The 46,798-nt window shown below is 68.6% G+C and carries 28 protein-coding genes and 5 pseudogenes; 17 read left to right on the top strand and 16 right to left on the bottom strand.

Annotated elements, in window-relative coordinates; all coding sequences use genetic code 11:
• From ACFVYE_RS41035 to ACFVYE_RS41015, 5 genes and pseudogenes are all read left to right on the top strand, one after another.
• Nucleotides 1–10,019, top strand: a pseudogene (locus ACFVYE_RS41035) (amino acid adenylation domain-containing protein); the annotation flags it as partial.
• A 5-nt stretch (nucleotides 10,020–10,024) separates the two neighbouring features.
• Entirely contained in the window at nucleotides 10,025–10,240 is a 216-nt protein-coding gene (locus ACFVYE_RS41030) for an MbtH family protein (protein ID WP_093896554.1), read from the top strand.
• 10 nt (nucleotides 10,241–10,250) lie between these two features.
• Nucleotides 10,251–11,498 carry a cytochrome P450 gene (locus ACFVYE_RS41025; RefSeq protein ID WP_389608651.1) on the top strand — a complete coding sequence of 416 codons (1,248 nt, stop codon included), beginning with the start codon at nucleotides 10,251–10,253 and terminating at the stop codon, nucleotides 11,496–11,498.
• 30 nt (nucleotides 11,499–11,528) lie between these two features.
• Nucleotides 11,529–12,266, top strand: coding sequence for an SRPBCC domain-containing protein (locus ACFVYE_RS41020; RefSeq protein ID WP_383979721.1), 738 nt, complete (start codon nucleotides 11,529–11,531; stop codon nucleotides 12,264–12,266).
• 31 nt (nucleotides 12,267–12,297) lie between these two features.
• Complete coding sequence (locus ACFVYE_RS41015; protein ID WP_383979719.1) at nucleotides 12,298–12,486, top strand: hypothetical protein; 189 nt, start codon at nucleotides 12,298–12,300, stop codon at nucleotides 12,484–12,486.
• A gap of 507 nt (nucleotides 12,487–12,993) precedes the next feature.
• Here ACFVYE_RS41015 and ACFVYE_RS41010 read toward each other — a convergent pair.
• From ACFVYE_RS41010 to ACFVYE_RS40990, 5 genes are all read right to left on the bottom strand, one after another.
• Entirely contained in the window at nucleotides 12,994–14,352 is a 1,359-nt protein-coding gene (locus tag ACFVYE_RS41010) for an NAD(P)/FAD-dependent oxidoreductase (protein ID WP_383969437.1), read from the bottom strand.
• The gene (locus ACFVYE_RS41005) at nucleotides 14,349–15,335 is read right to left on the bottom strand and encodes an oligopeptide/dipeptide ABC transporter ATP-binding protein (RefSeq protein WP_389608650.1); all 987 of its coding nucleotides are present in this window, start codon (nucleotides 15,333–15,335) and stop codon (nucleotides 14,349–14,351) included. Before ACFVYE_RS41005 ends, ACFVYE_RS41010 begins: the two co-directional genes overlap by 4 nt.
• Nucleotides 15,336–15,406: 71 nt before the next feature.
• Nucleotides 15,407–17,293 carry a dipeptide/oligopeptide/nickel ABC transporter permease/ATP-binding protein gene (locus ACFVYE_RS41000; protein WP_383969442.1) on the bottom strand — a complete coding sequence of 629 codons (1,887 nt, stop codon included), beginning with the start codon at nucleotides 17,291–17,293 and terminating at the stop codon, nucleotides 15,407–15,409.
• A 61-nt stretch (nucleotides 17,294–17,354) separates the two neighbouring features.
• Nucleotides 17,355–18,341 (bottom strand): ABC transporter permease, encoded by a 987-nt coding sequence (locus ACFVYE_RS40995; protein WP_382903348.1) that lies wholly within the window; start codon nucleotides 18,339–18,341, stop codon nucleotides 17,355–17,357.
• Between the two features lie 51 nt (nucleotides 18,342–18,392).
• Nucleotides 18,393–19,865, bottom strand: coding sequence for an ABC transporter substrate-binding protein (locus ACFVYE_RS40990; protein WP_383969447.1), 1,473 nt, complete (start codon nucleotides 19,863–19,865; stop codon nucleotides 18,393–18,395).
• Nucleotides 19,866–20,146: 281 nt separating this feature from the next.
• On the opposite strand from ACFVYE_RS40990, the gene ACFVYE_RS40985 reads away from it, so the two are divergent.
• From ACFVYE_RS40985 to ACFVYE_RS40950, 8 genes are all read left to right on the top strand, one after another.
• Nucleotides 20,147–21,907, top strand: a complete 1,761-nt coding sequence (locus tag ACFVYE_RS40985; protein ID WP_389608649.1) for a DUF885 domain-containing protein — start codon at nucleotides 20,147–20,149, stop codon at nucleotides 21,905–21,907.
• A gap of 254 nt (nucleotides 21,908–22,161) precedes the next feature.
• Nucleotides 22,162–22,545, top strand: coding sequence for a DUF5132 domain-containing protein (locus ACFVYE_RS40980; RefSeq protein ID WP_383969452.1), 384 nt, complete (start codon nucleotides 22,162–22,164; stop codon nucleotides 22,543–22,545).
• A gap of 411 nt (nucleotides 22,546–22,956) precedes the next feature.
• Nucleotides 22,957–23,340, top strand: a complete 384-nt coding sequence (locus tag ACFVYE_RS40975; protein ID WP_383969455.1) for a hypothetical protein — start codon at nucleotides 22,957–22,959, stop codon at nucleotides 23,338–23,340.
• Nucleotides 23,341–23,354: 14 nt separating this feature from the next.
• Nucleotides 23,355–23,543 (top strand): hypothetical protein, encoded by a 189-nt coding sequence (locus ACFVYE_RS40970; protein ID WP_383969458.1) that lies wholly within the window; start codon nucleotides 23,355–23,357, stop codon nucleotides 23,541–23,543.
• Nucleotides 23,543–24,310, top strand: a complete 768-nt coding sequence (locus tag ACFVYE_RS40965; RefSeq protein WP_383969461.1) for a thioesterase II family protein — start codon at nucleotides 23,543–23,545, stop codon at nucleotides 24,308–24,310. Before ACFVYE_RS40970 ends, ACFVYE_RS40965 begins: the two co-directional genes overlap by 1 nt.
• Nucleotides 24,311–24,560: 250 nt before the next feature.
• Nucleotides 24,561–25,703, top strand: coding sequence for an alpha/beta fold hydrolase (locus ACFVYE_RS40960; protein WP_383969464.1), 1,143 nt, complete (start codon nucleotides 24,561–24,563; stop codon nucleotides 25,701–25,703).
• A 260-nt stretch (nucleotides 25,704–25,963) separates the two neighbouring features.
• Entirely contained in the window at nucleotides 25,964–26,164 is a 201-nt protein-coding gene (locus ACFVYE_RS40955; protein WP_256102684.1) for a DUF5132 domain-containing protein, read from the top strand.
• Nucleotides 26,165–26,324: 160 nt separating this feature from the next.
• Entirely contained in the window at nucleotides 26,325–26,591 is a 267-nt protein-coding gene (locus tag ACFVYE_RS40950) for an aldehyde dehydrogenase family protein (RefSeq protein WP_383969467.1), read from the top strand.
• A gap of 45 nt (nucleotides 26,592–26,636) precedes the next feature.
• Here the strand turns inward: ACFVYE_RS40950 and ACFVYE_RS40945 are convergent, their stop codons facing one another.
• The 6 genes and pseudogenes from ACFVYE_RS40945 to ACFVYE_RS40920 form a co-directional block, all read right to left on the bottom strand.
• Nucleotides 26,637–27,128, bottom strand: coding sequence for a DUF6328 family protein (locus ACFVYE_RS40945; protein WP_383969493.1), 492 nt, complete (start codon nucleotides 27,126–27,128; stop codon nucleotides 26,637–26,639).
• Nucleotides 27,129–27,196: 68 nt separating this feature from the next.
• Nucleotides 27,197–28,415: pseudogene (locus tag ACFVYE_RS40940) on the bottom strand (IS1380 family transposase).
• A gap of 222 nt (nucleotides 28,416–28,637) precedes the next feature.
• Nucleotides 28,638–29,589: pseudogene (locus ACFVYE_RS40935) on the bottom strand (IS701 family transposase); the annotation flags it as partial.
• 191 nt (nucleotides 29,590–29,780) lie between these two features.
• Nucleotides 29,781–30,131: a DUF6300 family protein gene (locus ACFVYE_RS40930; RefSeq protein ID WP_383969471.1), complete on the bottom strand. Its 351-nt coding sequence runs from the start codon at nucleotides 30,129–30,131 to the stop codon at nucleotides 29,781–29,783.
• Nucleotides 30,128–33,718, bottom strand: a complete 3,591-nt coding sequence (dnaE, locus tag ACFVYE_RS40925; protein WP_383969473.1) for a DNA polymerase III subunit alpha — start codon at nucleotides 33,716–33,718, stop codon at nucleotides 30,128–30,130. Before dnaE ends, ACFVYE_RS40930 begins: the two co-directional genes overlap by 4 nt.
• Nucleotides 33,719–33,972: 254 nt before the next feature.
• Nucleotides 33,973–34,161 carry a hypothetical protein gene (locus ACFVYE_RS40920; RefSeq protein WP_383969476.1) on the bottom strand — a complete coding sequence of 63 codons (189 nt, stop codon included), beginning with the start codon at nucleotides 34,159–34,161 and terminating at the stop codon, nucleotides 33,973–33,975.
• 152 nt (nucleotides 34,162–34,313) lie between these two features.
• Between ACFVYE_RS40920 and ACFVYE_RS40915 the strand changes: the two are divergent.
• A pseudogene (locus ACFVYE_RS40915) lies at nucleotides 34,314–35,247 on the top strand (LysR family transcriptional regulator).
• Between the two features lie 362 nt (nucleotides 35,248–35,609).
• Here ACFVYE_RS40915 and ACFVYE_RS40910 read toward each other — a convergent pair.
• A complete protein-coding gene (locus tag ACFVYE_RS40910) occupies nucleotides 35,610–35,939 on the bottom strand; it encodes a hypothetical protein (RefSeq protein WP_383969479.1) in 330 nt (109 codons plus the stop codon).
• A 107-nt stretch (nucleotides 35,940–36,046) separates the two neighbouring features.
• On the opposite strand from ACFVYE_RS40910, the gene ACFVYE_RS40905 reads away from it, so the two are divergent.
• The gene (locus tag ACFVYE_RS40905; protein WP_383969496.1) at nucleotides 36,047–36,628 is read left to right on the top strand and encodes a hydrolase; all 582 of its coding nucleotides are present in this window, start codon (nucleotides 36,047–36,049) and stop codon (nucleotides 36,626–36,628) included.
• A 256-nt stretch (nucleotides 36,629–36,884) separates the two neighbouring features.
• Here ACFVYE_RS40905 and ACFVYE_RS40900 read toward each other — a convergent pair.
• A pseudogene (locus tag ACFVYE_RS40900) lies at nucleotides 36,885–37,975 on the bottom strand (transposase).
• 457 nt (nucleotides 37,976–38,432) lie between these two features.
• Complete coding sequence (locus tag ACFVYE_RS40895) at nucleotides 38,433–39,365, bottom strand: LysR family transcriptional regulator (protein WP_383969482.1); 933 nt, start codon at nucleotides 39,363–39,365, stop codon at nucleotides 38,433–38,435.
• 638 nt (nucleotides 39,366–40,003) lie between these two features.
• Between ACFVYE_RS40895 and ACFVYE_RS40890 the strand changes: the two genes are divergently transcribed.
• Complete coding sequence (locus ACFVYE_RS40890; RefSeq protein ID WP_383969484.1) at nucleotides 40,004–40,801, top strand: phytanoyl-CoA dioxygenase family protein; 798 nt, start codon at nucleotides 40,004–40,006, stop codon at nucleotides 40,799–40,801.
• 13 nt (nucleotides 40,802–40,814) lie between these two features.
• Entirely contained in the window at nucleotides 40,815–41,450 is a 636-nt protein-coding gene (locus ACFVYE_RS40885; protein ID WP_383969487.1) for a dihydrofolate reductase family protein, read from the top strand.
• A gap of 66 nt (nucleotides 41,451–41,516) precedes the next feature.
• On the opposite strand, the gene ACFVYE_RS40880 is transcribed toward ACFVYE_RS40885, so the two are convergent.
• Together ACFVYE_RS40880 and ACFVYE_RS40875 are read right to left on the bottom strand one after the other, a co-directional pair.
• Complete coding sequence (locus ACFVYE_RS40880; RefSeq protein ID WP_383969499.1) at nucleotides 41,517–42,758, bottom strand: MFS transporter; 1,242 nt, start codon at nucleotides 42,756–42,758, stop codon at nucleotides 41,517–41,519.
• 122 nt (nucleotides 42,759–42,880) lie between these two features.
• Nucleotides 42,881–46,798 (bottom strand): SDR family NAD(P)-dependent oxidoreductase (locus ACFVYE_RS40875; RefSeq protein ID WP_389608648.1); only part of this gene is annotated, 3,918 nt, incomplete at its 5' end.

Here is a 46,798-nt window from a genome sequence, read left to right as displayed (position 1 = left end):
ATCGACGTCCTTGCCGCCGAGGAACGGCACGAGCTGCTGGTCGTGCGTAACGACACCGCGTGCCCGGCTCCCGTCGCCGGCCTGCCGTCCCTGTTCGAGGCCTGGGTCCGGGCGACCCCGCAGGCCCCGGCGGTGGTGTTCGAGGACACCGCGCTGACCTACCACGAACTGAACCGCAGAGCCAACCGTCTGGCGCACTCGCTGATCGCGCGCGGGGCGGGACCGGAGCAGGTCGTCGCCCTGCGACTGCCGCGCTCCCCCGAGCTGGTGGTCGCCGTCCTCGCGGTCCTCAAGACGGGCGCGGCGTACCTGCCGATCGACCCGGACTACCCGGCCGCCCGCATCGCGTACATGCTGGAGGACGCGCGACCGGCTGTGGTGCTCGACGACCTCGCGGCCGTCACCCCGGCCGAGGAGCAGCCGGAGCACGATCCGACCGTCGCCGTGGACACGCGGCACCCGGCCTACGTCATCTACACCTCGGGCTCCACCGGCCGGCCCAAGGCCGTGGTGATGCCCGCCGCCGGGCTGCTGAACCTGCTTGCGTGGCACCACGGGGCCATCGGTGGTGAACCTGGCACGCGTACCGCGCAGTTCACCGCGATCAGCTTCGACGTCTCGGTGCAGGAGACGCTCTCCGCGCTGCTGTACGGCAAGACCCTCGTGGTGCCGACCGAGGAGCAGCGCCGCAGCGCCGAGTTGTTCGCCCGCTGGCTTGACCGGCACGGGGTAGAGGAGCTGTTCGCGCCCAATCTGGTGGTCGAGGCGCTGGCCGAAGCGGCCGAGGAGGCCGGGCTGGTACTGCCGAACCTGCGGCTGATCGCGCAGGCCGGCGAGGCGATGCGGCTGGGCGGTGCCGTACGCCGCTTCCAGACCCGGCGGCCTGGCCGGGCGCTGCACAACCACTACGGCCCCGCCGAAACCCACGTGATCACCGCCTACTTGCTGCCGGCCGACCCCGCCGACTGCCCGCTGCCGGTGCCGATCGGCCGACCGATCGCCAACTGCCGGGTTTACGTGCTGGATTCGGCCTTGCGTCCGGTCGCACCCGGCGTGACGGGCGAGCTGTATCTCGCCGGGGCAGGACTCGCCCGCGGTTACCTGAACCGGCCCGGACTCACCGCCACGCGATTCGTCGCCAACCCGTACGGTCCGGCCGGCGCGCGGATGTACCGCACCGGTGACCTGGTCCGCTGGCGCGCCGACGGCAAGCTGGAGTTCGCGGGCCGGGTGGACCACCAGGTGAAGGTCCGCGGGTTCCGGGTCGAGCCGGGTGAGATCGAGGCCGAGCTGGCCGGGCACCCGGGTGTCTCCCAGGTTGCGGTGCTCACCCGGGCGGACCGGCCGGGCGAGACCCGGATCGTCGCGTACGTGGTGCCCACGGCCGGGACCGGGGCGACGGCTGCGGCGCTGGCGGCGTATCTGCGCGACCGCGTGCCGGACTACCTGGTGCCGTCGGCGTTCGTGTTGCTGGATGTGCTGCCGTTGACGGCGAACGGGAAGCTGGACCGTGGAGCGCTGCCCGAGCCCGAACCGGGGACGGTCGGGAGCAGCCGCGCGCCGCGCACGCCGCAGGAGCAGATCCTGTGCGAGTTGTTCGCCGAGGTGCTGGGCGCGTCGCGGGTCGGGGTCGACGACGACTTCTTCGACCTGGGCGGGCACTCCCTGCTCGCCACCCGGCTGGTTCGCGAGTCCGGGCGACCCTCGGCGTCGAGCTGGAACTGCGCAGCCTGTTCCGGACGCCGACGCCCGCCGGGCTCGCGGCCGGGCTGCCCGACGCCGGCACCGCGCGGCAGGCCCTGGTTCCCCAGCCCCGCCGCGAGCCCATGCCGCTGTCGTTCGCGCAGCGCCGGCTCTGGTTCCTCCAGCAGTTCGGGACGCCGAGCGCCACCTACCACATGCCGCTCGCCCTGCGGCTGTCCGGCGGCCTCGACCAGGCCGCGCTGAGTGCCGCGCTCGCCGATGTGGTGGCCCGGCACGAGACCCTGCGCACGGTCTTCCCGCTCACCGCCGACGTTCCGCACCAGCGGGTGCTCGACGCCGCCGACGTCGCCGTCCCGCTGGCGGTGCGCGCGGTCGGCGAGGCGGAGGTTCCTGCCCTGCTGCGCGAGGCGGCGGTGCGGGCATTCGACCTGACGTCGGAACTGCCGTTGCGGGCGGAGCTGTTCGCGCTCGCACCGCAGGAGCATGTGCTGCTGGTGGTGATGCACCACATCGCCGGTGACGGCTGGTCCATGGGTCCGCTGGCCCGCGATCTCGCTGCGGCCTACGCGGCCCGGCGGGGCGGTGGGACGCCCGAATGGTCTCCGCTGCCGGTGACGTACGGCGACTACACCCTGTGGCAGCACGAGGTGCTCGGCGACGAGCACGACACGGACAGTGTGTTCGCGCGGCAGGTCGCCTACTGGACCGAGGCACTGGCCGGGCTGCCCGACCAGGTGCATTTGCCGGTCGACCGGCCGCGTCCGGCCGCCATGTCGTACCGCGGCGACCTGCTGGACGTCCGGATCGACGCCGAACTGCATGCGGCTCTGGTGGAGTTGGCTCGGCGTACCGGCACCAGTCTGTTCATGGTGCTTCAGGCGGGCCTTGCCGCGTTGTACACGCGGTTGGGTGCGGGGACGGACATCCCGATCGGCAGTCCGATCGCGGGGCGCACGGACGAGGCGTTGGACGATCTGGTCGGGTTCTTCGTGAACACGCTGGTGCTGCGCACGGACACGAGCGGTGATCCGAGTTTCGCCGAGTTGCTGGGGCGGGTGCGGGAGACGGCGCTGTCGGCGTTCGCGCATCAGGATGTGCCGTTCGAGCACCTGGTGGAGGTGCTGAACCCGTCCAGGTCGCTGTCCCACCACCCGCTGTTCCAGACCGGACTGGTCGTACAGAACGCGCCGGGAGGCGACTTCGACCTGCCCGGCTTGAGGGCCACCGGGATGGCCGTGCCCACCGGGACCTCCCGGCTCGACCTGACCTTCGGCCTGGCGGAGCAGCACGGGTCCGACGGCGCGCCGGCCGGCCTGAGCGGTGCGGTCGAGTACAGCGCCGACCTGTTCGACCGCTCTACGGTGGAGACCCTATTCGTCCGGTGGACCAGGCTGCTGGCCGCGGTCGCGGCCGCTCCGGACCGGCCGATCGGCGGGGTCGACCTGCTGTCCGACGAGGAGCACCGCGAGCTGCTGCCCGCCGCCGAGAGCGGGACTGCCGCCACGAGCCTGCCGGAGATGCTCGCGGCGCAGGTGGCGGCGACGCCTGATGCGGTCGCGCTCGTCTGTGGCGATGTAGAGCTGACGTACGGGCAGTTGAATGTTCGGGCGAATCGGTTGGCGCATGCGCTGATCGCTCGGGGTGTGGGTCCGGAGCAGGTCGTGGCGGTGGCGTTGCCGCGGTCGCCGGAGTCGGTGGTGGCGGTCCTGGGCGTGCTGAAGGCCGGGGCCGCTTACCTTCCGGTGGACCTGTCGTACCCGCGGTCGCGGATCGCGTTCATGCTGGACGACGCTCGCCCGACGGTGGTGATCGACGATCCGGCGATGGTGGCCGAGGGGGACTGGCCGGACACCGATCCGCAGATCGCGCTCGACGTCCGGCATCCGGCCTATGTGATCTACACGTCGGGCTCGACCGGCCGGCCCAAGGGCGTCATGGTGAGCCACACCGGCGTGGCGAGTCTGGTCACCGCCCAGACCGAGCGGTTCGCGATCGAACCCGACAGCCGGGTGCTCCAGTTCGCCTCGCCCAGCTTCGACGCTTCGGTGTCGGAAGTCTTCACCGCCCTGCTGTGCGGCGCGGCCCTGGTGCTTCCTCCTGCGGCCGATCCGGTCGCCGCGCTGATGGACCCGGGCATCGCGGTCACCCATGTGACCGTGCCCCCGTCCGTCCTGGCCGCCCTGTCGGAGAACACGGTGACCGTGTCGACGCTGGTGGTGGCGGGTGAGGCCTGCCCGCCGGAGCTGGTGGCCCGGTGGGCGCCGGGGCGCCGGATGATCAACGCGTACGGTCCGACGGAGACGACGGTGTGCGCGACGATGAGCGACCCGCTGTGCCCGGGGTCGGGCGTGCCGCCGATCGGCCGTCCGATCGCCAACGCTCGGGTGTACGTCCTGGACGAGCGGATGCGGCCGGTGCCGCCGGGTGTGGTGGGGGAGTTGTATGTGGCGGGCGCCGGGCTGGCGCGCGGGTACCTGAACCGGGCGGGGCTGACGGCCGGACGGTTCGTCGCCTGCCCGTTCGGCACGGACGGCGAGCGCATGTACCGCACGGGCGACCTGGTGCGCCGGCGCGCTGACGGTGAGCTGGAGTACGTCGGCCGCGCCGACGACCAGGTGAAGGTGCGCGGCTTCCGCATCGAGCTCGGCGAGATCGAGGCAGCCCTGGCCGAGCACCCCGCAGTCGCCCAGGCCGCCGTCCTCGCACAGGAAGACCGGCTCGTCGGCTACGTCGTCCCGCGCCAGGCGGCGGTGCGGGACGGCGGCCTCGAAGCGGAACACGTGGGCGAGTGGCGGGACATCTACGATGCCCTGCCCATCGTTCCCGAGGAAGCCGCCTTCGGTCAGAACTTCGTCGGCTGGAACAGCAGTTACGACGCGAGCCCGATTCCGATCGAGCAGATGCGGGAGTGGCGGGACGCCACCGTGGCGCGCGTCCTGGCCCTGCGCCCCCGCCGCGTGCTGGAGGTCGGCGTCGGCACCGGCCTTCTCCTTTCGCAGATCGCACCGCACTGCGAGGCCTACTGGGCGACCGACTTCTCCGCCACCGCGATCGACGCGCTGGCCGCCCAAGTGGCGCGGGAGGAGCGGCTGGCCGAGCGTGTGGTCCTGCAGACCCGCCCGGCGCACGACATCGACGGGCTGCCGGTCGGGCGGTTCGACACCATCGTGCTGAACTCGGTGGTGCAGTACTTCCCGTCCGCCGACTACCTCGCCGACGTGATCGACCGCCTGATGCGGCTGCTCACCCCCGGCGGCGTGCTCTTCGTCGGCGACATCCGCAACCTGCGGCTGCTGCGCCCGCTGGCCACGGCCGTCCAGCTCCACCGGGCCGCCGACGGCGCCGACCTGCCTTCAGTGCGCCGTGCCGTGGAGCAGGCCCTGCTGGTGGAGAAGGAACTCCTGGTCGACCCGGACTTCTTCACCGTCCTGCGCGACCGGGGCACCGTCGGTGCCGTGGCCGTGGAGGTCAAGCGCGGCCGGCACCACAACGAGCTCACTCGCTACCGCTACGACGTCACGCTGCACAAGCAGCCGGCCGTCCCGACGGCACCGGCCGCGCCGCAGGAGCTGGCGTGGGGCCGAGAGATCGCCGACCTCAAGGAGGTGCGCGAGCTGCTCGCCCTGCGCGGCGCGGACCCGGTGCGCATCACCGGGGTGCCGAACCGGCGCGTCGCCCGCGAGGCAGCGCTGGCCCGGGCGGTGCAGAACGGGGACGGCACGTTCGCCGAACTGCTGGACCGGCTGCACGGCCCGGACAGCGGCGACTTGGCCGACCCGGAGGATTTCCGTGAGCTCGGCGACGAACTCGGCCGCCGGGTGGACGTCACCTGGTCGGTCGGCGCGCCCGACGCCCTGGACGTCGTCATCTCCGACGTACCGGGAGACGCCCCCGTCGAGGCCTACCGGCCGCTGCGGCCGTCCGGCACCGCGTTGTCCTCGCTCACCAACCGCCCGACCGGAAGCCGCGCCACGGGCGCCCTCGTCGGCGAACTCCGCGACCGGCTGCGCGACCGCCTGCCCGACTACCTCGTGCCGTCGGCCTTCGTCGTCCTGGACGCACTGCCGCTGACCGCCAGCGGCAAGGTCGACCGCCGCGCACTGCCCGCCCCCGACCTGGGGACGGCCGCGACCGGGCGGGCGCCGCGCACCCCGCAGGAGCAACTGCTCGCCGATCTCTTCGCCGACGTGCTGGGGCTGCCCAGGGTCGGCGTCGAGGACAGCTTCTTCGACCTCGGCGGGCATTCCCTGCTGGCGACCCGCCTGGCCGCCCGGGTCCGGGCGACCTTCGGCGCGGAGCTGGAGGTTCGCACGCTCTTCGAGCACCCGACCGTGGCCGCCCTGGCGACCTGCCTCGACGGCTCGGTCACGGAGCGGCCCGCGCTGACCGCCCGTCCGCGCCCCGAGCGGATCCCACTGTCCTTCGCCCAGCAACGCCTGTGGTTCCTGCACCGCATGGACGGGCCGAGTGCCACCTACAACATGCCGCTCGCGCTGCGCCTGGACGGCGAACTGGACCGGGCGGCGCTGCATGCCGCGCTCGCCGACGTGATCGCCCGGCACGAGAGCCTGCGGACGGTCCTGCGCGAGGCGGACGGCGTGCCGTACCAGCTCGTGCTGAGCGCGGACGAGGCCCGCCCCGAGCTGCCGGTCATCGAGCTCGATGAGGTACGGCTGGCCGGCCGGCTGGCGGAGGGGGCCGGGCGTGGCTTCGACCTGGCCGCCGAACCGCCGATCCGCGCGGAGCTCTACGCGCTTGCCTCCGACCGGCATGTGCTGCTGCTCGTGGTGCACCACATCGCGGCCGACGGCTGGTCGATGGGCCCGCTCTCCCGCGACCTGGCGACGGCATACGCGTCCCGCTGCCGGGGCGAGGCACCGCAGTGGTCCCCGCTGCCGGTGCAGTACGCCGACTACACCCGGTGGCAACGCGATCTGCTTGGCGACGCCGCCGATCCGGGCAGCCTGTTCGCCCGACAACTCGCCTATTGGAGCGAGGAGCTGACCGGGCTGCCGCAGCAGCTGCAACTGCCCGCAGACCGGCTCCGGCCGGCTGTGGCCTCCCAGCTGGGCGGCCGACTCGCCGTCCGGCTGGACGCCGAACTGCACCAGGCACTGCGGGACCTGGCCACCTCGCGCGGCGCCAGCATGTTCATGGTGCTTCAGGCCGGCCTGGCCGCGCTGCTCACCCGGCTCGGCGCCGGCACCGACATCCCGATCGGCAGTCCCATCGCCGGGCGCACCGACCAAGCCCTGGACGACCTCGTCGGGTTCATGGTCAACACCCTGGTGCTGCGCACCGACACGAGCGGCGACCCCGGCTTCGCCGAACTGCTCGGCCAGGTACGGCAGAAGGCGCTGTCCGCGTACGCCCACCAGGACGTGCCGTTCGAGTACCTGGTCGAGGTGGTCAACCCGGCCCGATCCCTGTCGCACCACCCGCTGTTCCAGATCATGCTGGCTCTGCAGAACGCGCCATGGAGCGAGTTCACGCTGCCGGGGCTTTCGACCGGCTACCTGGAGGCACCGACCGGCACCGCGCGGGTCGACCTGACGTTCAGTCTGGCCGAGCAGTACCGACCGGACGGCAGCCTCGACGGCATGTTCGGTGCGGTGGAGTACGCCACCGATCTGTTCGATCCGGCCACCGTGGAGCTGCTGTTCGCCCGCTGGGCGCGGTTGCTGCGCGCGGTGGTTGCCGACCCCGACCGGCCGATCAGCCGGATCGACATCATGTCCGGCGAGGAACGCCACCGGCTGCTGTCCGAGTTCAACGACACTGCCGCCGAGCTGCCCGAGGCCGCGCTGCCGGAGCTGTTTGCCCGTCAGGTACGAGCCACCCCGGATGCGGTGGCCGTCGTGGCGAGCGGCACCGAGCTGACCTATCGGGAGCTCGACCTGCGGGCCAATCGCCTCGCGCGGGCACTGATCCGCCAGGGCGTGGCGCCGGAGACGCCGGTGGCGGTGATGCTGGAGCGCTCGGCGGACCTGGTAGTGGCGATCCTGGCGATCATCAAGGCGGGCGGCGCCTACGTGCCCCTCGACTCGCGCTTCCCGCAGTCCCGCATCGACCTGATCCTCCGGGAGGCCGGGGCCGCGCTCGTGCTCACCGAGGACGTGGTGGCCACACTGATCCAGTCCGAGTCCGATTCGTCCGACCCTGACGTCCCATGTGACCCTCGGCAGTTGGCGTACGTGATGTACACCTCCGGCTCGACCGGGCGACCGAAGGGCGTCGCCGTCACCCACCGCGACGTGGTGGCCCTCGCGCTGGCCCCCGACTGGCGCGGCGGCGGACACGAGCGGGTGCTGCTGCACTCCCCGACCGCGTTCGACCTCTCGACGTACGAGCAGTGGGTGCCACTGCTCGGCGGCGGCCGGGTCGTCGTCGCACCGCCCGGCCGGCTCGACATCGACCTGCTGCAACAGGCGGTCAGCGAGCACCAGGTAACCGGACTGTGGCTGACGGCCGGCCTGTTCCGCCTGGTCGCCGAGGAGCGGCCGGGCCTGCTCGCGGGGGTCCGCGAGGTGTGGACCGGCGGTGACGTGGTCTCCCCGGCCGCCGTCGCCCGGGTGCTGGCAGCCTGCCCCGGTCTCGAGGTGGTCAACGGCTACGGGCCGACCGAGGCAACGACCTTGGCCACCTGCCATGCGGTCCGTACTCTCCCCGAGCACGCCGCGACCGTGCCGATCGGCCGGCCGATGGCGAACATGCGTGCCTACGTGCTCGACGCGGGGCTGCGGCCGGTGCCGCCGGGCGTGGTCGGTGAGCTGTACCTCGCGGGGGTGGGCGTGGCCCGGGGCTACGTCGGCCGGCCCGGCCTGACGGCAGAGCGGTTCACCGCCGACCCGTACGGGCCGGCCGGGGGCCGGATGTACCGCACGGGCGACCTGGCGGCGTGGCTGGCCGACGGCACACTGGAGTTCGCCGGACGGGCCGACCACCAGGTCAAGCTGCGCGGCTTCAGGATCGAGCCCGGCGAGGTCGAGGCGGTGCTCGCGAGTTGCCCGGACGTCGCCCAGGCGGCCGTCGTCGCCCGGGAGGACCAGCCGGGCGACAAGCGGCTCGTCGCCTACGTGGTGCCCGCTTCCGAGGGTGCGCCCGAGGCGGGTGAGCTGTCCGACCGGCTGCGCCGCGAACTGCCCGAGTACATGGTGCCGTCGGCGTTCGTCACCCTGGACATGCTGCCGTTGACCGCCAACGGCAAACTGGACCGGGCCGCCCTGCCGGCCCCGGACTACGGGGCGCCGGGCACCGGGCGCGGCCCGCGGACGCCGCAGGAGGAGCTGCTGTGCGACCTGTTCGCCGAGGCCCTCGGCCGGGAGCAGGTGCGCATCGACGACAGCTTCTTCGACCTGGGCGGGCACTCGCTGCTGGCCGCCCGCCTGGTCTCCCGCGTCCGCGAGACCCTCGGCGTCGAGGTGGGCCTGCGCACCCTCTTCGAAGCGCCGACCGTGGCCGGGCTCACGGAACGCCTGGTCATGAACGATCCCGGCGAAGCGTTGGACGTGCTGCTGCCGCTGCGCACGACCGGGAGCCGGACACCGCTGTTCTGCATCCACCCCGGCGGCGGCATCAGCTGGTCGTACAGCGGGCTGCTGAACCACATCGGTCCCGAGTACCCGGTCTACGCGATCCAGGCGCGCGGACTCGGCCGCCCCGAACCCCGGCCGACGTCCTTCGAGGAGATGGCGGCCGACTACGCCGACCAGATCCAGAAGATCCAGCCCGAGGGCCCGTACCTGCTGCTCGGCTGGTCTGCCGGTGGGCTGATCGCCCAGGCGATCGCCTGCGAGCTTCAGGCCCGTGGCGAGCGGACCGCGCTGCTGGCGATCCTCGACGCCTACCCGGTGAAGGACGTGCAGTTCGAGGAGCTGCCCGTGCCCACCGAGCGGGACGTGCTCGTCGGGGTGCTCGACTGCGACCTGGACGAGCTGGGCGACCGGCCGCTGACCTACGGCGAGGTCGCCGAGATCCTGAGCCGGCGGGGCAGCGCACTGGCCGGCCTGACGGAGCAGCAGATCGAGGTCATCGTCCACATCATGATCAACAACGCCAAGCTGGCGGTCGACTTCGTCCCCGGCAGGTTCGACGGAGACCTGCTGCTCTTCAACTCCACGATCGACCGGGGCGCCGACAACGCCGGGCCCGGGACCTGGCGCCCGTACATCGCCGGCCGGATCGAATCGCACGAGATCACCACCCGGCACGACCGGATGACCCAAGCCGGCTCGCTGGCCCAGATCGGCCCGATCCTGGCCGCCAAGCTCGCCGAGGCCACCGGTGACACACCAACCCGCAACCAGGAGGACTGATTCCCATGACCAACCCCTTCGAGAACCAGGACGGCACCTTCCTTGTGCTCGTCAACCAGGAGAACCAGCACTCGCTGTGGCCTCAGTTCGCGGACGTCCCAGCCGGCTGGACCGTCGCCCACGGCCCCGACACCCACGCCGCCTGCCTGGAGTACGTCGAGCAGACCTGGACCGACATGCGGCCCAAGAGCCTCGTCGACGCCATGGATGCCCAGCGGTAGCGCGGCCGACATGACCTCCACCGATACCCTGGACGAGGCCCGCGGCACCGCGGGCCTCGTCCGGCCCCACGACCTCGCCGCAGCGTTGCAAACGCCCGAGGCCCGCCGGGACCCATACCCGTTCTACGCCCGCATGCGGCGCGAGAGCCCGGTCCACCACAGCACCCAAGGCATCTGGTACCTCACCCGGTACGTCGACGTCGAGGCGGCCCTGGGAAACCTACTGCTGTCCAACGACCGGGACCGGATGACACGCGCCTACGGCGCGCTCGGCGGTGACCTGAAGGCCTTCAGCAGGCTCACCGACCGGCTCGGCCGGGTGATGAGCAACACCGACCCGCCGGACCACGCCCGGCTGCGCAAGCTGGCCAACCGTGCCTTCACCGCCCGGCGCGTCGAAGCCCTGCGCGACGGCGTCCAGCGGATCGTCGACCGGCTCATCGACGAGGCGGTCGCGGCGGGGTCGACCATGGACCTGATCGAGGCGGTCGCATCCCCGCTGCCGCTGTCCGTCATCTGCGAGCTGTTCGGCATCCCACCCGAGGACCGTCCGCAGGTCAACACATGGTTCCGCCGCCTCGGCCGGCTGAGCGAGGACATCGACAAGTCTGAGGCGGCGATCGAACAGTACGAGGAGTACCTCGCCCGACTCGTCCGCCGACGCCGGGCAGACCCGGGCGACGACCTGATCAGCGCCTTGGTCGCGACGCAGGCGCAGGACGACCGGCTCACCGACTCCGAACTGCTGTCCACCTGCTTCGTCCTGATCACCGCGGGCGACGAGACCACCACTCACCTGGTCGGCAACGGTATGCTCGCCCTGCTGCGCCACCCCGACCAGTTGGCCCGGCTGCGCGAGAACCCTGCGCTGATCCGCACCGCCGTCGACGAACTGGCCCGCTACGACACGCCGACCCAGGCAATCGTCCGGGTCGTCGCCGAGGACGTCGGGATCGGCGGGCGGACGCTGCGCGAGGGCGAGCTGGTGTACCTGTTCCTCGCCGCCACCAACCGTGATCCCGAGCGCTTCGAGGACCCCGACCGGCTCGACCTGTCCCGCCCCGGCAACCGGCACCTGAGCTTCGGCAACGGCCCGCACTTCTGCCTCGGCGGTCCGCTGGCCAAGCTCCAGGCAGAGGTGGCCATCGGCACGCTGGTCCGTCGGCTCCCGCACCTGCGGCTGGCCGACGGGGCGGCCCTCGAATGGCGGCCCAACCCACTGCAACGGCGGCTGAGCGCCCTCCCACTCAGCTACTGACACATGAACGATGACGAAGGAGAAGTGACCATGGCCCGAGAGTTCGAGGTCCGCCGGGAGCAGGACCTGCCCGCCACGCCCGAGCAGGTCTGGCACGCGGTCGCCACCGGCACCGGCAACCTCGGCTGGCTGTACCCCATGGAGGTCGAGCCGCACGTCGGCGGAAAGGTCACCCGGGCCGACGGCACCGTCGTGGCGTGGGAGCCGCCGCACCACTTCGCCGTGCGCGTGGCCCTGGACGACGGGTTCTCCAACACGCTCACCTACCGGATCGAGCCGCTCGACGGCGGAACGAGCCGCCTGCACATGGGAATCCACTGGGTGCACACGGGCGTCGTCGACGACACCTGGGACACCAAGGCGGACGCGGCCGAGAAGCACGTCGACTTCTACCAGCACGCCCTCGCCGAGTACCTGAGGCACTTCGCCGGCCGCCCCGTCGTCTACGTCAAGGCCGGCCGCGGCGAGCGCACCGACGACCCCGCCGACTTCGCCGCCCTGCGCCGACGCCTCGGCCTTGCCGACGACACGACCGTCGGCGACCGGCTGTCGCTCGACCTCCCGGGCGTGGACGGCGGCTCGGAGGAGGTCGTTGTGGACTGGCTGAGCCCCGACTTCGTCGGCCTGCGCGGCCCGGACGCGCTGTACCGGTTCTTCAACGGCAGCACCTGGAACTGGCCGATCTGGCTGGGCCACCACCTGTTCGCCGAGGACACGGACGAACAGCAGGCCACCAAGGCGTGGAGCGCCTGGCTCACCTGCGCCTGACTCGTCGCACGACACAACCGAAGGATCTCTGGTGGAAACACTGCTCTACGCCGCCGAACTCGTCCAGGAAGGCGGTACCTACAAGCTCGTCGTGCAGGACGTGGTGCGGGACACGGTCCAGGTCACTCCTGTCCCCAAATCCGCGGTGGACAAGCTCCCGACCTTCCTGTCGGTGCTGAGTTCCAAGCTCGGCTCCGCACCGGCACGCGGCCGCTGGTAGACCTCTTCCGACGTCACGAGGCCGGTGCCGTCCGGCGCAGCAGATCCCGGACGGCACCGGCCTCGTGACGTCGCGGCCCAAGGCCTGGCGGTCCCCGCCTCCCCGAACCGCGGCAGGACGGTCACCCCCGCTTACTCGGCGATTGCGGTATTGGCGCCCGTGTCCAGGAACGCCCGGGTCTCCTTCGAGGAGTACGCCCAGCAGCAGACCACCACGACCTTGTCGTCGGCGATCGTCTTGCGGAAGTCCTCCGGGCCGGTCGGGTCACATCAGTGTCCCTTGGCGACTTGATCCTGCCGCCGCGCCAAGGGGGCGGTGGCTGAACGGTGGCCCGCGGTGAGGACGAGTCGCACGCGACGGACTCGCCCTGTCCGTAATAGAGGTGCAAGCACCGTCCATCAGCACGCGCCCGAGATGGCGGCCCCGACCAGCAGCGGTGCCATGGGGTTCAACGAGGCATATGCGGTCACCCGACGCCGTTCTGCGGACCCCTGCCTGTGCAAAACGTCAGCCCATGACGGTTCGAGAGGCGGCACCCTCAGCCATGGGGCGTTTGCGGGAGAATGTTCCTAGGTTGATGACGATGCCGGTGTGTTCACCTGTGTACCGCAGCGGATCGTGGTCGTGGTCGTGGCCGGCCTCGACGCGGTCGACCAGGGCGGCGAGGAACCGGCCCGCCAGGGGAGCGTTCTTGAACTGGTTGCCGCTCGTTCCCATGGCGACATAGAAGCCGGCCAGATCGGTGCGGTCGTAGATGGGGGACCAGTCGTCGGCGGCGTCGTAGACACCGGCGATGCCGGTCGGCCGGTTCGGGACGCGGAGGAGCGGGAATCGGTGTGCGGCCCTGGTCACTTGGGCGTCGAACCGGGCGGCCGTCGGGTGCGGGTTGCACATGTCGGGATCGTCGAGCCACTCCATAGGGTCGCAGGCGGGCAGCGTGCTGCCGATGAGGAGGTGTCCGCCGAGGGGGCGCAGGTAGGTCCCGAGGTCGACATCGGCCACGATCAGGCCGAGCGTAGTCTTGGCGCCGCCCGGGCTCGACGAGGTTGTGTCGCCCTGGCAGACCGGTGCGGCCACCTGGTGGACTTCTTGGCGCAGCGGGCGCACTCCGACGGTGAACTCGGCTCCGACCTCGGCCATCCGGTTGAACGCGCCCGACCAGGGCCCGGCGGCGTTGATCACCACCGGTGCCGTGATCGCGGTGCCGTCGGCGAGCCGGATGCCCGCCACCCGGTCCTCGCGGCGCAGGACACCGACGACTGTGCGATGGAAGAGGAAGCGCGCCCCGATGCGGGCCGCCGCGTCCGCGAGATTCTGCGCCGCGAGCTGGGGATCGTCGACGAAGCCCGCATCGGGTGTGAACAGCGCGCCGAGTTCCCCTTCCGGGCCGGAGAAGAACGCCTCGTCGAGCAGGGGCTTGGGGGGTCCGTAGCGTCCCGCGTCGATGCCGGGGATCCGGCTGCGCAGCGTTGCGGCATCCCAGCGCTCGTACGGCACGCCGGCACGCTCGAACAGTGCGATGACCTCCGACGTCCCGGAGCCCGGCGCGTCGAAGAGTACCGCTCCGGTCCGCCGGAACGCCGCCAGGCCAGGGCCGTGCATGGTGTCCAGGTGCTCCGCCCATCGTGCCCAGCAGTGCTGGGATTCCCAGGCGGTGGCGACCCCGTCCCAGGTCGAGTAGTTGAAACGGATGATCGCGCTCGAGGCGCTGGTGGATCCGTGGCCGACGCCGCCGGACTTGTCGACGACCACTACGCGCCGACCGGTGCGCGCCAGTTCCAGTGCCACCGCGGCACCGATCACACCGGCGCCCACGACGACCGCGTCCGCGCCGGACGGAAGCGTGTCCGGTTCCCTGTCCGTCATGACGGCAGGTCCCCCGGGGATCGCGGAGTCCGGTCGCCGTTCGCGTCCGGGTGGACGCTGCCGGCGTGGGGCGGGCAGTCGCCGACGCGATACGGGAAGTGGCACGCGGCGCGGTGCGGCTGTCCGGCCGCATCCTGCTGGGGGTCCCGTGCGGCGCAGACGTCCCGTCCGGGACGCCGGCTCGGCCCGACGGGGCAGCGCGGATGAAAGCGGCATCCGGTCGGTGGCGATGCGGGGTCGGGCACCTCTCCGGGAAGAAGCGGTTCCCCGACCGGTCGTCGTCCGGCGTGCAAGCTCGGCACGGCGGACAGCAGCGTTCGGGTGTAGGGGTGCCGTGGGCTGTGCAGCAGGTTCTCGGTGGAGGCGGTCTCGATGATCCGACCGAGATACATCACGGCGACGGCGTCCGACACATGGCGGACGGCGGCGAGGTCATGGCTGATGAACAGCATGGCGAAGCCCATGCGTCGTTGCAGATCCCGAAGCATGGTGAGGAGCGCCGCCCGGACCGACACATCGAGAGCCGAGGTGACCTCGTCGGCGATGAGAACCGCCGGATCGACGGCGAGCGCGCGGGCGACGGCCACGCGTTGGCGCTGGCCGCCCGAGAGCTGCCGCGGCACACGGTCGGCGCAGCCGGCGTCGAGACCGACCAGTTCCAGCAGCCCGCTGATGCGCTGTTCGCGGCTGCGGCGGTCCAGCCGGACGAAGGCCCCGGCTGATTCGGCGATCGACTGACGGACCGTCATGCGCGGGTCCAATGCCGTGTCCGGGTCCTGGAACACCAGTTGGACCTGTTGCCCCAACCGACGCCGATCGGCCGCCCGGCGCCCACGGTACTCCCGCCCACCGACCGTGATCCGCCCGGCGCACGGGCTGTCCAGCCCGACGACCGCACGTGCCAGAGTGGACTTTCCCGAACCGGACTCGCCGACCAGGCCGACCGTCGTGCCTTGGGGAACCTCCAGTGACACTCCGTCCACTGCCGTGATCGGCCCGGAAGGCCCGTGGTGACGAACAGTGACGTCGTACAGCGCCAACCCTGCCCCTTCCATCACTTCTCCACCTCTTCGGTCTCACGTTGTCCGCCGAGCAGCGCCGGGGGCAGCGGTCGCCAGCAGGCGACCTCGTGCCCCGGGTCGAGCAGGGACAACACGGGGCTCTCCACGGCGCACCGGTCCAGTCGATGCGGACAGCGGTCATGGAACGGGCAGCCCGGGACCGCACCGCACGGATCGGGCGGCCCTCCCTCGATGGTGTGCAGGGGGCGGTCGCGGTCCGCGGCCATGTCCGGGACCGAGGCGACGAGCATCCGCGTGTACGGATGCCGGGCGCCGGTCGCCAGCTCATGGGCAGGAAGGTTCTCCACGATCGTTCCCCCGTACATGACCAGAACCCGGTCGCAGGCGTCGGCCACCAGAGCGATGTCGTGGCTGATGAAGAGGATCGCGGTGGCGTCGTCGTGCCGGATACGGCGGAGCAGGTCCATGATCTGCCGCTGCACGGTGACGTCCAGGGCTGTCGTCGGCTCGTCCGCGATGATGAGGTCGGGCCGCATCATCGAAGCGGCAGCGATCGCCACTCGCTGGCGCTGACCGCCGGAGAGCTGAAAGGGGCGGGACCGGAGCAACCGACGCCCGCCGGGCAGCGCGACCCGCTGAAGCTGTGCCAGGGCCTGCTCGACGGCCTGGGCACGAGGGGTGCCATGGTGCGCGCGTACGGCCTCCGTCATCTGCGTTCCGATGCGGAGCGACGGGTTGAAGGCCGAGGCCGGGTTCTGGAAGATCATTGCCATTCCCGTCGCCAGCTGCCTGCGTCGCTCTTTGCGTGTCGAAGACTCGGCGTCCGCGCCGAGGAACCGGTGGGTACCCCAGGTCGCGCAGGCGCCGTCCGGCAGCAGGTCGGCGATGGCAAGCGCCGTCAGGGACTTGCCGGAGCCGGACTCGCCGACCAGGCCGACCATCTCACCGCGCCGCAGAGCGAGGGTGACACCGCGGACGGGCCGGACCACCCGGTCCGCCGAGGGAAGGGCGACCCGCAGATCCTCCACCTCCAGCACGTGGTCCACGGATGCCGGTCGGCCGGCGCGTGCCGGGTGTACCGCGGGTTCTTCCGGCTGCCGTGTGCGGGCGCGCCGCGCGGCGGCTCCGGCCAGCACCTCGCCGAGCAGTTGGAAGGCCACACTGGCGTAGACGATGGCGACGCCGGGTGCCACGGCGGGCAGAGGTTCGGTGTAGATGCGGTCCAGCCCCTGGCTCAGCAGGAGCCCCCAGTCGTACGAAGGGGACTGCACCCCCAGTCCGAGGAAGCTCAGCCCCGACAGGGCCACGAGTGCCGAGCCCGCGGCGACCGTGGTGTTGAGCATCAGCGGTTCGGCGATGTGGGGCAGGACATGGCGCAGGAGGAGCCGGTGGCGACGCAGGCCCAGCACACGTGCCGCCGCCATGAAGTCGGTTCCGGCCACTCCGGCAGCAAGGGTCTGCGTGATCCGCGCGAAGCCCGGTGCACTGGCGACGGCGAGTGCGAACACCGCCCCACCCGCCCCCGCGCCGCAGAGGGCCGCGAAGAACATCGCGACGAGAAGCGCGGGAAATGCCAGTAGGAGGTTGATCAGGGCTCCCAGCAGGCGGCGGGCGCGCCCGCCCACGACGGCGGTGAGCGCGCCCAGCGTGATCCCGGCCACCGCCCCGAGGAGCGTGGCCGCGACTGCCAGCAGCAGGGAGAGCCAAGTCGCCGAGAGCACCCGGGCGAGCAGGTCGCGCCCGAGATGGTCCGTGCCGAGCAGATGACTTGCAGTGGGCCCCCGCAGCACCGCCGACGGGTCCGGACGGTCGGCGGCCTGCCCCCACAGCACCGCCCCCGCGACGGCCAGTACGGCGAGCGATCCGAGCATCGCCAGGGTGATCACGCCCATGGGCGAGGCCCAGACCGACCGGGACACGCGAGACCTGCCGGCGGCGGCACCCGGCGTGGAAGGGGAAGGGGAAAACAGCACCATCGGATCACGTCTTCCGGATGACCGATCGGGGGTCGAGCAGCGCGAGGGCCAGATCGACCAGGAAGTTCACCACGAGGACGGCCGAGCCCAGCACCAGAACCGACGCCTCGACGACCGCGTAGTCCTGCGCGGCCACGGACTGTGCCATCGCCGAACCGATGCCCGGCCAGGCGAACACCTTCTCGACCAGTACGGTCCCCGCGATCAGGGCCGGCAGGAGATTCCCGGCGAGCGTCAGCGACGCGGTCAGCGTGTTCGGTGCCACGTGGCGCAGATAGAGCGGGACGGCGGGCAGCCGTTTCGCGCGGGCGGCACGCAGATAGTCCGTCGCGAGAACCTTGAGCGTCTCCACCCGTACGATCCGCAGCAGAACCGCGGTCGGAGCGAGCGCCAGCGCGAGCACGGGCAGCACGTAGGACTGAGGACCGAGGTCGCCGGCTACCGGAAAGATGCGCAGGGCGACCGCCAGTCCCGCGGTGAGACCCGCCGCGAGCACGAAGTCCGGCATGCCCGCCATGGCGGAGGTGGTGGCGGTGAACGCCAGCTCCGCCCGGGGCCGCCGCCCTCCGCGTGTCCACACCGCGGCGAGCAGCCCCCCAGGGAGGGCGACGACGAGTACGCAGGCGAACGCCAGGACAGCCAGCAGCAAGGTGGCCGGCAGACGTGCCCTGACCAGGTCGGCCACCGGCTCGCCGGTCACCAGAGAGACCCCGAGGTCCCCGTGGGCCAGATGACGCAGATACTGCCGGTACTGTGCCAACAGGCCATGATCCAGACCGAGTTCGTGTCGTTTGGCCGCTACGAGGTCCGGCGGGGCATCCACCCCCAGCGCGGCCCGGACGGGGTCACCGGGTACCAGCCGGATCATCGCGAAGGAAGCGGTGACGACCACGAAGAGGGAGACCGTCAGCCGCACCGCACGCCGGCAGCAGAACACCACCCACGGGTGGCACCGGGCCAGGGCGCCGAGCCGCGCGGACACGGTCGTCATGGGAGACCTCCTCGACTGGTGGTGCGCGGTCGTGTGCGGCGTCCGCCGCCGCTATCTGTGCAGGCGGATGCTGGTCGGAACAATCTGGCCGCCGGGCGCGACGGCGAAGGTCGTCCGGTAGCCGTATACCGTGCTCGTGCCGTCGGCGATGGGCAGCGCATCGGCCGAGCGGAACAGCGCCGCGGCGGCCCTGTTCCAGTCCGCGCAGCTGGCCGTGCCCGGTGCGCGCAGGGCGAGGGCGACGAAGCGGTCGTAGGCGCGGTTGGCGACGTACGCGAAGTTGAGTCCCCCGGAAGGCGGCGAGCCGGAGAAGTACGGGACGAGCTGCGCGGGCAGCGGCGGACCCGGCGAGCTGCCGACCACGACGTCGAAGTCGCCGCTTTGGTACATGGCCTGTACCACCGCGTTGCTGCTCTCGCTGACGAGGTCGACGTCCGCGCCCAGCGCCTGCCAGGTGGCGGCCATCAGTTCGGCGACCGACGGAAGGGTGGAGCCGAAGTCGGCGCTGCTGAGCAGCCGCAGCCGCAGCGGCCTGCTGTGCTTCACCAGCCTGCCCCGTGCGTTCTTCGTCCAGCCCGCGGCGCCCAAAGCCCCCACGGCACTGTGCGAGGGCAGGTTCCCGGCGGCCACGTCGGCGTGGCAGACGGAGTCCGCGGCGGTCAGATGGCTGGCGGGCGTTCCGTCGCCGCCGATCGCCACATTGGCGAGGCCCTTGCGGTCCAGGGCACCCACCAGTGCCTGCCGCAGCACAGGATCGCTCAAGGGGCGGCCGGTCCGTTCGTTGAAGAAGGTCAGCCCCACCACGGTCGGCACCTGGGTGGTGGCCAGGCCGTGGCCGGTCAGCCGCGCGCGGTCCGGACCGGTCACCATCGCGATGTTCACGCCGCCCGTGAGCAGCAGATTCGCCACCGTGGACTCCTGCGGCACCACCGACACCACGATCCGCTCAGGCTGGCCCGCAGCTGCGTTGGTCGCTCCCCGCGGCCCCCACGCGTACCCCTTGCGCCGTGTGAAGAGGTACGGACCGCCCGAGGTGTAACCGCTCAGCACGTACGGCCCGGTGCCCTCCGTGCTCCTGTCCAGCGCGCCGGGATCCGCCAGCCCGGCGGGGCAGACGACGGGCACCAGACCGATCGTCCGCACGATGAAGCTGTACGGTGACGCCATCCGCACCGACACCGTCCGTGCCGCGTCGTCGGCCGACACCGTGAACGGCACACCGGGCAGTGCCGCCCGGGCGCCGACGAGCCGGTTGCGGGGATCGCTCGCATATCGCAGTGACCGGGCCACCCCGGTGGCAGTGAGGATCGCGCCGTCGGAGCAGGTCACCCCCCTGCGCAGGGTGAAACTCGCCGAAGTGGCTCCGGCCCGCCACTTCTCGGCCAGGCCCGACGCCACACGCCCGTCCGGCGCCATATTGACCAACGAGTCGTAGGCATAGGGAGCCAGGGCAGAGCCGAACTGCGAGTACGGATGGAAACTCGGGGTCTCGGAGGCGGTGGCGATCGTGACGGTGCCCCCCACGACGACAGGGGTGTGTGTCGATGACACATCGCCGCCGCCACAACCGGCCATCACGGCTGACGCGACAGCGGCGGACGCCACCGCGGCCGACCGAGCCCTGGGAAACGACACGGTTCGGCGGTACATGGTGTTCATCGTGCCACCGAGATCGACGGCGTCGGGCCGCCTCCCTCGGGCCGGACACGAACGGGCCGGATGATTTCCCCCGTTCGAGTGAGGCCGCCCGACTCGCGTTCATCTCCATTCCTGGCGTGGCGTCATTCGGCGCGCACACTGGCAGCATGGCGAACCATCCATCCCACTGCCCGGACGGCTCGGCGGCGCAGGAGGTCGACCGACTTGCGACCTCGTACTGGGACTTCCTGCTCGTACGTGAGCCGTCGTTGCGGACACGCCGCGGGCTGCCGGTCGAGTCGCTGCCGGGAGTGTCTGCCGCGGAGGCCGACGAGCGCGCCGGGTTCGCGGCAGGGGTGCTGAACCGGCTGGGCACACCGCAGCCCGCGGAGCTGTCCGGTCTCGCCGCCGACACCGCGGGCTTTCTTCGGGCGCTGGCCGAACAGGAAGCGGAGGCGGGACGTTTCCACTGGCTCACCCCCACTGCCACGCCGTACCAGCTCTTCCGCCTCCAGCAGTACGGTGACACGGTCTTCCGCCCGTTCCGCTTCGAGAACCGGGCCGACGCGGACCGGTACGTGTCCCTCGTACGGGATCTGGCCCACTGCGTCGCGACGATCGGTGACAAGGTCGCCGGGCAGGCGGCACGGGGCTTCCGCATCCCCGTCCCGGCGCTGGCCGGGGTCCACACCACCCTCACCCGTCTGCGGGCATCGGCGGCACGGTACGTCCGAGCGGGCGCCGAGCGGCTCACTCGACTCGACGTGGCGAGCCGGGGCCACCTGCGCGACGCGGTGGCGGGGCTCGTGGCTGCCGAGCTGGAGCCGGCGTTCGACCGCCTTCTCGCCCTCGTGGGCGACCCGGACCACCTCAGGCGGGCACCGCAGGCCGTCGGATGGGCCCACTACCCGGAAGGCGAAGCGGCGTACCGGGCCTTCGTCAGGACATACACATCCAGCGACACACCACCCGAACGCCTCCACGAGCTCGGCCGGGAGCACTGCCGCGAACTCAGCGAGCGGATGCGGGAGATGCGAGACACGCTCGGCTTCGCGGGGACGGAAGCGGAGTTCCATGAACGGCTCGCGACCGAGCCCCGCCTGTACGCCGTCACCCCGGAGGAGGTCGAGGCTCGCTACCGCGGACACCTCGACCGCCTCACGCCGCTGCTGCCGCGCTGGTTCGCGGTCCTGCCTCGCGCCCCCTATGGCGTGGCCCGCCTCGACCCGGCGCTGGAGGCGTCGATGACGTTCGGCTACTACGAACCGCCCACCGCCACACAACCGGTGGGACGCTACCGCTACAACGCCTCGGACCTGGCGCATCGGTCACTTCTCGGCGCAGCCGCGCTGATCTACCATGAGCTGGCGCCCGGACATCATTTCCACCTCGCCCGTCAGGCCGAGAACACCACGCTGCCCGACCTGCGACGCGAACTGGTGCCCTTCAGCGGGTTTGAGGAGGGCTGGGCGGAGTACGCGGCAGGGCTCGCCTGGGAGATGGGGCTGTACGGCGACCCGTGGGACGCGTACGGACGCCTGGCCCATGAACGGTTCACCGCGCAGCGCCTCGTCGTCGACACCGGCCTCAACCTCGGGATGATGACGCTGGAGCAGGCGCGCACCTTCATGCGCGCCCACGCGGCAGCCGAGTCCGAGGGACAGATCACGACAGAGTTGCTGCGCTACGCGACCGATCTGCCGGGACAGGCGCTGACATACCGGGCGGGGCATGCGGAATTCACGGCATTGCGAGCAGCGTGCGAACGCGGCGCCGGTGCCGCGTTCGACGTGCGTGCCTTTCACGAGGCTGTGCTGGCCGGCGGCACACTGCCGTTTCCGGCCCTGCGCCGACGGGTGGCGAGAGAACTGCACGGGGTGTCCGGCCGTCAGCAGAGGTACCAGTGGCCACCCGAGGAAGGCGAGTGACGTCGAGTTCCGGCCGTCGAATGGCCTGGACAGGCCGTAACGGTAAGGCCGTTCTACTCGAATGAGTGAAGGCCATGGCGGAAATTGTAACTGCCTTCTCGGCCTCGGATACTCTCCGCGATGAGGGGTGCGGGTTCGGCGATGCGGGAACCCATGCATGTCGTCGAATTTTCCTGTTCGCCTCCCGTTGTCTTTTCAATCATTCACTGCCTCTCAATCATCACTTCCTCGCCAGATGAGAAGGATGTCGCGCCATGCCGCCTGTAGTACCTCCATTCCTGATCGGCCTGATCGCCGCATCCCTGGTCAAAAGGCTGGGTAAACCCCTCATGCGAGGGGTCGTCAAATCGTCGGTGGGCCTGGGAATCGAAATCAAGAAGGCCGTCCACGATGCCAGCGAGGGAATCCAGGATCTCGCGGCCGAGGCGACCGCCGAAATGCTTGCCGCCCAGATGACGCACGGAGCCGAGCACGGCACCGACACCGGCGCCCCGGAGGGCGGCACCGCGGGCCGGACCGGAGCGGGCGCCGGGTCGGCGCCCGCAGCCGCAACGGCCCACGCGGCGCAGGCCGGCGGTGAGAGCAAGGCCGCCGACAAGGCCCGCGGTGCCGGTTCGGCCGCTGCCAAGGTTCGCTGAGTCCGCTGATCGGATCTCCGCGTGATCCCCGGCGCGCCCGATGTCACGGCCCGACGAGACACGAGTGTTTTCCCGCGTGCCGTCGGCTGCTCTGCGGACAACTCCGCGGCGCGCTTTCGTCTGCACACGCTGTCGAAGCTTCCAATTCCCGGCAAGGGTACGCCCGTCCGTTTCTGGACATGCCCTTCCGAAAAGAGGTGAACATTCCCCATGGCATCTTTGGTGGCACAGCAGCCACACGTCGGCCCAACCTCTCGAAGGTATGCGCCAGGTCTGTCGTTCCGGGTCGGCAGCGTTGGGGGTGCCTGCGGTGCTCGGGCGGCCCCGGGAGACGAAAACTGTGGAGGGCGTTCTCCGGCGTGCGTCGGGAATCAGGGAGGCACGTGCCAATCCTGTGACCGGATGCGCTGGGTGGACACCAGCACCCCCGAGTACCTGCGCCACTTCGAAGGGCACCGTGCCACCTACATCAAGGCGTGCAGGCCCACAGCACCGGCGCATGCCGACGCGTTCACCACTCTGCTCCGGCAAGCGCGCGTCACCGCAGGGACCGTCGTCGGCGACACGGTGCGCTTCGCCGTACCGGACCGCCTCGGCGTACCCCGGGACGCCGTCGTGGACTTCCTCAGCGGCGACTTGCTCGGCCTGCGCACCACCGACGGGCTCTACCGATTCTTGGGCGGGCACACCTGGAACTGGCCGACCTGGCTCGGCCACCACCCGTTCACCGACACCATCGACGAGAAGCAGGCGACGGAGGTGTGGAAGGCATGGCTGGAGAAGGCGGCACCCTGATGAAGACAGGTCATATGTCTGAGACCGGAACACCTCTGTATTCCGCCGAACTCATCCAGGAAGGCAGCGACTACAAACTCGTCGTGACCGATCGCCTGCGCCACACCGTGCAGACCGCATACGTGTCCAGGAGGGTGGTGGAGCAGCTTCCCACCTTCCTCTCCAAGTTCAACTCCCCGCAGCTGGGCGGTCTCCGGCAGTGATGACGGCGCACGACGCGAAGAAGTGGTTCCGTGTCCACCGGCGCGCGGCGGACCCCAGGCTCCGACTGGTGTGTTTCCCGCACGCCGGTGGCACGGCACAGTTGTTCCACGGCTGGCCCCCGCTGCTGCCGGAGGACGTCGAGGTGCTCGCCGTGCGGTACCCCGGCCGCCAGGACCGGCTCGCGGAAGCCTGCATCGAGGACATGGCCACCCTGGCCGACGCGATCGACGACGCACTGCGGCCCTGGCTCGACCGGCCGCTGGCGCTCTTCGGACACAGCATGGGTGCCTGCGTCGCCTACGAGCTGGCCCTGCGGCTGGAGGCCCGCGGCATCGTCCCCGAACACCTGCTGGTCTCCGCACACGCAGCCCCCCAGTGGGCCGAACACACCGCACTGCACAGTGCCGATGACGAAACCCTGATTACCCGCGTCCGGCACCTCGGAGACCTGCACTCGGGGGCCTACGACATCCCGGAGCTGCGTGACCTGCTGCTGCCCGCCCTCCGCGCGGACTACCGGCTCATCGAGGGCTACCAACCGCCGCATCCGGCTCCGGTCAAGGCACCGATCACCGCGTACGCCGGCCAGGACGATCCGAGTTGCGTACTCGACCAGGTCCTCGCCTGGTGCGACCTCGCTGCCCCGGGCTCCTTCGAGCTGTGCTCGTTCCCCGGGGACCACTTCTACCTCGTGGCTCGGGAGGCCGAAGTGGTCGCAGATGTGGCAGCACGCCTTGCGCGCGCGTGCAACGCGGACCAGGCATGACGGTGGTATGCCCGTATCGGGAACCTGGATGTCCCCGGCACACATCCGCGAGGGCCAGGCGCCGTGTGTGGTCGGTCCCCGGCCAGGTTTCACCTGGGCCCCGGCGGCTGCCCGTACGGCTGTGACGGAAGGCGGGGCCCGACACCGCGCATGGCGTTTGTGGGGTTTCCAGGGGACGATGCCTGTGCCGGGCGCTGAGACGCGCGGTGTCCCTGGCAGCGGCCACGAAGGCTGGGACGGAGAGGAAACCATGCGACCGGGCACACGTGTCGCCGACGCGATACTCCGGCTGCTCAGCCGGGACTGGGCCGGGCTGGCCGTCGCCCTGCTGCCGGCGGCCGCGGGCGCGTGGTGCGTCACCCTGGGAACCGGCTGGGGGATTCTCGGCGGTGTGCTCTGCGCCGTGGCCCTCGCGCTCGCTCTCGGGTCTCTCCGCCATCTGATGCATGTGGCCCGGGTACGGGTGAGGTATCCGCCACCCGGGCGAATGGTCGATGTGGGCGGCTACCGCATGCACATCCTCGCCGAGGGAGTCGCCGGGCCGAGGCCCACCGTGGTCTGGATGCCGGGCGGCCATGCCGGCGGGTACGCCATGTACCGGCTGCACGCGCTGGCGCGGGAACGGACGCGTTCGGTCCTGGTGGACCGTCCGGGCTCCGGCTGGAGCGACCCGGGCCCGTTCCCACGCACGACGGCAGCCGAAGCCGTCGAACTGCTCACGGCGCTGGAGCAGGCCGGCGAAAAGGGGCCCTATGTCTTCGTGGGGCACTCCTTCGGGGGCCTGCTCATGGCCAACGCCGCCAGGCGCCGCCCCGACCTGGTGGCCGGTCTGGTGCTGCTCGATCCCACCCCGCCCGATGTCGTCGCCTTCGGCCCGTCGCTTCCGGCCCTGCGGCATGCCGTGAGAGACCAGACCGCCCTCGCGCTGCGCCACCTCTTCGGCCTCCACGCCCTCGTGTCCAGGAACGAGGCACGCTCTCTCGAAGACCCGACGCAGGTTCTCGCCGTAATCGAGACCAGGACCAAGGCGAACTGCGCCGCGGCATCGATCCTGCGAGAGCTGTCGCCGGACGGCATCACCCGAGACGGTTGGCAGACGGTCGTACACGATGGCGAGCTCGGCTCGCTCCCCCTCCTCCTGGTGGCGCCGCGCGATCTGACGGGTGGTGACGGGATCTTCGACGCGGTCGACGATCCGGAGGAGAGCGCCCGGGTACGGCACTTCTTCCTCACCGTGAGAGAACGCTTTCTCGCAGCCTCCAGTGCGGCCCGGAGGGTCTACACCCCGGAGGGAACCGGCCACGATTTTCCGGACCGCGTACCCGAGTTCGTTGTGCAGGTGGTGGGCTCACTGCTGGACGAACGCGGGGCGGGCGCACCGGACCCGTTCTGATTCCGCTCCGCAGCGACGGTCTGCTCCGGCGCGCCTCCGCTCGAACGAATGAAAGGCATCGGTGTCCCCGGGCGCGTCGGCCGCAGGTCGACTACGGTGTTTTCGGTGGGGGTGAAATGCCTGCCCAGCACCGCCGGCCAGGCGGTATTGGCACGTGCGGCGGCGGCAGCCATGCCGTGTACACAAGAGAAGGTTCACACATGCCCCCTGTAGTTCCTCCCTTCCTCATTGGCCTGATCACGGCCCCTCTGATCAAGAGAGTGGTGAAACCGCTGGTGCGGGGCATCATCAAGACGTCGGTCGGCCTGACCCTCGAAGTCAGGCGTGCAGCCATCGAGGCGGGCGAGGAGATTCAGGACCTCACCGCCGAAGTGGCTGTCGAGAAGCTGGCGAGTTCGGCTCGCACGCGTCGTGTGAAAGCCGACGGTGAGGTAACGGCGCAGGGTGCCACAGCCGGTTGAAGACTGGCCATAAGCGAGAAGCCGGATACGGGGTATGGAGCAGCCTGCTCCATACCCCGCCGTTTCTTACGGCTACACAGACCGCGAGTCGGGAGCGATCTCGACGTCGCCCGCAGCATCGACGATCTCTGCGATCCCGTCGCACAACGGTGCGCGGCGCTTGGCCCGCGGCGGACGCGGCCGCCGGCGCTGCGCCCCGGCACTCGCCGCGGGCAACACGATGGTGGTGAAGCCGACGGAGACCACTCCGGACACGCTGGAACTGCTGGCGGAGCACGCCGCGCGGATCCTGAGCGAGGGTGTGCTCCAGTCGCTTCCGGGAGACCGGCGTACGGGTCGGCTGCTGGTCGAGTCCCCGGTGGACATGGTCGCGTTCACTGCGACGTCGTCGCCGACAACGACCCGTCGGGCGGCGGCAGCTATATGAGAAAAGGTTTGGTGTGGATTGCCCCGTAGGGAAGTCCGGGGGCCGTTATGGGCGGCGCAGCGCCCGGGGCAGGACGAACCAAAGGCCGGCGAATATGGCGGACGTGGCGGCGGCGATCGTGAACGCTGCGACGCGGCCGAGAACGACATTTATGAGCAGCAAGACAGCGCCGTTGAGCGCGAGGGCGAGAAACACCAGTCCGACTTCGGCGAGCCGGGCCGAAAGAGCGACGATGCGGATCTTGGCACCTTTGTGGAACAGGCCGCGATGCAGTGCGACCGGGGTCGCGAGAACCGCGGAGGAGACCACGGTGAGCAGCAATGTGACGACATAAGTATTGCGCTCGAAGGCGTCAAGCTGTGGAAACCTGCTGGTGAAAGCCACACCGAGAAGAAAGGCGAAGACGATCTGCACACCGGTTTGAACGACCCGCAACTCCTGCAGAAGTTCCACCAGATTTCGGTCGGCCCGCTCCTCGGGTGTCTCGCGGCTAAGCGGACGCGGGCTGCTATTCGGCTGCTTGGGCACGTATCTCATTGTCTCTGCCAGTGGGGCCGTCGTGCGGCTCATCCGAGCCGGCACTGCCATGCGTCACGCCCGGTCTCTCACCGTGCTTGACGCCTTCGAGCCGGGCCAGGGCAAGGGTGATGGTCGGTCCAGGGCCAGTGGCGGGCGAACCTCAGGTGCCGGCGGCGGGCGGTTGTGACGATCTGGGCGGCGGCTGAGAAGAGGCGGAGCCTCAGACAGCGGGGCTCCCACCTACGGGTTTTGCCGGTCAGCGCGAGCATCGGCATCCAGCCAGATCTGGTTCTGGGCGGTGGCGTGCAGGGGCAGGTTGCGCAGGCCAGTTGCGCGGGCGTTTCGGATGCGGTCCTCAGCCCGTGCGCGCTGGCGGTGTCGCAGTTCGAGTGCGGCAATCGGGACGCCGGTGGTGTTGGTGGCGGACGCGGTGAGCCGGGGGCCGTCCGCGTCGGTGAAGCGCAACTGCGCGCCGGGGTGCGGGCGTTTCTTGCGGACGATCAGCCGCATCCCCGTCGGCCAGCCATTGAGGACATCACCGTCGCGGATCTCGCCTTCCGGTCGACAGCGGGCGTCCACGCGGCGTGCGGGACCTTGAGGACGGCCTGGTGGATGGCGTCGGTGACGGTCATGCCCACCGAGTACGACAGCCACCTGCCCCGCTGGGCGAGCCAGGCGACGAACTCGTGGGTGCCGCCTGCGGAGTCGGTACGGATCAGCGTCTGGCGTCCCCGCCAGTACTTCTTCGGCAGCTGGACCAGGGCGAGTTGGGTGGTGGTGATGTGGTCGGCGGCGGTGTTGCTGCCCGCGTTCCCGGGCCGCAACAGCGCGGCCACCGGCTCTCCGGTGCCGCCACTTCCGTGATCGACGAAGCCCATCAGCGGGTGGTGTCCGAAGGTCTTCTTCCAGGTCGCCTGGCGTCCTGCTTGCCGGAGTGGGCCAACACCAGCACTCCGCCCAGGTCCACGATCACCTGTCCGGTGGTGTCCGGCGAGGAGGCTCCGGCCAGCTTCCAGACGCGTTCGCGCACTTCGACCCGAACACTGCCGGCTCGGCCCGCAGCATCCCGGCATCGGCCAGGCAGTCACCGCCCAGCGCGACCGCGAGGGCCACATCCAACACAATCTTGCCCGGATCGTGCACCGCCCGAGCCTTCCGCCACGGCGGCAGCGCCGCTGATATCGCGGCGTCCAGCCCGGCCTTGCGGATGGTCTCGACCAGCAGCACGCCCCCGGCCTGGGAGACCACCGCCCGGCCGCCGCCCTCGATGCGGACACACGGGTACGACACGATACGCTTCTTCACCTGAGAAGTGCTTCTTTCCACGGCACGATCTGGACCCTTGACAAGTCCTATCGTTGCAGGTCAGGAGCACTTCTCGCGTTTTCGATCACGCTTCGGACAGCCCACCTCGTGAAAGCCCGAGGTTAGCCTTTCGGCATCCGGTTAGCCATCAGACCTAGGAACCTTCCTCCGAGTTCCTTCCGGCTTGGCCGGAAATACGACAGAGCGTCTCGTGGCGCACGAGCACTCCTCCACCTGCCATCGGGCTCCTGCTACCCGGACGAGGTCCCTCAGCCGGGTGCCGACCGGGCTGTAGCAGACGTAGTAGGCGATCTGTCTCGGTGGGATCGGTGAGACCGCGGCGGGCCAGCACCCAGTGACCGAAGCCGTTCTCCCACTGGATCCGGACCGGCACCCGGGCCCAGTCATGGAGCCTGTGGCCGAGGGCGCCCGTGCCGGCGGACAGGCGCTTCCACGCCTGCCTCGGCAGGCTGGCCACCAGGGCATCGACCCGGATGTCGGCTCCCCGGGCGGTGATGACGGTGTCGTTGACCCTGGACGCCAGCACGTGCACGACCGCGCGCTGTTCCAGCCAGTACCGCAGCCGCTTGGCCTGCCCGTATGTCTCATCGGCGGTCACCCATGTGAATGGCACCTTCGCGTCCAGGGCGCGCTGGAGCATGGGCTGGAAGTGCTCGATCTTCGTGGCGAACGGCACGTCGTCCGGGATGCCGGCTGCCCGGCACCGTTCCCGGTCGTCGGTCCAGGACTTGGGCAGATACAGTTCCCGGTCGATCAGTGCCCGTCCCCGCCCGGAAGCGTAGGCAAGGAAAGTGCCCACCTGGGAGTTCTCGGTGAGGCCGGCGGTGCCGGAATAATGCCGCTGCACCCCGGCTGAGCGGACTCCCTTCTTCAGGAACCCGGTGTCGTCACCGATCAGCACCGCGTGGTTGTCGCCGATGCTCTCCATGACGAAGTCCCGTACGTCATCACGGACTCCGGCCGCGTCCCAGTCCGCCTCGCCCAGCAGCCACTGCATCCCGATCGGATGCCTCTCACCGGCTCGTTCCGCCAGCGACCAGCCGTTCTTGCGCTCCAACGGCGCCACCAGTCCGGCCACGTACTCCAGTGCCCGGCCCCGCGGCTCCGACCGGGCAAACCGCGAAGTAAACCGCGAGTGCAACCCCGCCAACACGCCACGCCAGGACTCAACTTGACGCACACCGAGATCTACAGACACCAGGAAACCCAGCCACACCAAACCCCATAACTGTGATTGCAGTACTAGTCGCTACAGGGCCGACCCGGAGGTGGCGTGGCCGGGATGTCGTTGTGACTGAACGGTCGTCCCCCGCACTCAGCGCCGGGGCCACGTCGGCGAAGCCTTTAGAGTTCCCCAAGTCTCCAGAGATTTTCCTCTTCCGCAAGAGATTTGGGGTCGGGTAATCGACGACTCATCGCTTCCGCCCACAGCGTCGCCAGCTGGACGAACGTTTGCATGTTCTGGTCCGTGGCGCTCCCGTCCACGGCGAACAATGCCAGCAGTTCGGCGGCATCGGGATCGTCGCTGTGGCAGGGCGAGCACAGCACGGCTGCACCCGTCCCGCGGACCTCTCGTCCGCTCTGGTTCAGCCAGGCGCGGGGGAAGGAGGCAAGGATCAGTCCGGGTGTTCCGCACCCGGGGCAGTCCGGCACATCGTCCAGCCGGACGGCGAGGGCGTGCCCGTTATTGCTCAAGCGACGCCTACCCACGTATCCGGGCCGAAGGTTCCCTTGATGTCGGAGGCGACCGAAGTCGGGTCCACGAGGAAGCCCAGCTCGTACACGACGGTCTTGCCGGGCGTTCGCACCTGGAGCCGTACGGGGCTCTCGCCCTTGTGTGCGCTGAGGATACTTTTCAGGCGCTGCACGTTCGGTTCGTTGACCCGGTGATAGGGCAGCGCGAGCTGCACCGGCGGGCGTTTACCGCTTTCCGCGGAGGACACGTCCAAGACCTGAATCTCCTGCCCAACGAGGCTGATGGTTCCGTCGCGATCGTTGACGCGTCCCTGAACGGAAACCACGCTGTCGGGGATCAAAGCGTGCTGAACCAGGGTGTAGGCGGCGGGGAAGAACAGAACCTCCATCTCCCCATCACGGTCGGCGAGGTTCACGAGGGCCCACGCGTTGCCCTGCTTGGTCATCTTGAGGGTCACACCGTTGATCAATCCGGAGAGCCGCACACTGCCTTCGGTGCGACCGGATGCGAGGAGCTCGCTGATGGTGGCGTCGCGGTTGCGCGACAAGATGTGCTCGGTGCCGTCCAAGGGGTGCGCGGACACGTACAGGCCGAGCATGTCTCGCTCGGCGGCGAGCAGGACCTTGCGGGGCCACTCGTCCATGTCAATGGCGAAGTCCAGGCCGAAGACCGGTTCACCGCTGTCCCCGCCGAGGTCGCCAAACAGGTCGTCCTGCCCGATCGCGGCTTGCTTCTTCACCGGAATGATCGAGTCGACGGCCTCCTCGTGGACCGCGGACAGTCCCTTCCGGGAGTGGTCGAGGGAGTCGAAGGCGCCGGCCTTGATGAGGGATTCCAGGGCTCGCTTCTGGAGCGCCCCGATATCGGCCTTGTCGAGGAAGTCGGGGAAGGATGTGAACTTCCCCTTCTCCTTGCGGGTGGAGACGAGGGACTCGATGACGCCCTCACCGACGTTACGTACGGAGCGGAGCCCGAAGCGGACGTCGTCGCCGATGGCGGTGAAGTTGGCGACGGACTCGTTGATATCGGGCTGGAGGACCTGGACGCCCATCCTGCGGGCATCGGCCAGGTAGATCCCGGCTTTGTCCTTGTCGTCGCCCACCGAGGTGAGGAGTGCCGCCATGTACTCGGCCGGGTAGTTCGCCTTGAGGTAGGCGGTCCAGAAGCTGACCAGGCCGTATCCGGCGGTGTGGGACTTGTTGAATGCGTACCCGGAGAAGGGGAGCATGACGTCCCACAGGGCCTTGGTGGCCTCTTCGCTGTAACCGTTCTGCTTGATCATGCCGTCAGAGAACTTGTCCCACTCCGCCGCCAGGACCTCGGGCTTCTTCTTGCCCATGGCCCGGCGCAGCAGGTCTGCACCGCCCAGGGTGTAGTTGGCGAGCTGCCGGGCGATGGCCATGATCTGCTCTTGGTAGACGAGCAGGTGGAAGGTGTTGCCGAGGATCGGCTCCAGGGCTGATTCCAGCTCCGGGTGGATCGGGGTGATGGGCTGCTTTCCGGTCTTGCGGAACGCGTAATTGGTGTGCGCGTTGGCCGCCATCGGGCCGGGCCGGTACAGGGCGAGGGCTGCCGCGATGTCTTCGAACCGGGTGGGTTCCATCTGCTTGAGAAGGGTGCGCATGCCGGCTCCGTCGAGCTGGAACACCCCGAAGGTGTCGCCGCTGGCGAGGAGCTTGTAGGTGGTGACGTCGTCCAGCGGGATCTGCTGGGCGCCGTCGGTCGGCATTGTGTCGGTGGTGATGTTGACACCGCGGTTCTCGCGGACGTTCTGGATGGCATGGTCGATGACGCCCAGGTTCCGAAGACCCAGGAAATCCATCTTGACCAGACCCATGTCCTCGCAGGACGGGTAGTCGAACCCGGTGATCTTGACGCCGTCCTTGGCACGCATGTGCAGCGGGATGCGGTTGGTGAGCCGGGTCTTGGAAAGGATGACAGCGGCCGCGTGCACGCCGGTGCCGCGGATCAGTCCCTCCACCCCGCGGGCGCCGTCGACGACCTTCTTGACCTCGGGCTCCGCCTCGTACAGGGCGCGGATCTCGCCCGCTTCCCCGTAGCGGGGGTGGCTGGAGTCGAAGATCCCGCTGATCGGGATCGACTTGCCGTTGGCGTCGGGCGGCAGAGCCTTGGTGATGCGCTCGCCGTGGGAGAAGGGGTAGCCCAACAGCCGGGAAGTGTCCTTGATCGCGTTCTTGGCCTTGAGCTTGCCGAACGTGTTGACCATGGCGGTGTACTCGTCGCCATACTTCTCCACGACGTAGCGCACCATCCGGTCCCGGTGACGGTCGTCGAAGTCGAGGTCGACATCCGGCGGGTTGATGCGCTCCGGGTTGAGGAACCGCTCAAAGAGCAGTCCGTGCTCGAGCGGGCACAACTCGGTGATGCGCGTCGCGTACGCCACGATCGACCCGGTCGCCGATCCACGGCCGGGCCCGACGGGAATCTTGCTGTCGCGGGCGTACTTGCAGATGTCCGCGACGACGAGGAAGTAGCTGGAGAAGTTCATCGGCCCGATGACCTTCATCTCGGTCTCGAACCGCTCCAGAACCTCGGCCGGGATCGGGTCGCCGTAGCGCATCGCCAGGCCCTTGAGGCATTCCTTGCGTAGCCAGGACTCCTGGGTCTCCCCTTCAGGGACTCCGGGGAAGTTCGGCATCTCGTCGACGTTCTTGAACACCGACTCGTAGGACTCGATGCGCTCGGCGATCAGCAGCGTGTTGTCGCACGCCTCGGGGATCTCGGAGAAGAGCTCCCGCATCTGCGAGGCGGTCTTGAGGTAGTAGCCGGTGCCGTTGAACCGGAAGCGCTTCGGGTCGGCCTTGTCCTTGCCGACCCCGATGCACAGGAGGTTGTCGTGGGCGTCGGCGTGCTCTTCCAGAACGTAGTGCGCGTCGTTCGTGGCCAGGAGCGGGATACTGAGGTCCTTCGCCAGCCGCAGCAGGTCCTCGCGGACGTTGCGTTCCAGGTCCAGGCCGTGGTCCATCAGCTCCAGGAAGTAGTTCTCCTTGCCGAGGATGTCCTGGTAGGACGCGGCGACCTCACGTGCTTCGTCGTACTGGTTCAGCCGCAGCCGGGTCTGGATCGCCCCGGACGGGCAGCCGGTCGTCCCGATGATTCCTTCGGAGTGTTCGGAGATCAGTTCCATGTCCATGCGGGGCTTGCCGGCCGGGAACTGGCCCGTGTAGCTGGCCTCGGTCGACAGGAAGAAGAGGTTCTTCAACCCCGTCACGTTCTGCGCCCACATCGTCATGTGGGTGAAGCGCCCGCCGCCGGAGACGTCCTTCGAGCCCTCCCCGTCGTCCGACATCGCCCGGACACCGCCTGGGCCCCAGAACTCCTGCTTGCGCATGCGCCGGGAGGACGGAGCGACGTACGCCTCGATCCCGATGATTGGCTTCACGTTCTGGAAGCCCTTGGCCACCTGCTGGAACTCGTACGCACCGAACATGTTTCCGTGATCGCTCATCGCGATCGCGGGCATCTCCTGACGGGAGACTTCCTCGAACATCGGCTTGAGCCGCTGCGCGCCGTCGAGCATGGAGTATTCGGTGTGGTTGTGTAAGTGGACGAAGGAATCGGGCACCGGGAGCGCACCTCCATGGGGTTACGGGGAGGCTTCACCCTAGCGCTCGGAGAGGTGCTCCGTGCCTCAACCCGGGCCGTCCCAAAGACGATTCGAAACCGGCCGATGTCACGAAACCATCACCGCAGGACAGAGCTCCCCGGCCCTGTACGAGCACGTCGCACAGTGCGGCGGCAGCGACGTGCCGCACTGCGGGAAGTAGATTGGAGCGGCAGTCGGCCCTCTGCGAGGTAACCCAGTACACGGCGTGGCCATCAGGTAAAAATACTTTTGTCCGGCTGAGCCGGTGCAAGATTTTCACCGCGCGGTGCATCCGGGCGTAGCACGGCATCGCCATCCTGGAGAACTTGGCAGTACGGGCCCGCCACCTCAGCCGCCGCGAGCACGTCACCGACACCATCCAGGCCGTCACCGATCGGTTGTCCCACCAGTCTGTCGAGCACCGTGTCGGTGGTCGTCAGACAGGATCGCCAGCGCTTGGTGGGCGTCAGGCTCGGCGTTGTCGCTGCTACCGCCAGCCGAGATCAATGGAACTGTCCGTAGTTGTCGTTGCGTGGAGGACACAACGCATGGTTCGTGTGGGTAGGGTTTCGGCGTGGACCTTGAGAAAATGCGGACCTTCCTCACGCTCGCCGACGCTGGGCGGTTCCAGGAAGCGGCCGTCGGGTTGGCAATCACTCAGCAGGCTGTCTCCAAGCGTATTGCCGCGTTGGAACGTGGCCTTGGCGTGCAATTGTTTCACCGCACTTCGCTGGGTGTCGAGCTCACCATGGACGGGCAGGCATTCTTGTCTGCCCGCGCGGGAGGTTATGCGTGTTGCCGAGCGCGCTAAGGCGTCGGTGCGCAGTGAGGGCCGTCCGTTGAATGTCGATATGGGTTCGGAGCACAGTGCGGCGTCGCGCCTCATGTGTGGTTTTGGCCATGCGTACCCTGACGTTGGCTTCGATGTGGTGAGGCTGGGCGACACTGATGCCGCTGTCGCTGCTTTGCGATCCGGTGAGATCGACGCGTCGTTTCGTGCAGTCTTCGCGACGAGCCAGGAAATCTCGCCGGATATCGGGAACGTTCGGGTTCTGGACGAGGAGCTCCAGCTTCTCACGGGCTCTCGGCATGCGCTGGCGGCGAGAGAGTCGGTGACGGTCGTTGAGCTCGCAGAGCACCGCATATGGGTGAGCGACTTAATTCCGGGCACGGAGCGAGCCGCTTAGTTCGACGACCTTTTCGCCGAACTCGGTGTCACCGTTGAGGCCGTTGACCTCAGATTCGGTTTCGAGGAGCTCGTCGACACCATTGTTGACAGTCCGGCGCCAGCCACTTTTGAAGGAGCTAAGAGCGCGCTCGTTTGGCCGACGGGCCACGGTCTACGGCGCATTCTGGTGACAGATCCGGTCCCCGTCTACCCGTACTCGCTCATTTGGCAGCGGGAAAACCCACACCCGGCGCTGAAAGTTCTCCGTTCCTGCCTCACCGAAGTTGCTGCAGGCAGCCAAGACACGGGTGGCACCTGGATTCCCTCCTGGATGGCCTGACTTCGCGTCTGCTTGTCACGACGTGGAGAAAGCCGCAAGGGAGCGATGAAACACGAGGCGTTGGGACCTCGATGGCATGGGAGAACCGGAAGGTGTCCCAGTAACTGGAATCCACCGAGGTTGCCGCATCGGCGTCGTGGGGGCCGGTGCGTGGACGGATGGTATTTCCGGCGGGTTTTCTCCCTGTGGTCAGGGGTCGCCTGCGCGGTGTGTCCCAGTGCTGAGCTATGTGGGCGGTTCCGTTGTCATGAACAACTTCAGGCCGTTCTCTGCGGCTTGAAGTCGGAGGGGCGGACGGTGCTGATTCTGGCTCGGGACTCTCTACTGACGCGTAGAGCGCCTTTCGCTGGGGGGTTATGTCTTCAACCTGCCCGATTGGTGGCGAAGCCCTTGTATGGCCGGACCGGCAACACCCGTCCGCTGGGATGGAAATGTACCTTGTTCGGGCGTCTTGTCTCTTCGCCGCCGAGCCCGGACCTGGTTTGCTCCCGGTTGGCCTGAACAGGTACCACGGCATGTTCGTTTGTACCTTTGTGCATTTCGTGCCCTGTTCGGGAAAGGGTAGGGTCGGGCACCGCACCGGGTGTGAGTCGGTAGGACGAATCCGGTGGCAAGCGGTCGATCAGTTCGGAGCCTGAGCCGGTCGGCCCTTGGTCCAGAACCTCCTGCTCAGCCTTGATGAACTCGCGCACTGCGTCTCGCCTTACAACTCCTGGTGGCCAAGTGCTCTTATATCTGTTCGGAAAGCGACGCGTGTGGCGAGCCCAGCGGCGTGAGCACCAGACTGAAAGGGCGCATCATGCCTATCACCAAGCTTGACGCCGGAACTGCTCTCGTCCTCATCGACCTGCAGAATGCCATGGTCGGCGCACCCTGCGTACCGTACTCCGGCGCTGAAATCGTGGCCCGGGCGGCCGAACTCGCGGAGGCATTCCGCAAGGTGGGCGCCCCAGTGGTCCTTGTCCGCGTCACCGAGGCTGAGGACAAGGCGGACGGGGCACCCGGGCGCAAGGACGCGCCGAGCTACGCGGGGGCCATGCCGGCCGGCTGGGACGAGATCGTTGAGGACCTCAGCGGTCACCCCGGCGATATTCTCGTCACGAAGCGCAACTGGGGGGCGTTCTACGGCACCGACCTGGACTTGCAACTGCGCCGCCGCGGCATCACCCAGATTGTGCTTACCGGCATCGCCACGAGCATCGGTGTGGAGTCCACCGCACGTAATGCCCATGAACTCGGCTATCACGTCACGTTGGCCACTGACGCCATGGCCGACATGAGCCCGGAGGCGCACAGCAACAGCATCGAACGTATCTTCCCGCTACTCGGGGAGTGTGGAACGGTCGGCGAGATCGTCGAACTCCTGGGGATGAGCCGTTGACGCGTCCTTCGACGGCCGCGGGCAGGGAGAGAGACCAGGTGAAGCTGTACTGACGCCAGGCAGGACAGCCGCGACGGAACCCACGCCGAGGGCGGACTGCCTGCGGTGAATCGGCAGTTTCTGGCGCACCGCAGGCCTCATCTCGTGGCCGGGCTGGTCGAATGTCCAGCCCTCATCGCAAGCCAGTGCCCCGCCCGGCGCTTTGTCCGTGGTCACCGTCCGCCTTGCCGAAGGCGTAGTCGCCTTAGCTTGGCGTTTATGGTGCCTGTCTGTCTGCGCCGGCCTTCATCGTGTCGGTTTTGCTGTGTTTTCTGACGGGGTGTTCGCGGGCCCGGTTCTTGTTCTTCGAGCCGACCGGCCGGCCAGGGCCCGCGGTGCCGGATTTCGGTGCGCTGGTCAGCTGAGGGGTCTTCCTGTGGAGGCGGCGAAATCCCCGGCGGACGCGCGAGGGCGTGAGGCGTCCATGTCGTGTCGGCCGTTCCCATGGCCGACGGAGGTCTTCGGCCAGGGGCCGGGCGAGGCGGAGTTGGGTATAGGCGGCGATGACCAGCCAGGTCCAGCGGTCCGCCGCGGCCGGGTCGCGGAGTTTCGGAGCGGTTCAGCCAAGGGTCTGCTGATCATTCTGAAGGTGTGTTCAAGGTCGAATCGCCGCAGAAACGATTGCCAGAGCCGGTCCACATCGGCAGCGGTGGCATCGCAACGTGACCACCACAGCCAGACCGGCTTGGGGTCCCGGCCCCCGGTCAGGTGGTCGACGCGGAGGTGTATCACTGTGCCTGCGACGACCGGATAGTTCGCCCTCGGGGTAGTCGGCCCACGCCGAGCGGCGGACCAGCAGCGGGTGCAGCTTGCCCCAGGCGCTGGCGATGGCCAGCCCGTAGCGGGTGGTTTCGGTGACCGTGGTGATCGCAGGGGCGGGCCAGGTGGTGGCGTCCTCGAACTTGAACTCCGGTCCGCGCTTGGGTTTGCGCCCGCGCTTGCCAGGTGGCTGGGGAGGTGGCGGAAAGTACAGGACGCGGTCCGAGCGCATCCGTCCCAACAGTTCGACGGGCAGGTCGGCCCGTCCGCAGCCCGGGGCAAGGCCAGTCCGGCCAAGGCCCTGCGCAGCCGCACCGCATCCAGTCGCCCGCAGTTCAACCCGCCATACAGAGCGCCATGACCACGCCGGTGTTCAGAAGCCAGTGACAACTCGACCAGCGTCTTCACCGGACCTTCCATGCACAGCAGAGCGTCGACCAGCTCGAACAACTCGTCGCCCCGCGCTTCCCAACAGTCATAGAGATCCCGTCGAAACCCGGACAACACACCAAGAGGGTCGACGCGGGCGACCTCGCCCAGCACACTCATTCACTCGGCCGTTCTGTGACGCTTCGAAGCTCGACACTCCGAAGAATCACGGGCGGCCGCGCCCGTTGTCAGGCGAACGGCAAACCTCAACAAGCAATGATCTTGTCGCGATTAAACGCCAAGCTTAGGCAAGGCGGACGGGTGCGACGGTGCCCGACGGGCCGTTGCCACGGGGCCGTGAGGGTATGCGGCAATGAGCACACACACGACACAGGGCATGTCGCCCACCGATGAGAGATTGCATCAGGCGCTTTGGTACTCCAGCGGCGGTTCGTGTCCTGAGCTGCGTTTTTGGTAGTGGCTGCGGCGGGCGGTGGCTTGGTGATGTCTTCTCCAGGCCGACCCGTTCAGTGCGTGGGTGACGGGGTCGCGGTCCGCTCGCGTGGCAGGAACCATTCTCCGAGGCGCATGGAGTGCTGTCTGACCCCGCTCTTCAAGGTGGTGCAGACGGTTGGTCTCATGGTGTCCAGTCCGGAGTCCAGACGTCGTCGCGATCCGTCGTCCGGTACCTCGCGTGGAGATATTCGAGGAAGCTGGCGAGCACCGGGTGTGGGTTGTCTGCTCGCCAGACCACCGAGAGCGGGTAGACCGGTGCGGGGCGGGCGACCGGGATGCGGCAGAGGTTGTAGCTCTCGGGCCATAGATAGCGTGTTCCTTCACCGACGAGGGTGGCGAGGCGGGCTGAGTCGGCGATTTCAGTGAGAAGTGATTCGGCCCCGAAGCTCGGCCCCTGAGTGTCGATGGTCAGTCCGAACGCTTGTGCCAGATCCTCGTAGTACCCGATCGGCTCCGCATCGGACATGCCCGGCATCCAAATGGGGTGTTGAGCCAGTTCGGCCAAGGTCACCCTCGCGGCGTTCGCCAAAGGATGCCGCGGGCCGACCAGTAGTTCGTGCCGTTCGTCGATGACACGCGATGACCGCAGTTCACTCGGCAGCATACGGGCGGAGGCGCGCAGGGACCGGAACGTGGCATCGAGATTGCCGTCACTGATTTCAGCCAGTGCCGATGCGGTGTCAGCGTTGGCCAGCGTGACGACATCGAGCTTGATCCCGGGGTGTTTCTGGTAGAAGTCTTGAAGGGTGTTGGAGGGTGCGATCCTGCGGCCGACAACATCGATGCGCAACGCCCGGCGCCCGGATGCCACGGCTGCCGTGGCACGCTTGGCGACACGGATCATGTCGTATGCGTGGGGCAGCAGTGCTTGCCCGTTCTCGGTGAGCCGGACACCTCTGGCGACCCGCGAAAAGAGCTCTACGCCGAGCTCTCGCTCCAGGCTCGCTACGCGCCTCGATGCTCCTTGCTGCGTGATTCCCAGATCATCGGCTGCTGCCTGGAACTGGCCGGTTTCCGCGACGGTGACGAAGGTGCTGATTGCATCGAGGTCCACGTGGCAGAACCTACCTTCACCGAGGCAGCAGCGTGACGCACCGCTCGTTCTTCTGTGGGTGACGAATCTGACGCTCAACGGGTCAACGGGTCTCCTCGTAGGGCGCGCGGCGTCCCGTCTGCGGAAGCATGAGTCAACGAAGGTGCCGGGCCGGCCGAGGCGGTTCATCGAGCCGGGTGCGAGTTGCTCGCCTGGTCGTCTCGACTGTGCTCACCCGTGGCGAGGGGGAAACCGGTAACAGCGGATCGGCTGCGGCCCGGTTACCGCAGGTGGGGTCCGACTCGGAACCGCGCCCAGGGTGAGACAGCGGTCGTTCTTTTCGGTTCGGTGATTCCAGCACCGAACGAATGAAGGAGCGCCGTCGCTCATACCGTTTTTGATGGGGATATCCGGAAAGGAAATTGATCAGTAATTTTTCTGTGGCTTTCAGACCACTCAGCCGGCGAAACGGTGAACGTGGAGATCGGTGCAGTGATATAGGAACTCTCGCTAATTATGGGTTGTGGAGCGTACGTTTTATGGCTGACATGCGCTCTCGCTTTCAAATTATGGACAAAGGTCCACTGTACATCCACGATGTCTCGCTGTTAATAATGTAGCGAGGTTGTCTGGATGGCTAGATTTGAAGGGGAACCAACGTGACGAAAGCGACGCCCTCTGCCACGCCCTTCGTTGTCGGGGAACAGCACATCACGAACTTCCGAGAGCACGGATTCGCCCATATCCCGGGTCTTCTGCCCGCGGACGAAGTCGCCAAGTGGCGTGAGGTTGCGCTGAAGACGATCGAGGAGGATGGAAGGCGGGCCGGCATGGGCGGCGGCGGCACCGCTCTGAGGACCACGTCGGACCCGTGGTGGAAGCACTACAGCTTGAGCGGCCTTGTCCGCCATCCTCTCGTCGGTGCCGCGGCGGAGCAGTTGGCGGGCACTGCGATGAGGGTGTGGAGCGGGCAGGCCTACGCCAAGCATCCGCACGACGAGGTGCCCACCATCTGGCACGAGGACCTCACGCTCACGCCGCTCGAGTCGCCGATGAACGTGAATGCATGGATCGCCCTGGTCGACGTACCAGTAGAACGCGGCTGCCTCATCTTCCTGCCGGACTCCCACAAGCGGCCTGGCAAGCACCGCGCCGAGATGTCCGCCGTCAAGAGTCACGCGACGACCTACATGTTCGCCGAGTGGCCTGAGCTCGAATGGTTTCCGAGGGTCACGGTGCCGGTACGGGCCGGAGACGTCACTTTCCATCAGAGCACCGTCGGACACGCGAGCGGCGGGAACACCTCGGACGGTACCCGTCTGGCTTTCATCATCTCCTACACGGGTGCTTCGGCGATCTATCAGCCACGTCCCGGTCATCCTCGGATGGACGAGGACCTGGAGGCCGGTCAGCAACTGCCCGATGGCCGCTATCCGCGGGTGTCGGACCTGATGTAGGAGTACGCGGTCGATGTCTGCCTTGACTACTCATATCGGCATGTCCCTTGATGGATTCGCTGCGGGGCCGCACCAAAGCGCCGAGAATCCGGTTGGTGTGGGTGGCATGCGCCTGCATCAATGGCTGATCGGAACCAGGGCCTGGTACGAACACCGGGGGCTCGAGGGCGGGGAGGAGTCGGTTGACTCCAAGGTCCTTTCCGATGCCATGCACGGGATCGGTTCCTACATCATGGGACGGAGGATGTTCGGAGGCGGTGACGGTCCCTGGGACGTCTCCTGGCGTGGCTGGTGGGGCGAGGAGCCGGCTTTTCACGCGCCGGTGTTCGTGCTCACTCACCATCCGCGGGAGCCGCTGGTGCTGAAGGGCGGCACCACATTCACCTTTGTCACCGACGGTATCCATTCCGCGCTCGAACGGGCACGTGAGTCAGCCGGCGGCCAGAACGTCTCGATCGCGGGCGGAGCGAAGGTGGTGCAGCAGTACCTCGCAGCCGGGCTTCTCGATGAGTTGACCATTCATCTCAGACCGATCGTACTGGGAGCTGGAGAGAGGCTGCTGGAGAGTGTGGGGGACCCTGTTCTCGAGCCGATGGACGTGGTCTCTTCGGCGGAGGCGACGCACATCAGATACCGGGTCGTTCACTGACCTGCTCCGGCTCGAGAGCCGTGCGCGACTGGCCGCGGCCTCGCCCTTTCAGGGCGGGCAGGCAGGTCACGAGGCAACCAGCTGGGGTTCCTTCGTGTGCCGGGGGCGCCCCTGCCGAGGGAGTAGCAGCGGTGTGACGAGGATGGCCAGGCCGGCGAGGGCGATTGCGACGCGCGGACCCGTGAAGCCGGCCAGAACGCCCCAGAGGGCGGTCAGGGCCGCGGTGCTGGCTTTGCTCGCGACGGTCCAGGCTGACAGCGTGCGAGCGACAAGGCCCGCCGGGATCTGATTGAGCCGGTAGGTAGCCAGCACCGGACTGAACACGGCGCAACAAGTGATCAGCCCGAATTCGACCGCGATGACGAGAACGAGGCCGGCGAAGCCTGGGCGGACGAAGACCAGTCCGATCAGCCAGCAGGCGCGTGCGATCCCCGCGATGGTCATGATTCGGTGCTGCCCGAATCGCGGCACGAGCTGACGGGCCAGCCGCGAGCCGACGAGGCCGCCCACGCATGGGGCTGCGAACGCGAGACCGTACTGCCAGGGGCTGAAGCCGAGTTGGCCGAGCATAAGGATGGCCATCAGCGGCGAGACCGCCATGATCAGGCCGTTGACCAGCAGAACGTTGCAGAAAAGCTTGCGCAATTCCGTAGGAGCCAGGATGAAGCGCCAGCCTTCGAGCAGATCGGACAGACGCAGCCGCTGACCCTGGGTGCGTGTCGGCTGCTGTTCCTTCTCCCTGATGGCCTGGATGCCCGCTGCCGAGAGCAGGAAGCTGACCGCGTTGGCCACCACCGTCACTACCGGGCCGAGCAGTCCGATTGCCGCACCGCCGAGCGGTGGTCCGAGCATGGCCGCCGTCCACGCGGTGGACTCGAACCGTCCGTTGGCCGCCAGCAGGTCGTCGGGGCGCACGAGGGCCTTCAAATACGCACCGCTCGCCGCGGTGAAGGTGATGTCGGCGGCACCGACGAGTACCGATACGACGAGCAGCTGGGCGAAGCTGAGCGCTCCGAGTGCGTAGGCTGCGGGAATGGTCAGCAGCGCTGCGAACCGGACCACATCCATCGTGATCATGACTGGCTGCTTGCGGCGGAACTCCACCCATGGACCGAGCGGAAGCGCGATCAACGCGCCTACGGCCGGACCGACGGCGGCCAGAGCGGATACGGCGCTGGGCTCGGCATGCAGCACCTGGATCGCGATCAAGGGGAAGGCGTCGAACGCGAGCCATGTGCCGCAGGTGCTCACTGCATACGCCAGCCACAGCCACCTGAATTGCTGTGGCAGCGCCTGTTCGCCGCGCATCCCGTGCTGGCTCCGTTCGATCGGAAGATCCCGCCCTCGACGAGGGGGATCAAAGCCGACATCCGGCAGCCCGGTCAAACCAGTGGTACCAGCTGTGCTCGCCGCAGCGTTTCAGACCGGCCTCAACTAAGTCCACTCAGCCACGAGTCCACGGTGCGTGCGGTACCTTCAGCATGCTCCGCGACGATCGTGAAGTGGTCGCCGGGGATCTCCAGGTCCGTGTCGCAGTGTGCCCATCCAGGTCCCCAATCGCTGTCGGGCAGAGGTTTGCCGTCGGAGTCGGGCAGTGCGTCGCCGGCGCGCAGGAACAACGTGGGTACCTCGAGACGCGTCGGATTCCAGTCGCTGAACACGGAGAAGTAGCCGCCCATGGCGGTGAGTGACACGTGGTCGGTCGAGACGAGCTCGCTGCGCCGTGCGAAGAGTCCGTGGGTGAAGGCCTGATTGAGCCGGGGGTTCATTTCGCGGGGCAGGTAGGTGTCCAGCAGTACGACACCGCTGGGCGGGAGAGCTGTGTGAGTCAGGCGTGCGGCTACCTCGTGGGCGATCCAGCCACCGGACGAATAGCCCAGTAGGGCGTAGGGCCTGCCGTCAGCCTGCTCCAGCACCGCCTTTGCCTGCACGCCGATGAGGGCCGCCACGTTCGCCGGAAGTTGCTCACCGGCCGCGAATCCGGGTTCGGGCAGTACCACGGTGCTGCGGCCGTCACGCAGAGCGGAAGCGAGACGCGCGTACTGATGTGCCCCCGACATTGCCACCACCGCGGGGAAACAGAACAGCATCGGCTCGGCAGATCCACGTGAAAGGGGAACCGGGTGCGGCCGCCGGCCGAGTTCGGCCGCTGTGCTGAATGCGGGACGGAATCTGGCTGCCATGCTCACCAGTTCTATCCCTTCTTCTATTCTTCCTTCTTCGCACGCCTGGGCGAACAGTGCGCCGAGTATGTCCTGGGGGGCTGCGGAAGCCGGATTGCTCGCACCCAGCTCTACGGAAAGGTAGTGAACGAGAACGGGAGCGGTCGGCTGTTCGAAGATCAGGCTCGCCGGCAGGCGCAGTCCGGTTCTCAGTTCGAGTCGATTTCGCAGATCGACGGCGGTCAGCGAGTCGAATCCGAGTTCGGAGAAGGAACGATCGCCGTCGAGTGTGTCGGCGGAGGAATGGCCGAGGACCGCAGCCGCCTCGCGGCGGACCAGGTCCAGGAGTGCTCCGTGGCGCTCGTCGGCCGGCAGCCGCCCCAGCTGGGACGCCAGATTTTGTTCTGTTTGTTGCTTTTTATTCTCTGGTCGGCGGACCATGTTGTGCCAGATATGCGGCATCGTGCCGTTTTGCGAGGCAGCGCCCAGTGCCGGGAAATCGGCGTGCACCGGCACCAGCAGCGGCTCCGGACGGGTCAGCGCGACATCGAACAAGGCCAGTGCTTCTTCCGGCTGCAGCGGTATCACGCCGGCGCCCTTGAGCCGTCGTTGACCTGCGGTCATGCCTGACTCGGTCTCCCACGGACCCCATGCGAGGGAATGGGCGGGCAGCCCGCGGGCGGCTCGGTAGGCGGCGAAACCGTCCAGGGCGCTGTTCGCGGCGGAGTAGGCGGCCTGGCCCGCGGAGCCGAGGACTCCCGCTATGGAGGAGAACACCACGAAGAGGGTCTTGTCATCGGTGAGTTCGTGCAGGTGCCAGGCGCCGTCGAGTTTGGGTCGCAGGACGCGGAGCAGTTGATCAGTGGTCAACGAGGCAATGACGCCGTCATCGAGTACGCCGGCGGTGTGAACGACAGCGTGCACCGATCGGGTGGCGAGCAGCGCGGCGACCTGATCCCGGTCCGCGATGTCGCAGGCGGCGACGTCAACTCGGGCTCCGGCGCCCTCCAGTGCGGCGCGCAGATCCGGCATGTGCCCACTGCGGCTCACCAGCAGCAGGTCGCGCACGCCGTGATGGTCCACGAGATGGCGCGCCAACAGCTGTCCCAGGGCTCCCGAAGCACCGGTGATCAGAACGGTCCCGGCCGACAGGTCCACCTGTGCCGGGCCAGGGGCGGCTACGGGGACGAACCGGGGTGCCCGCGCGACGCCGTCGCCGATGACGATGTGCGGTTCATCGGCGGCGACTGCCGTGATGAGCGCCTGGCTGCTGAGGCGGCCGGTACCAGGATCGATGTCGACCAGGGCGACCCTTCCCGGGTGCTCGGCCCGGGCCGTGCGGACGAGTCCTGTGAGTGCGGCAGTGACCGGGTCGGTCGTGGCGCCCCGGGTGATGAGGACGAGGCGTGACGTGTCGAAGCGCTGGTCGGCGAACCAGGTCTGCAGGAATGTGAGCACGCGGAGGGTCAGCTGTGCGGTGGCCGCCGGTACGTCGAGATCGTCCGGAGCGGTCACTGTGAGGAAGACAGCCTCGGGCGTCGTGCCGGACGCTGTGACCGCCGTACCGAGACCCGCCGGGTCGGCGTGCTTCTCCACCCGGATGCCGGATGCCTGGAGCAGTGACGTCAGCCCGATGTCGTCCTCACCGAGCATGACCCACCATGAGGGACGGAGATCCGCTGGGGGGAGAACCTCCCACTGCACATCAAGCAGCGACCGCGCGATCGTCGTGTGAACACGGTCCATTGGCATGCTGCGCAGGGTGAGGGAGTCCACGCTGCCGACACTGCGTCCCGCGTCGTCGTACAGCCGTAGCGTCACCGTGTCGCTACTGGTGGCCGCCAGCCGAACGCGCAGGGTCTTGGTGCGCGTGGCATTCACCTGCACGCCGCGCCATGCGAAAGGAAGGCGCGGACCGGATCCGATTCCCCCGAGGAGTTCACCGAACCCGATGGCGTGCAGCGTCGCGTCCAGGAGCGCGGGGTGCAGGACATGCCCGCCTACGTCGACACCCTCGGGCAGCGCGGCTTCGGCGAACACCTCGCCCTGTCGTGACCACGCACGGCGCAGACCCTGGAAGACGGGGCCGTAGTCCAGGCCGTGTGCCGCCAGCATGGAATAGGCCGACGAGAGGTCGATCGGACGTGTGTCCGGCGGGGGCCAGGCGCTCGGGCCGTCGTCCGCGTCCGACACGACAGCTGCGGCGAGGACGGCGCTGGCATGCCGGCTCCATGTGCTGCCGGGAGCGGACGCCCGGCTGTGCAGGCGCACCGCTCTGCGGCCCGCCTCATCCGGTGGCGCGATCGTCATGCGGACGTCGAGTGCGGTGTCGCTCCGTATGATCAACGGCGTTTCCAGCGTCAGATCGTCCAGCCGGGGCAGTCCGCACACCGAACCCGCGTGCAGCATCAGGTCCACGTACGCGGTGCCTGGCAGCACCACTTGTCCCCCGACGGCGTGATCGGCCAGCCAGCGATGCAACTGCGTACCGATGCGGCCGCAGAACGTCAGCCCCTGGGACTCCGGATCGGATACCGCGACGCCCAACAGTGCGTGATCGCTGCTGTCGAGGCCCGCGGTGCTGAGGTCGGCCGGTCCCGTGCCGTGGTGATCGAGCCAGTAGCGCTTGGTTTGGAAGGGGTAGGTGGGGAGGGGGGTGTGGTGGGCGCCGGTGTTGTGGAAGTAGTGGTTCCAGTTGGGGTTGGTGCCGTTGGCTGTGAGGTGGGCGAGGGCTTTGGTGAGGGTGTGGGGTTCGGGTTGGTCTTTGTGGAGGCTGGTGAGTGCGGTGCTGGGTAGGTGGGGGAGGAGGGAGGCGCTGGGTCCGATTTCGAGGTAGGTGTCGGTGTGTGGGTTGGTGTGGTGGAGTGCGTCGGCGAATCGGACGGTGTGGCGGGCGTGGTGGATCCAGTGTTCGGGGTCGGTGTGGTCGATGGGTTGGCCGGTGGCGGTGGAGATGAGGGGGGTGGTGGGTGGGTTGCTGGTGAGGTGGGTGGTGATGTGGCGGAGTTCGTCGAGGGCGGGGTTCATGAGTGGTGAGTGGAAGGCGTGGGAGGTGCGGAGCCAGGTGGTGCGGTGTTGGTGGAGTTGTTGGGTGATGTGGGTGAGGGTGTGGTGGTCGCCGGCCAGGACGAGGGAGTGGGGGCTGTTGATGGCGGCGATGGCGACTTTGTCGTCGAGGCCGTGCAG

This window comes from Streptomyces sp. NPDC058239 (assembly GCF_042882185.1).
GTDB lineage: Bacteria > Actinomycetota > Actinomycetes > Streptomycetales > Streptomycetaceae > Streptomyces.
Note: the sequence above shows the minus strand (reverse complement) of the source record. Positions and strands in the feature narration are given on the sequence as shown.

What these genes read in the sequence shown, in the direction of transcription:
- ACFVYE_RS40985 (WP_389608649.1), top strand. Translation starts at nt 20,147, where the DNA reads ATGGCGAACCATCCATCCCACTGCCCGGACGGCTCGGCGGCGCAGGAG.
- ACFVYE_RS40965 (WP_383969461.1), top strand. Translation starts at nt 23,543, where the DNA reads ATGACGGCGCACGACGCGAAGAAGTGGTTCCGTGTCCACCGGCGCGCG.
- ACFVYE_RS40885 (WP_383969487.1), top strand. Translation starts at nt 40,815, where the DNA reads ATGTCTGCCTTGACTACTCATATCGGCATGTCCCTTGATGGATTCGCT.
- ACFVYE_RS41025 (WP_389608651.1), top strand. Translation starts at nt 10,251, where the DNA reads ATGACCTCCACCGATACCCTGGACGAGGCCCGCGGCACCGCGGGCCTC.
- ACFVYE_RS40970 (WP_383969458.1), top strand. Translation starts at nt 23,355, where the DNA reads ATGTCTGAGACCGGAACACCTCTGTATTCCGCCGAACTCATCCAGGAA.
- ACFVYE_RS41020 (WP_383979721.1), top strand. Translation starts at nt 11,529, where the DNA reads ATGGCCCGAGAGTTCGAGGTCCGCCGGGAGCAGGACCTGCCCGCCACG.
- ACFVYE_RS40980 (WP_383969452.1), top strand. Translation starts at nt 22,162, where the DNA reads ATGCCGCCTGTAGTACCTCCATTCCTGATCGGCCTGATCGCCGCATCC.
- ACFVYE_RS40960 (WP_383969464.1), top strand. Translation starts at nt 24,561, where the DNA reads ATGCGACCGGGCACACGTGTCGCCGACGCGATACTCCGGCTGCTCAGC.
- ACFVYE_RS40905 (WP_383969496.1), top strand. Translation starts at nt 36,047, where the DNA reads ATGCCTATCACCAAGCTTGACGCCGGAACTGCTCTCGTCCTCATCGAC.
- ACFVYE_RS40880 (WP_383969499.1), bottom strand. Translation starts at nt 42,758, where the DNA reads ATGCGCGGCGAACAGGCGCTGCCACAGCAATTCAGGTGGCTGTGGCTG.
- ACFVYE_RS40945 (WP_383969493.1), bottom strand. Translation starts at nt 27,128, where the DNA reads ATGAGATACGTGCCCAAGCAGCCGAATAGCAGCCCGCGTCCGCTTAGC.
- ACFVYE_RS40995 (WP_382903348.1), bottom strand. Translation starts at nt 18,341, where the DNA reads ATGACGACCGTGTCCGCGCGGCTCGGCGCCCTGGCCCGGTGCCACCCG.
- ACFVYE_RS41010 (WP_383969437.1), bottom strand. Translation starts at nt 14,352, where the DNA reads ATGACGGACAGGGAACCGGACACGCTTCCGTCCGGCGCGGACGCGGTC.
- ACFVYE_RS41030 (WP_093896554.1), top strand. Translation starts at nt 10,025, where the DNA reads ATGACCAACCCCTTCGAGAACCAGGACGGCACCTTCCTTGTGCTCGTC.